At 70.0% G+C, this 56,893-nt stretch carries 47 protein-coding genes and 2 riboswitches (1 of these 49 cut by a window edge); of the genes, 20 read left to right on the top strand and 27 right to left on the bottom strand.

Annotated features, from left to right (window positions below; translation table 11 throughout):
* Positions 1 to 183 precede the first annotated feature (183 nt).
* Both PKD06_RS01780 and PKD06_RS01785 read right to left on the bottom strand, forming a co-directional pair.
* Entirely contained in the window at positions 184 to 951 is a 768-nt protein-coding gene (locus PKD06_RS01780) for a TSUP family transporter (RefSeq protein ID WP_324377145.1), read from the bottom strand.
* Between the two features lie 93 nt (positions 952 to 1,044).
* Positions 1,045 to 4,293 carry a transglutaminase family protein gene (locus tag PKD06_RS01785; RefSeq protein WP_324377147.1) on the bottom strand — a complete coding sequence of 1,083 codons (3,249 nt, stop codon included), beginning with the start codon at positions 4,291 to 4,293 and terminating at the stop codon, positions 1,045 to 1,047.
* A 230-nt stretch (positions 4,294 to 4,523) separates the two neighbouring features.
* Here PKD06_RS01785 and PKD06_RS01790 point away from each other — a divergent pair, with 230 nt between their 5' ends.
* From PKD06_RS01790 to PKD06_RS01805, 4 genes are all read left to right on the top strand, one after another.
* Positions 4,524 to 5,648, top strand: coding sequence for a PspA/IM30 family protein (locus tag PKD06_RS01790; protein ID WP_324377149.1), 1,125 nt, complete (start codon positions 4,524 to 4,526; stop codon positions 5,646 to 5,648).
* A gap of 16 nt (positions 5,649 to 5,664) precedes the next feature.
* On the top strand, positions 5,665 to 6,276 hold the full coding sequence (locus tag PKD06_RS01795) for an OB-fold-containig protein (protein ID WP_324377150.1): 612 nt from the start codon (positions 5,665 to 5,667) through the stop codon (positions 6,274 to 6,276).
* Positions 6,277 to 6,315: 39 nt separating this feature from the next.
* Complete coding sequence (locus tag PKD06_RS01800) at positions 6,316 to 8,079, top strand: flotillin domain-containing protein (protein ID WP_324377255.1); 1,764 nt, start codon at positions 6,316 to 6,318, stop codon at positions 8,077 to 8,079.
* A 67-nt stretch (positions 8,080 to 8,146) separates the two neighbouring features.
* The gene (locus PKD06_RS01805; protein ID WP_324377151.1) at positions 8,147 to 8,362 is read left to right on the top strand and encodes a hypothetical protein; all 216 of its coding nucleotides are present in this window, start codon (positions 8,147 to 8,149) and stop codon (positions 8,360 to 8,362) included.
* A gap of 8 nt (positions 8,363 to 8,370) precedes the next feature.
* On the opposite strand, the gene PKD06_RS01810 is transcribed toward PKD06_RS01805, so the two are convergent.
* Positions 8,371 to 8,727, bottom strand: a complete 357-nt coding sequence (locus PKD06_RS01810; protein WP_324377152.1) for an STAS/SEC14 domain-containing protein — start codon at positions 8,725 to 8,727, stop codon at positions 8,371 to 8,373.
* A 49-nt stretch (positions 8,728 to 8,776) separates the two neighbouring features.
* Positions 8,777 to 11,854 (bottom strand): DNA polymerase I, encoded by a 3,078-nt coding sequence (polA, locus tag PKD06_RS01815; RefSeq protein WP_324377154.1) that lies wholly within the window; start codon positions 11,852 to 11,854, stop codon positions 8,777 to 8,779.
* Between the two features lie 108 nt (positions 11,855 to 11,962).
* Between polA and PKD06_RS01820 the strand changes: the two genes are divergently transcribed.
* Positions 11,963 to 13,948, top strand: a complete 1,986-nt coding sequence (locus PKD06_RS01820) for an adenylate/guanylate cyclase domain-containing protein (protein ID WP_324377156.1) — start codon at positions 11,963 to 11,965, stop codon at positions 13,946 to 13,948.
* Between the two features lie 4 nt (positions 13,949 to 13,952).
* Here PKD06_RS01820 and PKD06_RS01825 read toward each other — a convergent pair whose 3' ends face one another.
* The 3 genes from PKD06_RS01825 to ppa form a co-directional block, all read right to left on the bottom strand.
* On the bottom strand, positions 13,953 to 15,110 hold the full coding sequence (locus PKD06_RS01825) for a beta-ketoacyl synthase N-terminal-like domain-containing protein (RefSeq protein ID WP_324377158.1): 1,158 nt from the start codon (positions 15,108 to 15,110) through the stop codon (positions 13,953 to 13,955).
* Positions 15,107 to 16,453, bottom strand: a complete 1,347-nt coding sequence (locus PKD06_RS01830; RefSeq protein WP_324377160.1) for an AMP-binding protein — start codon at positions 16,451 to 16,453, stop codon at positions 15,107 to 15,109. Before PKD06_RS01830 ends, PKD06_RS01825 begins: the two co-directional genes overlap by 4 nt.
* 211 nt (positions 16,454 to 16,664) lie before the next feature.
* The gene (gene ppa, locus PKD06_RS01835) at positions 16,665 to 17,204 is read right to left on the bottom strand and encodes an inorganic diphosphatase (protein WP_324377162.1); all 540 of its coding nucleotides are present in this window, start codon (positions 17,202 to 17,204) and stop codon (positions 16,665 to 16,667) included.
* Positions 17,205 to 17,263: 59 nt separating this feature from the next.
* Positions 17,264 to 17,325: riboswitch (Fluoride riboswitch) on the bottom strand.
* 87 nt (positions 17,326 to 17,412) lie between these two features.
* Positions 17,413 to 17,472, top strand: a riboswitch (Fluoride riboswitch).
* Between the two features lie 38 nt (positions 17,473 to 17,510).
* Here ppa and PKD06_RS01840 point away from each other — a divergent pair.
* Together PKD06_RS01840 and PKD06_RS01845 are read left to right on the top strand one after the other, a co-directional pair.
* A complete protein-coding gene (locus tag PKD06_RS01840) occupies positions 17,511 to 19,133 on the top strand; it encodes a DNA mismatch repair protein MutS (protein WP_324377164.1) in 1,623 nt (540 codons plus the stop codon).
* Entirely contained in the window at positions 19,130 to 20,635 is a 1,506-nt protein-coding gene (locus PKD06_RS01845) for a DNA mismatch repair protein MutS (RefSeq protein WP_324377166.1), read from the top strand. The genes PKD06_RS01840 and PKD06_RS01845 overlap by 4 nt, the downstream gene beginning before the upstream one ends.
* 7 nt (positions 20,636 to 20,642) lie before the next feature.
* On the opposite strand, the gene PKD06_RS01850 is transcribed toward PKD06_RS01845, so the two are convergent.
* The 4 genes from PKD06_RS01850 to PKD06_RS01865 form a co-directional block, all read right to left on the bottom strand.
* Positions 20,643 to 21,800: a CaiB/BaiF CoA-transferase family protein gene (locus PKD06_RS01850; RefSeq protein WP_324377168.1), complete on the bottom strand. Its 1,158-nt coding sequence runs from the start codon at positions 21,798 to 21,800 to the stop codon at positions 20,643 to 20,645.
* A gap of 38 nt (positions 21,801 to 21,838) precedes the next feature.
* Positions 21,839 to 22,615: a TIGR02186 family protein gene (locus PKD06_RS01855; protein ID WP_324377170.1), complete on the bottom strand. Its 777-nt coding sequence runs from the start codon at positions 22,613 to 22,615 to the stop codon at positions 21,839 to 21,841.
* Positions 22,612 to 23,538, bottom strand: coding sequence for a sulfite exporter TauE/SafE family protein (locus tag PKD06_RS01860; protein ID WP_324377172.1), 927 nt, complete (start codon positions 23,536 to 23,538; stop codon positions 22,612 to 22,614). Before PKD06_RS01860 ends, PKD06_RS01855 begins: the two co-directional genes overlap by 4 nt.
* A gap of 120 nt (positions 23,539 to 23,658) precedes the next feature.
* The gene (locus PKD06_RS01865) at positions 23,659 to 26,985 is read right to left on the bottom strand and encodes a hypothetical protein (protein WP_324377173.1); all 3,327 of its coding nucleotides are present in this window, start codon (positions 26,983 to 26,985) and stop codon (positions 23,659 to 23,661) included.
* Positions 26,986 to 27,252: 267 nt separating this feature from the next.
* Here PKD06_RS01865 and PKD06_RS01870 point away from each other — a divergent pair, with 267 nt between their 5' ends.
* Together PKD06_RS01870 and PKD06_RS01875 are read left to right on the top strand one after the other, a co-directional pair.
* Complete coding sequence (locus PKD06_RS01870) at positions 27,253 to 29,046, top strand: acyl-CoA dehydrogenase C-terminal domain-containing protein (RefSeq protein WP_324377175.1); 1,794 nt, start codon at positions 27,253 to 27,255, stop codon at positions 29,044 to 29,046.
* A gap of 36 nt (positions 29,047 to 29,082) precedes the next feature.
* Positions 29,083 to 29,922: an amino acid ABC transporter substrate-binding protein gene (locus tag PKD06_RS01875; protein ID WP_324377177.1), complete on the top strand. Its 840-nt coding sequence runs from the start codon at positions 29,083 to 29,085 to the stop codon at positions 29,920 to 29,922.
* Between the two features lie 28 nt (positions 29,923 to 29,950).
* Here PKD06_RS01875 and PKD06_RS01880 read toward each other — a convergent pair whose 3' ends face one another.
* Complete coding sequence (locus tag PKD06_RS01880; protein ID WP_324377180.1) at positions 29,951 to 30,262, bottom strand: chaperone modulator CbpM; 312 nt, start codon at positions 30,260 to 30,262, stop codon at positions 29,951 to 29,953.
* Positions 30,259 to 31,164, bottom strand: a complete 906-nt coding sequence (locus PKD06_RS01885; RefSeq protein ID WP_324377182.1) for a J domain-containing protein — start codon at positions 31,162 to 31,164, stop codon at positions 30,259 to 30,261. The genes PKD06_RS01880 and PKD06_RS01885 overlap by 4 nt, the downstream gene beginning before the upstream one ends.
* Positions 31,165 to 31,385: 221 nt before the next feature.
* Between PKD06_RS01885 and rocF the strand changes: the two genes are divergently transcribed.
* Positions 31,386 to 32,315: an arginase gene (rocF, locus tag PKD06_RS01890; protein WP_324377184.1), complete on the top strand. Its 930-nt coding sequence runs from the start codon at positions 31,386 to 31,388 to the stop codon at positions 32,313 to 32,315.
* Between the two features lie 3 nt (positions 32,316 to 32,318).
* The gene (locus PKD06_RS01895) at positions 32,319 to 33,356 is read left to right on the top strand and encodes an ornithine cyclodeaminase (RefSeq protein ID WP_324377186.1); all 1,038 of its coding nucleotides are present in this window, start codon (positions 32,319 to 32,321) and stop codon (positions 33,354 to 33,356) included.
* A 9-nt stretch (positions 33,357 to 33,365) separates the two neighbouring features.
* Here PKD06_RS01895 and PKD06_RS01900 read toward each other — a convergent pair whose 3' ends face one another.
* Together PKD06_RS01900 and PKD06_RS01905 are read right to left on the bottom strand one after the other, a co-directional pair.
* Positions 33,366 to 33,626 carry a hypothetical protein gene (locus PKD06_RS01900; RefSeq protein WP_324377188.1) on the bottom strand — a complete coding sequence of 87 codons (261 nt, stop codon included), beginning with the start codon at positions 33,624 to 33,626 and terminating at the stop codon, positions 33,366 to 33,368.
* A gap of 78 nt (positions 33,627 to 33,704) precedes the next feature.
* Complete coding sequence (locus PKD06_RS01905) at positions 33,705 to 33,869, bottom strand: hypothetical protein (protein ID WP_324377190.1); 165 nt, start codon at positions 33,867 to 33,869, stop codon at positions 33,705 to 33,707.
* 278 nt (positions 33,870 to 34,147) lie between these two features.
* Here PKD06_RS01905 and PKD06_RS01910 point away from each other — a divergent pair, with 278 nt between their 5' ends.
* The gene (locus tag PKD06_RS01910) at positions 34,148 to 35,485 is read left to right on the top strand and encodes a cyclopropane-fatty-acyl-phospholipid synthase family protein (protein WP_324377192.1); all 1,338 of its coding nucleotides are present in this window, start codon (positions 34,148 to 34,150) and stop codon (positions 35,483 to 35,485) included.
* Between the two features lie 14 nt (positions 35,486 to 35,499).
* Entirely contained in the window at positions 35,500 to 36,768 is a 1,269-nt protein-coding gene (locus PKD06_RS01915; RefSeq protein ID WP_324377257.1) for an arsenic transporter, read from the top strand.
* A 12-nt stretch (positions 36,769 to 36,780) separates the two neighbouring features.
* On the opposite strand, the gene PKD06_RS01920 is transcribed toward PKD06_RS01915, so the two are convergent.
* The 3 genes from PKD06_RS01920 to PKD06_RS01930 all read right to left on the bottom strand — a co-directional run bounded on the left by PKD06_RS01920 (position 36,781) and on the right by PKD06_RS01930 (position 38,675).
* On the bottom strand, positions 36,781 to 37,386 hold the full coding sequence (locus PKD06_RS01920; RefSeq protein WP_324377194.1) for a TadE/TadG family type IV pilus assembly protein: 606 nt from the start codon (positions 37,384 to 37,386) through the stop codon (positions 36,781 to 36,783).
* A gap of 15 nt (positions 37,387 to 37,401) precedes the next feature.
* Complete coding sequence (locus tag PKD06_RS01925) at positions 37,402 to 38,001, bottom strand: TadE/TadG family type IV pilus assembly protein (protein WP_324377196.1); 600 nt, start codon at positions 37,999 to 38,001, stop codon at positions 37,402 to 37,404.
* A 95-nt stretch (positions 38,002 to 38,096) separates the two neighbouring features.
* The gene (locus PKD06_RS01930) at positions 38,097 to 38,675 is read right to left on the bottom strand and encodes a pilus assembly protein N-terminal domain-containing protein (RefSeq protein ID WP_324377198.1); all 579 of its coding nucleotides are present in this window, start codon (positions 38,673 to 38,675) and stop codon (positions 38,097 to 38,099) included.
* Positions 38,676 to 39,048: 373 nt separating this feature from the next.
* On the opposite strand from PKD06_RS01930, the gene PKD06_RS01935 reads away from it, so the two are divergent.
* Positions 39,049 to 39,912 carry a DMT family transporter gene (locus PKD06_RS01935; protein ID WP_324377200.1) on the top strand — a complete coding sequence of 288 codons (864 nt, stop codon included), beginning with the start codon at positions 39,049 to 39,051 and terminating at the stop codon, positions 39,910 to 39,912.
* 6 nt (positions 39,913 to 39,918) lie between these two features.
* Here the strand turns inward: PKD06_RS01935 and PKD06_RS01940 are convergent, their stop codons facing one another.
* The 7 genes from PKD06_RS01940 to cpaB are packed head-to-tail and all read right to left on the bottom strand — an operon-like array spanning position 39,919 to position 47,745.
* Complete coding sequence (locus PKD06_RS01940; protein WP_324377202.1) at positions 39,919 to 40,887, bottom strand: type II secretion system F family protein; 969 nt, start codon at positions 40,885 to 40,887, stop codon at positions 39,919 to 39,921.
* A 13-nt stretch (positions 40,888 to 40,900) separates the two neighbouring features.
* Positions 40,901 to 41,875, bottom strand: a complete 975-nt coding sequence (locus PKD06_RS01945) for a type II secretion system F family protein (RefSeq protein WP_324377204.1) — start codon at positions 41,873 to 41,875, stop codon at positions 40,901 to 40,903.
* A gap of 37 nt (positions 41,876 to 41,912) precedes the next feature.
* Positions 41,913 to 43,364 (bottom strand): CpaF family protein, encoded by a 1,452-nt coding sequence (locus PKD06_RS01950; protein WP_324377207.1) that lies wholly within the window; start codon positions 43,362 to 43,364, stop codon positions 41,913 to 41,915.
* 11 nt (positions 43,365 to 43,375) lie between these two features.
* Positions 43,376 to 44,620 (bottom strand): AAA family ATPase, encoded by a 1,245-nt coding sequence (locus PKD06_RS01955; protein WP_324377209.1) that lies wholly within the window; start codon positions 44,618 to 44,620, stop codon positions 43,376 to 43,378.
* A gap of 33 nt (positions 44,621 to 44,653) precedes the next feature.
* Positions 44,654 to 45,355 carry a CpaD family pilus assembly protein gene (locus PKD06_RS01960; RefSeq protein ID WP_324377211.1) on the bottom strand — a complete coding sequence of 234 codons (702 nt, stop codon included), beginning with the start codon at positions 45,353 to 45,355 and terminating at the stop codon, positions 44,654 to 44,656.
* Between the two features lie 50 nt (positions 45,356 to 45,405).
* Positions 45,406 to 46,923, bottom strand: a complete 1,518-nt coding sequence (locus PKD06_RS01965) for a type II and III secretion system protein family protein (RefSeq protein WP_324377213.1) — start codon at positions 46,921 to 46,923, stop codon at positions 45,406 to 45,408.
* A 24-nt stretch (positions 46,924 to 46,947) separates the two neighbouring features.
* Complete coding sequence (cpaB, locus tag PKD06_RS01970; RefSeq protein WP_324377215.1) at positions 46,948 to 47,745, bottom strand: Flp pilus assembly protein CpaB; 798 nt, start codon at positions 47,743 to 47,745, stop codon at positions 46,948 to 46,950.
* Between the two features lie 247 nt (positions 47,746 to 47,992).
* Between cpaB and PKD06_RS01975 the strand changes: the two genes are divergently transcribed.
* The 6 genes from PKD06_RS01975 (at position 47,993) to phnE (PKD06_RS02000) (ending at position 54,654) form a co-directional block, all read left to right on the top strand.
* Entirely contained in the window at positions 47,993 to 50,074 is a 2,082-nt protein-coding gene (locus tag PKD06_RS01975) for a TRAP transporter fused permease subunit (protein ID WP_324377217.1), read from the top strand.
* A 48-nt stretch (positions 50,075 to 50,122) separates the two neighbouring features.
* Positions 50,123 to 51,091 (top strand): TAXI family TRAP transporter solute-binding subunit, encoded by a 969-nt coding sequence (locus PKD06_RS01980; RefSeq protein WP_324377219.1) that lies wholly within the window; start codon positions 50,123 to 50,125, stop codon positions 51,089 to 51,091.
* Between the two features lie 167 nt (positions 51,092 to 51,258).
* Complete coding sequence (gene phnD, locus PKD06_RS01985) at positions 51,259 to 52,275, top strand: phosphate/phosphite/phosphonate ABC transporter substrate-binding protein (protein WP_324377221.1); 1,017 nt, start codon at positions 51,259 to 51,261, stop codon at positions 52,273 to 52,275.
* Positions 52,272 to 53,066, top strand: a complete 795-nt coding sequence (gene phnC, locus PKD06_RS01990) for a phosphonate ABC transporter ATP-binding protein (RefSeq protein ID WP_324377223.1) — start codon at positions 52,272 to 52,274, stop codon at positions 53,064 to 53,066. The genes phnD and phnC overlap by 4 nt, the downstream gene beginning before the upstream one ends.
* Positions 53,063 to 53,836, top strand: coding sequence for a phosphonate ABC transporter, permease protein PhnE (gene phnE / locus PKD06_RS01995; RefSeq protein ID WP_324377224.1), 774 nt, complete (start codon positions 53,063 to 53,065; stop codon positions 53,834 to 53,836). Before phnC ends, phnE (PKD06_RS01995) begins: the two co-directional genes overlap by 4 nt.
* Positions 53,833 to 54,654: a phosphonate ABC transporter, permease protein PhnE gene (gene phnE / locus PKD06_RS02000; RefSeq protein ID WP_324377226.1), complete on the top strand. Its 822-nt coding sequence runs from the start codon at positions 53,833 to 53,835 to the stop codon at positions 54,652 to 54,654. The genes phnE (PKD06_RS01995) and phnE (PKD06_RS02000) overlap by 4 nt, the downstream gene beginning before the upstream one ends.
* Positions 54,655 to 54,724: 70 nt before the next feature.
* Here phnE (PKD06_RS02000) and PKD06_RS02005 read toward each other — a convergent pair whose 3' ends face one another.
* Both PKD06_RS02005 and PKD06_RS02010 read right to left on the bottom strand, forming a co-directional pair.
* Positions 54,725 to 54,958 (bottom strand): hypothetical protein, encoded by a 234-nt coding sequence (locus PKD06_RS02005; protein ID WP_324377228.1) that lies wholly within the window; start codon positions 54,956 to 54,958, stop codon positions 54,725 to 54,727.
* A gap of 108 nt (positions 54,959 to 55,066) precedes the next feature.
* Positions 55,067 to 56,893: the 3' portion of an efflux RND transporter permease subunit gene (locus PKD06_RS02010; protein WP_324377230.1), read on the bottom strand. Its footprint extends 1,317 nt past the window's final position; the window shows 1,827 of its 3,144 coding nt (coding positions 1,318-3,144); its start codon lies beyond the right edge, outside the window; its stop codon occupies positions 55,067 to 55,069.

Here is a 56,893-nt window from a genome sequence, read left to right on the forward strand (position 1 = left end):
CCCGCCGCGACATCCGCCATTCCCATCGGCAAGATGATCGCAGACAAGCTCCTTCCGAAAGGCTGAAGGATCCTGGTCGGCTCTAGAGCATGATCCCGAAAAGTGGAAACCGGTTTTCGGAAAAGATCATGCTCAAACAAAAGCATAGAGCGTGATGGCGATTCAACGAAGCGCCATCACGCTCTATGCGAGATGCCCCGCGAGGCGCAGCGCCGCGGGGGCGCCGAGCGACACCCCGGACAGGAACAGGAGGATGAAGACCAGGCGCCGCATGGCGAGCTTCGAGATGGGCGGCGGAAAGCGGCGCGCGGCATAGGTCGCCCCCAGCACCGCCGGGACGGCGAGAAGGCCGGGCAGGATCGCCGCCGGCCCCGCCGGAGCGGCGGCCACCAACCCGAGGCGGAGCAGGGCATTCAGCGCGAAGATCGTGACCAGGGTCTCGCGGACCACCGCCTGCGCCAGGGGCTGGCGGTAGAAGTGATAGACGAGCGGCGGGCCGGCAGTCGAGAACAGCCCGCCCATAAGCCCCCCGAGGACGCCGAAGAACAGGAAGCTGGCAGCGCCCGATTTCTCGCCGCGCGGCTCGGCGTTCCGCGCAAGCTGGATGCTCGACACGATGATCACGAGGCCGAGCACGAGGCGCAGGACATCCGCATGGCCGGCCGCGAGCCATCCCAGCAGGCGAAAGCCGACGAAGACCGCCGGCAGGCTCGAGACCATGACGAGCCCGAATTCCCGCCACGCGACGTCGCGCCAGCCCTTGAGAAGCATCTGCCCGGCATTGACCAGGGTAAGCAGGCTCACCACCACCGCCGCCTCGGGCAGGGGCAGGAGGCCGCTGAGGCCGACCCCTCCCATCGTGATCAGCCCGAAGGCGAAGCCCGTCAAGGTCTGGGCATATGCCGCAAAACCCGTGAGAAGCAGGAAGCCGACCAGGCCGAACCCCGACATCGATCGCCGCCCCTCCCCGTGGCGGCGCGCGAATCCGCCTCCGCCGACCGGAAGATCGATAGATCATCGCGGACCGGACCGGAACCGGCCCGGTCAGCGCGGCGGCGTCCTCAGGTCGAGCGTCAGGGGAAAATCGGGATTGGGCTCCTCGGGCGGCGGGCGGACCTGCCCGGGCGTATGTCCGTGCCCCTGGAACCGGGCGGCCCGCCGGCCCTCGGCCTCGTAGGAATTGACCGGAAAGGTCTCGTAGTTGCGCCCGCCCGGATGGCCGACATGATAGGTGCAGCCGCCGAGCGCCCGCCCGCTCCAGGCATCGAGGATGTCGAAGGTGAGCGGCGAATGGACCGGGATCGTCGGATGCAGGCCCGAGGCCGGCTTCCAGGCCTTGAAGCGCAATCCCGCCACCGCCTCCCCCGCGCATCCCGTGCCGGTCATCGGCAGGCGGCGGCCGTTGCAGGCGATCACGTGCCGACCGGGCACGAAGCCGCGGACCTTGACCTCCAGGCGCTCGACCGAGCTGTCGACATAGCGCACCGTGCCGCCGGAGGAGCCCTCCTCGCCGAGGACGTGCCAGGGCTCGAGGGCCTGGCGCAATTCGAGCGTCACGCCCGCATGCTCGACCGCGCCGTGGAGGGGAAAGCGGAATTCCCGCGCCGCCTCGAACCAGGCCGGGTCCATCGGATAGCCCGCCTCGCGCAGGTCCGCGAGGACGCCGAGGAAATCCTCCCAGAGGAAATGGGGCAGCATGAAGCGGTCGTGCAGCGAGGTCCCCCAGCGCACGAAGCGGCCCCGCTGCGGCTCCCGCCAGAGCCAGGCGACGATGGCGCGCAGGAGAAGCTGCTGGGCGAGGCTCATGCGCGCATCGGGCGGCATCTCGAAGGAGCGAAATTCCAGGAGCCCGAGCCGCCCGGTCGCGCTGTCCGGCGAATAGAGCTTGTCGATGCAGATCTCGGCGCGATGCGTGTTGCCGGTGACGTCGACGAGGACGTTGCGGAACAGCCGGTCGACCAGCCAGAGCGGAAGCGGATCGCCGCCGGGCGGCGGCACCTGGGAGAGCGCGATCTCCAGCTCGTAGAGGCCGTCGTGCCGGGCCTCGTCCATGCGCGGGGCCTGGCTCGTCGGCCCGATATAGAGGCCGGAGAACAGGTAGGAGAGGGAAGGATGGCGCTGCCAGTAGAGGACGAGGCTCTTCAGGAGATCGGGACGGCGCAGGAAGGGTGAATCGGCGGGCGTTGCCCCGCCGAGCACCACGTGGTTGCCCCCGCCCGTCCCGGTATGGCGGCCGTCGATCATGAATTTCTCGGTGCCGAGCCGCAGCTCGCGCGCCTCCTCGTAGAGGCCGCTCGTGATGCCGACCGCCTCGCGCCAGCTCCCCGCCGCCTGGACGTTCACCTCGATCACGCCGGGATCGGGCGTGACCTTGATCACGTCGATCCGCGGATCGTGGGGCGGCCCGTAGCCCTCCAGATGGACCGGCCGGCCGATCGCCGCCGCCGCGTCCTCGATCACCCGCACGAGGTCGAGATAATCCTCGACCTTCTCCAGCGGCGGCATGAAGACGCACAGGATTCCCTCGCGCGGCTCGATCGCGAAGGCCGTCCGCACCGCGACCTTGCGGCGGGGCTTGCGGGAGGAGGTCGGACCCTGCCGCTCCCAGGCCAGCTCGCCCCGCGCCTCCGTCGGGTCCTGCGGCGAGTAATAGGGATAATGCTCCGGCGGCACATAGGGCAGCGAGGCGAGCGGCAGCCGGAGCCCCGCGGGCGAATCGCCGGGAAGGAGATAGATCGCGCCACGGCGCATCTCCCAGTCCTCCGAGACCCAGAGCCGGTCGCCGTCCTCGTGCAGGCAATAGAGCGGCAGCACGTAGCCCGTGGGCGTGCCGAGGCCGCGCTGGAAGACGCGCACGAGGCTCGCGCGCGCCTCGGGATCGGGGAGCTTCGGATCGTCCCAGGTGACGTTGGCGGGGAGCGCCGCCTCCCTGCCGAGCCACGCCACCGGGTCCTCGTAAAGGGGCTGGACGTGCTCGCCGAGATCGAGCCGGGCGGCGATCTCCCGCATCAGCGCCTCGGCCTCCGCGATGCCCGCCTCGCGCGGGCCGTCCTCGGCGGCGATCAGCGCCGGATCGCGCCAGACCGGCCTGCCGTCCCGGCGCCAATAGAGGCCGAAGGCCCAGCGCGGCAGGCTCTCGCCGGGATACCACTTGCCCTGCCCGTAATGGAGGAGGCCGCCGGGCGCGAAGCGCTCGCGCAGGCGGCGCGTCAGCTTGTCGGCGAGGGCCCGCTTCGTCGGGCCGAGGGCGGCGGTGTTCCACTCGGCCGACTGGAAATCGTCGATCGAGACGAAGGTCGGCTCTCCGCCCATGGTGAGGCGCACATCCTGCGCGGCGAGGTCGCGGTCGACGGCCTCCCCGAGGCTGTCCATGGCCGAAAAGCTCTCGTCCGAGAAGGGCTTGGTGACGCGCGGCGCCTCCGCGATGCGAGTGACATGCATCGCGAAGCCGAACTCGACCCCGGCCGGATCGGCCACGCCCGAGATCGGCGCCGCCGATTCGTAATGGGGCGTCGCCGCGAGCGGGATGTGGCCCTCCCCGCAAAGGAGGCCCGAAGTGGCGTCGAGCCCGACCCAACCCGCCCCCGGCACATAGACCTCGGCCCAGGCATGGAGATCGGTGAAATCGCTCGCCGCGCCCTGCGGCCCCTCGATCGTCGTGCGGTCAGGCACGAGCTGGATCAGGTAGCCCGAGACGAACCGCGCCGCGAGGCCGAGGCGGCGCAGCACCTGGACGAGGAGCCAGGCGCTGTCGCGGCAGGAGCCCGTGCCGAGGGCGAGGGTTTCCTCGGGGCTTTGGACGCCGGGCTCCATGCGCACGAGATAGCGGACGCGGTCGCGCACGAGGGCGTTGAGCGCGACGAGGAACTGCACCGTGTCCGGCTCGGACGGCAGGCCGGCCATGAAGGCATCGAGGGCCGGGCCTGCCTCTTCCGTCTCCAGGTAGCTCGCGAGGTCCCGGCGCAGGTCGTCGGGATAGGCGAAGGGCTGCGTCTGGGCGTAGCCCTCGACGAAGAAGTCGAACGGATTGATCACCGCCATCTCGGCCGTCAGGTCGACCTCGACGCGGAACTCGGTCGTCTTTTCGGGAAAGACGAAGCGGGCCAGCCAGTTGCCGCTCGGATCCTGCTGCCAGTTCACGAAATGCGGGGCGGGCGTGACCTTGAGGCTGTAGCTCGGGATGCGCGTGCGCGCATGCGGCGCGGGCCGGAGCCGGATGACGTGGGGACCGAGCGAGACCGGGCGGTCGTAGCTGTAGCTCGTGACATGGTGCAGGGCAGCGAGGATGGGCACGTCGGATCCGGGCGTTGAGACCTCCGGCGAGACTAGACGCGCCTTGTCGCCGCGTCAGCCTCGCCGGCCTTCCCGGATGCAGGAGGCGGGCCAGCCGTCGCGGCCTGGGGCCGGGGCGAAACAATTCGCGACATCGGGGCGAAACCCGGCGCCGCCATGGTGCGGGCGGCCGGCGTTTCGCCGCAGGCGGGGCCCTTGCAAAGCACTAAGGAAGTGCTTTATTTACTTCCATGAGTTCCACGCTCCCCGTCCAGACGACCCTGCGCTACGCTCTCGTCCCCGACGAGGCGGCGCGGCGGGCGATCGAGGCGACCTTCGCCGCCTATGCCGAGATGGGGCGGCTCCTGGCCGAGCTGCCGGGCGAGGCGGGGCGCAACCTCGTCGCCCTGCACGAGCGGGCCTATGAGCGCATCCGCGAGGCGACGGGCCTGCCCGCGCGGCTCGTGACGCTCGGCCTGCGCGACCTCACGTCCCGCGAGCCCGGCGCCCCGGCGAGCCTGCCGCTCGACGAGAAGCTCTTCGCCATCAAGGGTCCGGCGCTGCTCACCCTCGCGACCGTCGCGGGGCGCGTGAGCGTGCCCTACGACATCGCCGGCTACGCGCCGGGCTGGGACCCGGTCTTTCCCGCCCGGCTCGTCGCGCGGGGGGAATCCTACGAAATCCAGGTCGGCGTCGTGAGACGGGCGCCGCATGTCCAGGAGGGAGCCATGCAGGAAGGTGTGTTGTCGCGCATGGGACGGCTCATCGCCGGAATCGCGCATGCGACCATCGACAGGGTCGAGGATGCCGGCAAGGTCGCCGTCGTCGAGCAGGCGATCCGCGAGATCGACCAGGCCGCCGACCAGGCGCGAGCCGAGCTTGGCAAGGCCAAGGCCGAGGAATACCGCGTGAAGGCCCGCAAGGCCGAGATCGGGGCCGACCTCGCCTCGCTCGAGGAGAAGCTGCGCCTCGCCATCGCCGAGAACCGCGACGATCTCGCCAAGGCCGCCATCGCGCGCCAGATCGACCTCGAGGCGCAGGTCACCGCTCTCGACCGCACCCTCGCCGACGTCAGGGGAGAGATCGAGGAGGGCCAGCAGGCCCTCCAGGCGGTGCTCGCGACGCGCCGCGAGGCCGAGGCGCGGCTCGCCGATCTCGAGCGCAGCCTCGCCAAGCACGCGCCCGAGGAGATGTCCGGCGGGCGCAGCAAGGGACGCGCGAGCGAGGGCAGCGCCCGCGCTGCCGCCGCGATCGCGCGCGTCACGGGCGTCCCGGCCGGCGCCGGCTCCCAGGGGGTGGAACTCGACGAGCTGGACCGCCTCCACCGCGAGCGCGCCATCGCCGAGCGGCTCGCCCTCGCCAAGGGCAGCCGCTGAGCGGACGGGGCGTGCCATGGAACTCCTGCTCGCCGCCGAGGTCCGGCCTTTCGCCGTCGCCGCGATGCTGCTGGCCGGGCTCGTCGGCGTCGAGGTCGTCATGCTGCTGGTGGGGGCCTCGATCAGCGACCTCGTCGAGCATTCGCTCGACCACGGCCATGACGGCGGCGGGCTCAACTGGCTGAATGTCGGCCGCGTGCCCCTGCTCGTCCTGATCATGATCGCGCTCGGCGCCTTCGCGGGGACCGGCTTCGTGATCCAGGCCCTGGCCCGCGCCGCGGGCGCCCCCCTTTCGCCCGCGCTCGCGAGCCTCGGCGCGCTGGTCCTCGCCGTGCCGATGACCCGGATCGGCAGCCGGGCCGTCGCCCGCATCGTGCCGCGCGACGAGACCTATGCAGTCGAGCTGGCCGATCTCGTCGGGCGGACGGGCGAGGTCTCGCGCGGGCCGCTCGACCAGGGCCGGCCCGGCACCGTCCGCCTCAAGGACGCGCATGGCAACTGGCACAGCGTCCGCGCCCGCGCCGCGGCCGATTCCGCGCCGATGCCGACCGGCGCGGCCATCCTTCTCGTCGACCTTCGGGGCGGCGTCTTCACCGCCATCCCCGCGCCGCCGGACCTCGGCGGCTGAGCGGCCGGCCTTCCAGGGAGCGAAACCATGACCGCAGGCATGTACGAGATCATGATCCCCGCCGTGATCGGCCTCCTGGCGATCGTCGGCATCGGCGTCGTCCTCGCGACGCTCTATACGCGCTCGACGCGCGATCAGGCCTATGTCCGTACCGGGCTCGGCGGCCAGAAGGTCGTGCTGGACGGCGGCTCGGTGGTGCTGCCGATCTTCCACTCGATCGCCCGCGTGAACCTCAAGACGCTGCGCCTCGAAGTGCGGCGCGGCGAGGGCGACGCCCTCATCACCAAGGACCGCATGCGCGTCGATATCGGGGCGGAATTCTACGTGCGCGTAAAACCCGACGGCTCCTCGATCGCCCTCGCCGCCCAGACGCTCGGCGACCGCACCAACAATGCCGAGGAGCTGCGCCTTCTCATCGAGGCGAAATTCGTCGACGGCCTGCGCTCGGTCGCCGCCACCATGAATCTCGACGAGCTGCAGGAACAGCGCGCCGATTTCGTGAAGGCGGTGCAGGAGGCGGTGGGCGCGGACCTCCAGTCGAACGGCCTCGAGCTGGAATCGGTCTCGCTGACGCGGCTCGACCAGACCGACATCAAGCATTTCAACGCCAACAACTTCTTCGACGCCCAGGGCCTCGCGACGCTGACCCGCATCACCGAAACCCGCAAGAAGGAGCGCAACGAGATCGTCCGCGACACCGAGGTCGCCATCGCCCAGAAGGACCTCGATGCGAGGAAGCAGACCCTCGCCATCGAGCGCAACCAGCGCGAATCCGAGCTGAACCAGGAGCGCGACATCGCCAATATCGCGGCCGCGACGCGCGCGGAGACGGCGCGGCAGGAACAGGCCGCCCAACTCGCCGAGTCGGAAGCGCGGATCGACCGCGAGCGCGCCGTCGCCGAGCGCGAGGCGACGGCCAAGCAGGCCCGCGAATCGGCCAATATCGCCTCGACCCTCGCCGTGCAGCAGCGCGACACCGAGGCCAAGCGCGACCTCCAGCTCATCGCCCAGGACAGCGCCATCGCGGTCGCCGACCGCTCGCGCCAGGAATCGGAGGCCCGCGCGGCGGCCGAACAGGCCCGCGCCGTCGCCATCGCGGCGACCGAGAAGGTCGAGACGGCGAAATCCGTCGAGATCGCCGAGCGCGAGCGCCAGATCGCGATCATCGCGGCCAAGAAGCACGCCGAGACCGAGGCGACCTCCGTCACCGTCTCGGCCGATGCCGAGAAGCAGGCGGCGCATGACCGGGCCGAGGCGAGGCTCACCCTCGCGCGCGCCGACGCGGATGCCGCCACGATCGCCGCCAAGGGCATCGTCGATACCGGCAAGGCCAAGGCGGAGGCCGAGGCGCTGCTCATCGAGGCCAAGAACCGGATCTCGCGCGAGATCATCGAATTCGAGATCCTGCGCGAGCGCATCCGGATCGTCCCGCTCGCGCTGGCCGAGATCGTCAAGCCGGCCGAGAAGATCTCCGACATCCGCATCTTCGACACGGGCGGCATGCTCGGCCGGGGCGGCGAGGGCAACGGCTCGGGCGGCAGCGGGGGAGTCGGCATGGGCGAGGGCCTCGCCGGCCAGCTTCTCGCCTACAACGCGCAGAGCCCTGTCCTCGCGGAGCTGCTCAAGGCGGCCGGCTTCACGGGACCCGACGCGGTGGCGGCGCTCATGCGCGAGGCCGCCGGCGGACAGCCGGCGCCCGCCCGGGGGAAGGGAGCGTCCGATGGAGCCGCCGTGGGAGCGAGCTTCGCTCCGGCCGCCTCGTTCAGGCCATCCTCGCCGGGGACGGCGACGGACAAGGCCTGAACCGCGCCGGCTCTTGGCCGCCAGGATATCCACCGGCTATGAAGGTCCGCTGCCGCCCGAGGACTCCATGCCGGACAAAGAGTCGTATTCCAAGCTGCGCGCCGATCTCGGCGTGCTCGAGACGGTCGAGAGCGACAACATCGTGCGCTGGGACGGCGAGCGCCTCTATGTCGAGCAGGACGTCTATCACAACGGCCAGCTCGTCCATCGCAAGTATCGCCGCAACATCACCGAGCCCGTGGCCCGCGCCATCTCGGCCCTTCTCCTCGCCCGCACGCACTGAGCGGCGGGTCACGCCGCCTGAAGCCAGGTCCGCGCGGCATCGAGCTCGTCCGTATGAAAGGTGCGGATCTCGGCGGAGGTGAACAGGCGGCCGAAGCCGGCCGCGGCGCGGATCCAGGCCTGATCGGCGACGACGGCGACGTGGCTGATCTTCCCGGCCAGCGGGAAGGCGAGCTTCAGGTCCTGCCAGATCGCGGCCGGACCGATGCCGGCGAAGCCGGCGACGTTCTCCAGCACCTTGACGGTGCCCGAGACCTCGATGTCCCGCTCCATGCGGGCGCAGACATTCGTGATGTCGTCCTTGGTCACGGTCCCGCTCACCGTCAGCTCGACGAGGCCGGGACGGGAATTGTCGTAAGCGATCATGACCGCCTCCTCTGCGGAGGCAACGCGAGGAGAGGACGGGGGTTCGGCCTCAATGGGCCGCGTCCCAGTTCGCCCCGGCCCTGGCCTCGACGGCGAGCGGCACGCGCAACCGCACCGCCGGATGGGCGGCCTCCTCCATCACGCGCCGGATCACCGGCAGCGTCGCCTCGACCTCCCCGTCCGGGACCTCGAAGACGAGCTCGTCGTGGACCTGGAGCAGCATCCGCGCCGACAGCCCGGCCTCGGCCAGGGCGGCGTCCATGCGGATCATGGCGCGGCGGATGATGTCGGCGGCCGAGCCCTGGATGGGCGCGTTGATCGCCTGCCGCTCGACCGCCGCCCGCAGGGACGGGTTGGACGCCGTGATGTCCGGGTAATGGCAGATGCGGCCGAACAGCGTGCGCACATGGCCGTGCTCGCGGCAGAAGCGCTTGGTCTCGTCCATATAGGTCTTGATGCCGGGGAAGCGCTCGAAATAGCGGCGGATATAGTCGGACGCCTCGGCGCGCGCGATGCCGAGCTGGTTGGCGAGGCCGAAGGCCGAGATGCCGTAGATGATGCCGAAATTGATCGCCTTGGCCCGCCGCCTGATCTCGGGCGGCATGCCCGCCACCGGCACCCCGAACATCTCCGAGGCGGTGGTCGCGTGGATGTCGATGCCGCGGGCGAAGGATTCGACGAGCTGGGGGATGTCCGCCATGTGGGCGAGGACGCGCAGCTCGATCTGCGAGTAATCGGCCGAGACGAGTTTGGTGCCCGGCGCCGGCACGAAGGCGCGGCGGATCTTGCGGCCCTCCTCGGTGCGGATCGGGATGTTCTGGAGGTTCGGATCGGCCGAGGAGAGGCGGCCGGTCGTCGTCGCGGCGAGGGCGTAGGAGGTGTGGATGCGCCCGGTCGCCTCGTTGATATAGGTCGGCAGGGAATCGGTATAGGTCTTCAGCTTGGCGAGCTGGCGCCATTCCAGGACCTTGAGCGGCAGGGGATGGTCCGAGGTCTCGGCGAGATCCTCCAGAAGGCGCGCGCCGGTGGACCATTGGCCCGTCGCCGTCTTCTTCGCCCCCGGCAGGCCGAACTTGCCGAACAGGATGTCGGCGAGCTGCTTCGGGGAGCCGATGGTGAAGCGCTCTCCGGCCGTCTCGTAGACCTCCTCCTCCACCCGCGCGATGACCTGGGCGAAATCGCCCGACATGCGCGAGAGGATCTGGCGGTCCACCAGGATGCCGCGCTCCTCCATCCGGGCCAGCACCGGCACGAGGGGACGCTCCAGCGTCTCGTAGACGGTGGTCCGGCCCTCGGCCGCGAGGCGCGGCTTCAGCAGGCGGTGGAGGCGGATGGCGAGATCGGGCGCCCCGGCCGCATAGGCCGTGGCCCGGTCGAGCGGGGCGAGGTCGAAGCTTTTCGCCCCGCGGCCCTTGCCCGTGATCTCGACCAGCGGCATCGGCGCATGGCCGAGATAGAAGCCGGCCGCGGCCTCCGGTCCGTGATTGGCGAGGCCGGCCCGCCCGGCGTCGAGCGCATAGGAAACGAGCATCACGTCGTCGAGCGGCGCCATGTCGATCCCGTGGCGCCGCAAAACGAGGCAATCCGCCTTGATATTGTGCCCGATCTTCAGAACCGCGGGATCCTCCAGCAGCGGCTTCAGGCGCGCGAGCGCCTCGGCCGCGCCCATCTGCCCCGGCAGGGGGCCGTTGCTGAGCAGGTCCTCACCCGAGCGATGGGCGAGAGGCAGGTAGGCCGCCCTCCCAGGCTCCGGCGCGAGCGCGATGCCGACGATCTCCTGGCGCATCGGATCGGGGCCCGAGAGCTGGAGGTCGAGGGCGATCTCGCCGCGCTCGCGCGCGGCGTCGATCCAGCCATCCAGCTCGTCGAGGGCGCCGATGGCACAGTAGGCCGCCGCGTCCCAGGGCAGGGCCCGCAGGGCGGCGCGGCGGGATTCGACAAGAGCGGCGGGCGCCATCGCCCCCCCTCCCCCCTTGTGGGGGAGGTCGAGCGACGCCGAAGGCGTCGACCGGGAGGGGGGGCTCCCCGCGCCGGCATGTCCGCCCCCCTCCCGGTCGGCTGACGCCGACTCGACCTCCCCCACGAGGGGGGAGGGGGAGTCTCCGTCGAGCCATGTGCCGCTTGCCGCATCCCAGGGGCGGGAGAGAATGGGATCCGGCTCGATCTCCTCCGCCTCTACCTCGTAGAGGGCCGCGACGCGCTTGGCGAAAGCGTCGAGCCGCAAGGCCCTGGCGAAGGCGAGGAGGCGCCGAGGATCGAGATCCCCGAGCTTCGTCTCACCGAGCGGCACCTCGACCTCCATGTCGCAATCGAGCGTGACGAGCCGCTTCGAGAGGCGGGCGGCCTCGGCATGCGCGACCAGCGCCTCGCGCCGCTTCGGCTGCTTGATCTGCGGCGCCTTCTCGAGAAGCGTTTCGAGGTCGCCGTATTCGGTGATGAGCTGGGCGGCGGTCTTGATGCCGATTCCCGGCACGCCCGGGACGTTGTCGGTCGGATCGCCGATCAGCGCCTGGACGTCCGTGACATGCTCGGGCGGGACGCCGAACTTGTCGATCACCCCCTCCCGGTCGAGCCGGCGCTCGGGCCGGTAGCCGGGCTTGCCGGGAATGCCGCTCTCGAAGTCGTAGAAGGTCACACCCGGGCGGACCACCTGCATCAGGTCCTTGTCGGAGGAGACGATGAGCACCTCCGCCCCGTTCCGCGCCGCCTCGCAGGCATAGGTCGCGATGATGTCGTCCGCCTCGAAGCCGGCCTGCTCGATCGGCACAAGGCCGAAGGCGCGCACGGCCTCGCGCATGAGTGCGAATTGCGGAACCAGCTCGGCCGGCGGGTCGGGCCGGTGCGCCTTGTATCCGGCAAAGAGATCGGTGCGGAACGACGCCTCGGACTTGTCGAAGACGATGGCGAGATGGGTCGGCCTGATCCCGGTCGCCCCCTCCCGGATGAACTGCATGAGCTTCGTGCAGAAGAGCCGGACCGCGCCGGTCGGCAGCCCGTCTCCCGCCCGCGTATTGTATTTCCGGTCCTGGTTCATGGACTGGAAATAGGCGCGGAACACGAAGGACGAGCCGTCCACCAGGAAGACCTGGTCTCCGGGTCCGGGCATCTCGGGAGCTGGCGCGGTCATGGCGAGGAGATACCTGCTCGCGCCCCGCCGCGCCACCGCCCGCTGCGACGATGGGAACGGCGGCGGGGCATGGACGCGCGCGGCCTTTGCGGTCAGAACGGAGCGGGCATGCCGGTGTCCTTCCTCCGCAACCGCGTCTGGCCGCTCCAGGCCGTGGTGGCTCTCGTCTTCACGACGCTGATGGTCCTCTTCGCGGGCGGGCTCGTCCTCTACAACCATGCCCAGCTCACCCGCTTCGCCAAGCGCGAGGCCCATGCGAATTTCGACGCCGTCACCCGGATGGTCCGCAACGACCGGCTGGCGAACCGGCGCACATCCGAATTGCTGCTCGATTTCGGCACCTCGATCATCGACCCGGACATGCCCCGCGAGAAGTTGCAGGAGACGCTGCGCGGGCTGATGCGGGATGTCGAGCGGGCCATGCCCTCGACCTTCGGCATCTTCATCGCCTTTCCCGACGGCGGCCGGATCGGCGTCCAGGACGTCACCAGGGAGCGCCCGAAGGAGATTTTCGGCCTCGGCGGCAGCGCGGCCGTGCTGGGCGTCGAGGTCATCGACCGCTCCTCGGGCCATTCCATCGAGACCTGGACCCTCTACGACGAGCAGGGGCGCGAGGTCGCCCGGGCCGGCCCCTTCGCCGTCGATGACGACGCCCGCACCCGCGGCTGGTACGAGCGGGCGATCTCGACGCCGGCCACGATCGTCAGCCGGCCCTATGCCTTTGCGAACGCGCCCGGCGCGGGCATCACGATGGCGCGGGCGATGCCCGGCCATCCCGGCACCGTCTTCGGCATCGACGTCACGCTCGCCGATCTCGACCGCATCCTCGCCGAGGGACGCAAGCACGTGGCGGCGGAGGCGCTGATCTTCGATCGGGAAGGCCGGCTCATCGCGCATCCCGACGGCGCGGAGCTGCGCAAGCGCGCCCGGCCGATGCCTCCCGAGATCCTGCCCAGGATCGCCGATCTCGGCTCCCCCCTTCTCGCCGCGATGGTTCGGAGCTTCCTGGAATCGGGGGAGAACCGCGACACTCATTTCACCGTGCAGGGCCGGCCCTATATCGCCCGGTTCGAGGGAGCGGGCACCTCGATGGGCGACTACCTGCTCGGCCTCGCCGTGCCCGAGGATGTCCTGATGGGCGACGCCTATCGCATCCGCTTCGTGCTCCTCGTCTCGGCCGCCGTCGCCCTCCTGATCGCGCTTGCCCTGATTCTTCTCGCCGCCCGGCGCATCGTCGCCCCGCTCAAGCTCGCCTCCCAGGGGCTCGGCCACATCATGGAGCTTCGGTTCGGCCAGACCCGGCCGATCCGCTCGCGCATCGCCGAGGTGTCCGAACTCGGCCGCGCCGTCACGACCCTGGAGCCGCTGCTCCAGAACTTCGCGCGCTACGTGCCCTTCGCGGTGGTGCGCGGCATGATCGACGACACCTTTCCCACCGATCTCGGCGGCCGCCGGCAGACGATCTGCGTCTTCTTCTCCGATATCGAGGGCTTCACGGGCCTCGCCGAGACGCTCGATCCCGACACCCTGACGCACCGCACCTCGCGCTATTTCGCCGGGATCGGCGAGGAGATCGTGCGCTCCGGGGGAACGATCGACAAATATATCGGCGATTCCATCATGGCGTTCTGGAACGCGCCGGAGCCGCAGGAGGATTACGTCCGGCTCGCCTGTCTCGGCGCGCTCCGCGCCTCCCGCCGCATCGACCGGCTCAATGCGGAGCTGCGGGCGGAGGGGGCGGCCGAGATGCCGACGCGCTTCGGCCTGCATGTCGGGGAGGCGGTCGTCGGCAATATCGGCTCGGCCGACCGGATCAACTACACCGCCCTCGGCCATGCGGTGAACCTCGCCTCGCGGCTCGAGGGGCTGAACCGCGAATTCGGCACGACCATCCTCGTCAGCGAGGCGGTGGTCGAGGCGGCCGGACCGGGCTTCGTCTTCCGCCCCGTGGGCTCGACCGTCCCGCGCGGCGCCTCCCGGCCGATCAAGCTCTACGAGCTGGTGGGAGCCTGGATCGAGGGCGAGCCGGCCCTGGCTCCCCAGGGCGGGAGAATGCAGGCCGAGGCGAGGCTCGTTCTCCAGGAGCCGGGATAGGAAATTACAGCTTCTCGACCAGGACCGCCGAGCCGAGCCCGCCGGCCGCGGCGATCGCGGCGAGGCCGAGCGAGCCGGGAGGCGCCTCGCGCTCCATATCGGCCAGCAGCCGGACGAGGCTGACCGCGCCGGAAGCGCCGATCGGATGTCCGCGCGCGAGGCCGCCGCCGCCGCGGTTCAGGCATGCGGGTGCGATGCCCAGATCCGCCGCGAAGGCGAGAGCCAGGACCGCGAAGGCTTCGTGGACCTCGGCCCCCCAGAGCGCCGAGGAATCGCCGAGCAGCCGCGCAGCCGCCCGGGCGGCCCCCGCCATCGGCATTTCCGGCGCGGTGCCGACCTGGACGCCGCCGCGCCAGCGGAACCGGGGCCGCGCGCCGAGGAGCGCCGCAGCGTCCGGCGCCGCGAGGAGGATGAAGGCCGCGCCGTCCGCCTGCGGGGCGATGGCGAGCCGGCTGACCGCATGCGCGCCCGGATCGGCGGCCGGCGCGGGCTCGTCCGTCACGGCCTCGACCGGCATGCGCGCGGCGCGAACGGGGGTCAGGGCGCGGGCATAGCTGTCATGGTCCGCCTCGCCGATGGGGACGATCTCCCCCGCCATCTGCGCGCGGCCGGCGAGCGCCCGCTCGTGGCTGAGCCGGGCGAAGTCGTCCTGCGCCTCCCGCGAAATGCCCCGCCGCGCGGCATAGCGGGCGGCGGCGAGCAGCAGGTCGGGATCGCGCGCAGGATCGGGCGCGAAGGCCGGCCGCTCGTAGGACACCGGCGCCTCGCCGGCGTGGCGCGGGCGATGATGCCGCAGGGGCGAGCGGCTCCAGGCTTCGGCGCCCCCCGCCACGACCAGCCGGGCCTGTCCCGATGCGATCAGGCCGGCGCCGAGCGCGACGGCGTCCAGCCCCGAGCAGCATTGGGTATCGACCGAAAAGCCGGCGGTGCCGTCCGGCAGGCCGGCGGCGAGGGCGATCATGCGCGCCGGATTGCCGCCCGCGCCGAGCGCATTGCCGCAGACCACGGCGTCCACCGACGCGGCCTCGACGCCGCCGCGCGCCAGCAGGGCCCGCACGACCGGCGCGCCGATCTCGTGGGCCGCAAGCGAGGCCAGGGCGCCGCCCCGCGGCGTCACCGCACTGCGGGCCCAGCCGAGCAGCACCGGCGCATCCCGCCTCATGGAAGCGCAAGCCGCCAGGGCAGGATTCGCCAGCCCGGCGGTCCCTCGGGATGGGCCGCGAGCAGCCGCGCGAGGGCCGCGTGATCCGTCTTTCCGCTCACGGTGCGCGGCCAGCGATCGCAGACGAGGATGCGGCGCGGCGTCTTGTAGGGCTCGAGGCGCGCGCGGCACCACGCGGCCAATGTCGCGCGGTCGACGGGGGCGGCAAGCTCCAGCACCGCGACCGCCCGCAGGCCGCGCAGCGGGTCGGGCACAGCCTGGACCGAGACCGAGGCGACCGAGGGATGCGCGGCCAGGACGTGCTCCACCTCCTCGGGAAACAGGTTCTTGCCCTGCACGACGAACATGCGCTGGCGGCGCCCGGCGAGGTGAAGCAGGCCCTCGCCGTCGAGATGCCCCATGTCGCCGACCGATATCCAATCCCCGTCCCGCAGGAGCGCGGCGGGGCCATGGGCCGGCTCGGACGTCACGTAGCCCGTGAAGACCATGGGGCTGCGCACATAGATCAGCCCCGGCGCATGGTGGCCGGCACCCGGCGGCACGATGCGCAGCTCGACATTCGCGAAAGGCCGCCCCACCGCCTCGGCCGGCAGGTCGGCCCGGCTGTCCGTCCAGGCGATGAAGCTGGTCTCGGAGGTGCCGTAGAACTCGACGATGCGCGCATGGGGGAAGAGGGCCTGCAGGTGCGGCGTGCGCGCGCGGGGCCAGGGCGCGCCGCTGATCATCACGAGCTGTGTCGCCTCGACGGCGCGGGGGCCGTGGCGAGCGGCCTCCTCCAGCATCAGGATGAGCTGGCTCGGCACGGCGACGAGGCTTCGCGCATCGCCCCGCACGAGCGTCCGCAAGGCGGCACGGGCGGAGAAGCGCTGCTGGAGATGCGCGCCCACCCCGGTCCACAGGCCGAGCAGCGCGTTGAACAGGAACAGCGAATGCGAAAGCCGCCCCGGCGCCAGCACCGGCGTGCGCACCGCCGGGCCGAAAGCGTCGATGCAGGCTTCGAAGCTCGTGGTCCACGAGCGGTGGCTGCGGATAAAGCCCTTCGGCATCCCGGTGCTGCCGGAGGTGAAGCCGATATAGAACGATCCCTCCGGCAGGGCCGGGGCGGCGAGCAGTCGCTCCGCGACCTCGCGGCGCAACTGCGCGGGCCAGTCGGGATCGGCCACGGCGGCGACATGGCCCGCCGCCAGAATGGACAGGAATTCGACGAGCTGGTCGCCCGGTCCGAGTCCGGCATCGACCCACACGGCCCGGGGAGCGGGAGAGGCACCCTGAAAGGGGCCGGCGGCGACGCGCGCGGCCAGCTCCTCGAAGCTCAGGCGCAGCGTCCCGTCATCGATGGCCAATGCATCCGGCCTGCGCGCCGCCCAATGAGCCAGCGGCGCATGGACGCCAGGGCTCGGTTGCGCGTCCTCCCCCTTCCTCGTCATGACCGGGCGGAACGATCTGCCGGATTTCGTCTCAACGCGCATCCCCATCGGCCGCGAGGCGCGCTTTAAGCACGGAACGCGCGAGGCGCCAAAATGCGGCGGCGGCGCGGCTCGCGGCGATGCCGTCTCAGGCGCGGAGCCTGGCTCCGTAGCGCTCATGAGCCTTCATGATCATCCCTTCCGCCTCGGCGGCGTCGCCCCAGCGCAGGATGCGGACCCATTTCCCCTCTTCGAGGTCTTTGTAATGGGTGAAGAAATGCTCGATCTGCTTCAGCGTGATCTCGGGCAGGTCCCGCGCCTGCGCGACGGCGTCGTAGCGGCGTGTCAGCCGGCGCGCCGGAACCGCGATGATCTTCTCGTCCGGCCCCGCCTCGTCCTGCATGACGAGGACGCCGACGGGACGGACCGCGATGACGGCCCCCGGGACCAGGGCACGGCTGTTGGCGACGAGGACGTCGCAAGGGTCTCCGTCCTCGGAGAGCGTGCGCGGCATGAATCCGTAATTGCCCGGATAGCGCATCGGCGTGTGGAGGAAGCGGTCGACGACGAGTGCGCCCGACGCCTTGTCGAATTCGTACTTGATCGGCTCCCCGCCGATGGGCACCTCGATGACGACGTTGACTTCCGAGGGAGCCTTCGCGCCGAGGGACAACGCTTCGAGGTTCATCACCCGATCTCCTGCTTCGGCCGATCGCCCACGCACAGGAATCCTGCACGCGGAGCGCGGCGTCCGTAGGAGTCATCAGCCGGAACGGCGGTTTCGGGGGAACCCCATCCCCATCACCCCGAAAGCTAGGCCGGGCCGGCCATCCGGTCAATCCTTCGCATGCTCCGTCACAGGGCGATCCCCTTGCGCTCCCGGCCTGCCGGCCTACATTCGGGGCGGGGATGGAGTCCCCCGATACGCCCCGTCCGCTGATGACTCCTGCCTTTCCATTCGTGCGCCGCCCCACGGCGCCGAGGCAGGAGCGTCATGAGGACCGACCTTTCCGATCCCCGTCCCCTCGCGGCCGAGCCCAGGCTCGATCCGGCCGATGATCGCGGCCTCTCTCTGGGCCCCGCGTTCCGCAGCGTCCTGTTCCCGCCGGGCCGCGAGCCCGCGCAGCCGGACGAGCGCGAGGCGCCCGCCTGCTTCGCGGACCTGAACCTCGACAAGGTGGTCTCGGCCCTGGCGGCCGGGCGCGACGAGGAGGTCCTGCGCCCGATCTTCCATACGCCCCGGCGGAGCGAGGAGATCGTCCGCTACCGGCAAGCCGTCTTCGGAGATCTCGAGCGGCCGGAGGTGTTTCGGGTCTTCCCGCCCTTCTGCGAGGCGATGCGCGCGGTCCGGGCGGATCTCGCCCAGGCCGGGAAGATCACCTGGCTCTGCCACAGGCACATGGTGATGCTGCGCGCGGCCGCGACCTATTGCAGGGCGCTCGGGGACCTGCTGGCCGGGCTCCGCCCGCTTCGCCTGCGTTCCGAAGGACTCGCGGGCTTCACCGCCTATCTGGGCGAATTCGCCACGTCCCCGGGCTTCCGGAACTTCTCGGCGGAGACGGCATCTCTCTGCCAGAAGCTGTTCGGCCTCGATTACGGCATGCTTTTCCGCGGCGACAAGGTCACGGTGCGCAAATATGCGGGCGAGCCGGATTACACCGTGTCGATCCGCGAGAGATTCGCGAGGTTCAGGGAGGCCGAGATCGAGCCCGCCTCCCCGAAGACGCGCAAGGGCGAGGCCGCGCTCAACCACATCGAGGAGGGCATTCTCGAATTCGTGGGCCGGCTGTTTCCCGAGGAGTTCCGGCAGCTCGCGGATTACGCCCGGCGCCGCGGCTCCTTCATCGACGAGACCGTGGCGCGGCTCGACCGGGAGATCGGCTTCTTCGTCGCCTATCTCGACTTCATCGCGCCTCTCCGGCAGGCCGGCCTGCCCTTCTGCCATCCCGAGGTCTCGACCTCGTGCAAGGAGACGGAGGTGTCCCGCGGCTTCGACCTCGCCCTGGCCGCGAAGCTCGTCGGCGAGAGGGCGCCGGTCGTCTGCAACGATTTTCGCCTGTCGGGGCCCGAGAGGATGATCGTCGTGTCCGGCCCCAACCAGGGCGGCAAGACCACCTTCGCGCGCATGTTCGGCCAGTTGCACGTCCTGGCCGGGCTCGGCTGCCCCGTCCCCGGACGATCCGCCCGCCTCTTCCTCCCGGATGCGGTCTTCACGCATTTCGAGCGCGAAGAGGACATCGCGAACCTGCGCGGCAAGCTCGAGGACGAGCTGGTTCGCCTCCACGAGAGCTGCGAGGCGATGACGGCGAACAGCGTCGTCATCCTCAACGAGATCTTCAACTCGACGAGCCTCGACGACCAGGTCCTCCTCAGCCGGAAGATCCTCGACCGCATCCTCGCGGCCGATGCGATCGGCGTCTGCGTGACCTTCATCGACGCGCTCTCCACGCTGAGCGGGAAGACCGTCAGCATGGTCGCCGCGGTGCACCCCGAGGATCCCGCGCGCCGGACCTTCGAGCTGGTGCGCCGGCCCGCCGACGGGCTCGCCTATGCGCTGTCGCTCGCGCAGGCGCACGGCGTCACCTACGAGCGCCTGCGCGAGAGGGTCCGGCCATGAAGACCTTCCTCATGCATCCCGGCCGCGACTTCGAAACGGAGCCGGCCTCGACGGCCTCGAAAGAGTCCCTCCCCTTCGCCCAGGATATCGAGCTGGACGTCCTCCTGGACGCCGCGGCTTCCGGCGACCGCTTCCTGCGGGAGATCATGTCGGCGGCCTGCGCCCGCGCCTGGACCAACGACATCGCCACGATCCGCTATCGCCAGGAGATCCTGAAGGATTGCCTCGCCAATCCGGGCGTCGTCCGGGGCCTCTACGCCCTCGCCCTCGAGCCGTTCAGCCGCGAGCATAGCTGGAATTTCAGCCTCTACGGCCGCGATGCCGCCGTGATGGTCTCCAGCGGCGTGCGGACGCTCCAGGTCAGCCTCGACGTCCTCGAACGGCTCCGCAATCTCTGCCGCGACAACGCGGACCGCTTCGCCTCGCCCGGCTTCCGCCAGTTCTTCGCGACGCTCGAACGGAACCTCGACGACGCCTATCTCGCCGCCGCGCGGACCGATCTCGACACCCTGACCTTCCGCCACGGCCTTCTGCTCAGCGCCCGGCTCGGGGAAGGCGGCAAGGGCGTCGGGACGATGCTGCGCAAGCCCCAGAAGCGGGACCTGAACTGGATCGACCGGCTCCTCACGCCCGGGGCGAGGAGCTTCACCTTGCAGCTCCATCCCCGCGACGAGGCCGGGGCGCAGGCCTTCGCGGAGCTGGAAGGCCGGGGCCTCGTGCTCATCTGCGACGCGGTCTACGAATCCGCCGAGCACGTCCTCGGCTTCCTGAAGGCGCTGCGGGCGGAACTCGCCTTCTATCTCGGCGGCCTCAACCTGAAGGAAAGCCTCGACCGGATCGGCGAGACGGTCGCCTTTCCCGATCCGCAGGCCGAGCGCGGCCGCTTCCACTGCCGGAACCTGCGCGACGCATGCCTCGCCCTGACGATGGAGAAGCCGGTCGTCGGAAACGACGTCGCCGCGGACGGCAGGCCGCTCGTGATCGTGACCGGGGCCAATCGCGGCGGCAAGTCGACCTTCCTGCGGAGCGTGGGCCTCGCCCATCTGATGATGCAATGCGGCCTGTTCGTCACGGCCGAGTCCTTCTCGGCCTCGCTGCGCTCCGGGCTCTTCACGCATTGCAAGCGGGAGGAGGACCGCAGCATGCGCAGCGGAAAATTCGACGAGGAACTGGTCCGCATGAGCGCGATCGCGGACGAGATCCGCGAGGGGGCGCTCGTCCTCTTCAACGAATCCTTCGCCGCCACCCACGAGCGGGAGGGATCGGAAATCGCCCGGCAGATCGTCTCGGCCCTGCTGGAGCGGAACGTCACGGTCTTCTTCGTCTCGCACATGCACGCCTTCGCCCGCTCCTTCCTGGAGGACGGGCGAACCCTGTTCCTGCGCGCCGAGAGAGGGGAGGAAGGCCGCAGGACCTTCCGTCTCCGGGAAGGCGCGCCCGAGGCGAAAAGCTTCGGCGCCGATCTCTACCGGCGCATTTTCGAGCAGCCCGCTGCCATCTGAGGCCGGGTCAGGTCCGAAGAGCCCCGGTTTTCGCCATCTCCTCGATGCGATCCGCGCCGTAGCCGAGTTCCGCGAGGATCGAGGCGCCGTCCGCGCCGGGGGCGCGGGGCGGGCGGATCGCGGGGGCGGGCGTCCGCCCGAAGCGGGGGGCCGGGGCAGCCTGCAGGACGTCGCCCGCGCCCCTGACGAGCGTGCCCCGCGCCTTCAGCTGCGCGGCATGCTCCGATTCCGCGATCGTCAGCACGGGCGAGACGCAGGCGTCGGAGCCCTCGAAGATCGCCGCCCATTCGTCGCGGGTCCGTGTCCTGAACGCCGCCGCGAAGCGCGCGCCCTGCTCGGCCCAACGGCTGCGATGGTATTGCGCCTCGGCCGGCAGGCCGAGCCTCGCGCAGAACTCGGCATAGAATTGCGGCTCGAGGGGGCCGACCGCCATCGCCTTGCCGTCCGCCGTCTCGTAGCAGCGGTAGAAAGGGGCGCCGCCGTCGAGCAGGTTGCTCTCGCGCTCCGCCGACCACTCGCCGCGGGCGTGGAACATGTGGAAGATCGGCATCGTCGCCGCGACGCCGTCGACCATCGCGGCATCGACCACCTGCCCGCGCCCGGAACGCTGGCGCTCGATCAGCGCGGCCAGGATGCCGAAGATCAGGAACATCGTGCCGCCCCCGTAATCGCCGACGAAGTTCAGCGGCGGCACGGGCGGGGCGCCGCGCCGGCCCACCGCGTTCAAGGCTCCCGAGAGGGAGATGTAGTTGATGTCGTGCCCCGCGCTCCCGGCCCAGGGACCGTCCTGCCCCCAGCCCGTCATCCGGGCATAGACGAGGCGCGGATGGGCGGCGCAGATGTCGTCCGGCCCGAATCCGAGCCGCTCCATCACGCCCGGGCGGAAGCCCTCGATCAGCACGTCGGCGCGCGCGATCAGGCCGCGGCAGGCTTCGGCGGCCTCCGGCTTCTTGAGGTCCAGCGCGATCGAGCGCTTGTTCCGGCGGCTGATCTCGGTGGGATCGGCCGCGCCGGCCTCGCAGGCCTTGCCGGTCGCACCGGCCGCGCGGTCGACGCAGATCACCTCCGCCCCGAGATCGGCCAGCAGTTGCGCGGCCAGGGGGGCGGGGCCGAGCCCCGCCATCTCGACGATGCGAATCCCCGCGAGCGGGCCGGCCGATGGCATCCGATATTCCCGTTCCCGATGGCGGGAGGCGCCGCGCCTCAGTCGCGCCGGAAGATCACGCTGGCCACCCAGCCGAAGCCGAGGGACAGAATGCCGATGAGGAACGCATAAAGGAAGGACCGATCCTGCGACAGGTAGGAGATGCGCTCCTCGAATCCCTTCTTCACCACCTCGAAGCTCGCGACGCGCCGGGCCACCAGCTTCTCGCCCGAGAGGATCACCACCTCGACCTCGTAATTCCCGGTGGGCGCGGTGGCCGGGATCGGCACCGCGGCCCGGAAGAACCCGTCCGCCACGAAGACCACCCCGCGCATGTCCTGCCGCCAGAGCCCTTCCTTCGTCTTCAGCCGGATCAGCGCCTCCCGGAACGGATCCTGCTCGGCGGTCTGCTCGAAGGTCATTTCCGGCGCGTGGACGATCTCGGCCAGGCCGAGGCGCAGGCGCCGGCGCACGGCCGGCGTCGCGATCTCCGAAAGCGGGCGGGAGGTCGCCACGCCGAGCACCGTGGGAACCGCGACGAATTTCTGCTGGCTCCGGTTGATCCAGAGCGGGCCCACGCGCTCCTTCTGGCGGACCGTCATGCTCTCGCGCGGGCCCCGCACGGTGACCACGACATCGGTCGTCGCGGCGGGGGCGGGCTTGCGGTCGTCGCGCTCGACGACGCCGAAGAGCGCGAGCCGCGTGCCCGTATAGTTCGAGCCGATCGCGATCTCGTTCTCGGACAGCGACACCACCACCCGCTCCGCGCGCGCCGGAGAGACCCCGAAGAGGAGGGCGGCGAGAAGCGGGACGGCGAGGCGCGAGGGGGCGCTCATCGCCGGCTCTCCGGCACGTAGATCGAGAACGGCTCGGCCGGCTTGAGGATCACCTCGACCCCGAACCGGATGCCGACCGCGAGGACGAGGGCGCCGAGCAGGATGCGGAACAAGTCCGCCCGGATGGCCCGCCCGGTCCGGGCGCCGAACTGGGCGCCGAACACGCCGCCGACGATCAGCATGATCGCGAGGACGATGTCGACCGCCCCGTTGAAGGCGGCCTGGAGGATGACGGCGAGGAGCGACGTGCACAGCACCTGGAGCTGGGAGGTGCCGATCACCACCGCCGTCGGCACGCGGAACAGATAGAGGAGGGCGGGGACCATGATGAAGCCGCCGCCGATGCCCAGGATCGTGCCCGCGAAGCCGACGAGGAGCGACAGGCCCGCGACGGGCAGGACGCTGACATAGAGCTTCGAGCGCGGAAACTTCATGCGCAGGGGCAGGCCGAAGATGGCCGGATGGCCCCCGGCCCGCCGCCGCGGCTTCACGATGCCGCGGCGGCGCGCCAGGAAGTCGCGCACGCTCTCGATCAGCATCAGGGAGCCGATCGCCGTGAAGAGGGTGACGTAGGAGAGGACGACGACGAGGTCGAGCTGGCCCGCCCGCCGCATGGCCGCGAAGGCCCAGACGCCGACCACCGTGCCGACGAAGCCGCCGAGGGTGAGGACGGTGGCGAGCTTGAGGTCGATCGCGTCCCGCCGCCAGGCCGCGAGGGCGCTCGTCGTGGAGGAGGCGGCGATCTGGGCGGACTGGGTGGCGACCGCGACGGCGGGGGGGATGCCGAGGAAGATGAGGAGCGGCGTCATCAGGAAGCCGCCGCCGATGCCGAACATGCCCGAGACGAAACCGACCGCCGCGCCCATCGCGAGGATCAGCATGACGCTGACCGGCATCTCGGCGATCGGGAGATAGACCTGCACCTTGCCCTTCCGAAAAACCCGGCGCCCGCGCGAAAGCGGCGGGCGCAATGCGGCGCCCGCTTAGCCAGCCTCTAGCTGAACGATCGCTGAGCGCCGAGCCCGCCCGGCGCAGGGCTCGGCTCAGATCCGTGCTTCTTTCGAATGACGCCGGCCGGCGGAGAGGGGCTCGGTGAACCCCTTGGGCGGCACCAGCACCTCGTTGGCCGAGACCGCCGCCGGGGCGGCCTGCCAGCTCTCGACGCCGGCCTTGGCCCGGGCGAGGTCGGCCGGGGAGAGGCGCCGGCCCACGTCGTCGCGCTTCCTGGCCGCATCCTCGTCGCCCTGCTGCGCGGCGATGGCGAGCCAGTGATAGGCGCGGGCGAAATCCTGCGAGGTGCCGAGGCCCCGCGCATAGAGGACGGCGAGGTTGAACTGGCTGTCCTTGACGCCGTGCTCGGCGGCCTTGGAAAACCACTCGACGGCCCCCGCATAATCGGGCTTGCCCCCTGCGCCATCCGCCAGCAGGACGGCGAGATTGTGCATGGCCCGCACGTTCCCGCCCGCGGCGGCGCGCCGATACCAGCTCTTCGCCTTCTCGATATCCCTCGGCACGCCCAGCCCGCGCTCGTAGCTGTTGCCGAGGCGGTATTGCGCCGGGACCAGCCCCTTCTCGGCCGCCTTGCCGAACAGGCTCGCCGCCATCTTCGGATCGCGCGCCACGCCGCGGCCATCGGCCGCCCGGGCGGCGAGATCGTACAGCGCCACGGGATCGCCCCGGTCGGCGGCCTCCTTGAGCCCGACCGGAAGCAGGGCCGCCGAATCGCCGGCATTGGCCTGCCGCGCCTGGACGAGCGGCGCCGGAGCGGCGATGCGAGCCGGCTCCTTGGGAGCCGCCGCTTCCGGCGCAGCCGGGGGCGCCGTCTCCGGCGCGGGCGCGATCGATTGGGTCGTCACCGGATCGGCGACGGGAGGGGGAGCCGGATTCGTCGCCGCCGTGACTTCGGCGCGCTCCTCGATCCGCTCGGCCGCCGCGACCGGCGCGGCCGGCGCCTCGGCGGCCGGCCGGCGGCTCGCGACGACGGGAGCGGCCGGTGCGACCGGCTTCGCGGCCGTCACCGTGACAGTGGCGCCCGGGAGCCGGTCGGCCATCTGGGTCCTGACGATCTGCACCGTCCCGAGCGCCAGAACGATGGCGGCGGCCGCGAGCAGCAGCGGACGACGCTTGGAATCGATCAGCGCCCGCACGCGTCCGAGCATGTCCGAGGGCGACATCGTCCCGCGCGCGCCGGCCTTCGCCGCCGGGCGGGCCTTCGCCGCGCTGGCGGATTCGGCCGCCGCCGCCTGGGCCGCGCGGCGCGCCGCCGCGATGAAGCTCGACTTGATGTCCGGGGAGTCGATCGCCGCGGCCGCGGCCGCGATCGCATCCGCCGTCGACGGCCTGGGCGTGCCGCGAGGACGGACGGGCGGACGGGCCGCGCCGGGCTCGAGCAGCACCTCGTCGGCGGGAGGCGGCGCGAGCGGGGCGTCGGCCTCCGCCGGAAGGGAGGCGGCGGGGCGCTGGAGCGGGGCCGCCGCCGCAGGCTCCTCCGCCCAGGACGGCGCGGCAGGAGGCGGAGCCGCGGCGGGACGCCGACTCTCGGCAGGGTGCCGCCCCTCGGCAGGGAGCCGGCCTTCGGCCGGGCCGGACCCGCTTTCGAGCGAGGACAGCCGCGTCATGACGTCGGAGAGCGCGGACTGCACCGCGGACAGGCTCTGGCGCGTGCGCTCCTCGGCGACGGCGTAGCGGTCGCCGATCTCCACGAGATGGCGCTCGACCTCGGCCGCCACCGGCATGGAATCGATCGTCTCGGCCACGGCCGTCCGGGCGGCATGCTCGGCCGCCTCGATGGCGCCGTCGCGCCAGGAGGAGACCTGGTCGAGGATCGCGGACATCGAGCGCTCGAGCCCGGCAATGGCGGGATCGCGGCTCGGCGCCTCTCCCATCCGCGCGGCGATGGCCTGGATCTGGCGCTCCAGATGGTCGAGCGCCTCCGGGTCGGAAACCCGGCGCTCGACCCGCTCGATCTTGTCGACCAGGGCGGTGAGCGTGGCCTCGATGGGGCGGCCGATTTCGCGCAGGGCCTTGGCGGCCTCCTCGCGCGGGCTGGAGGTGCGCGCCAGGGACTCGAGGGAGGCGCGAAGCTCCTCGACCGCGCCGCGAAGCGTCTCGAATTCGCGCGGAGCCACCTGCCGGCCGCCGATCTCCGCGATCTCGCGGCGGATGGCCGAAAGCTGCTGGTCCACGGCGCCGAGCGCCCGCGGGGCGTTCGCCTCGGCGAGGCCGCGGCGGACTTGCTCGATCTGGTCCGACAGCGAGACGATCACCGAGGGATCGACGCCGCCATCGGCCACGCGGTCGAGCTTGCGCGAGAGGCTCTGGATGCCCTGCGCGATCGGCGCCATATCGACGACGGGCGCCGGCTTCTGCTCGGAGAGCCGGCGGATCTCCGCCTGCAACCCCGCGAGATCGGGGGCCGGGCGATGCTCGGAGAGCCGACGGATCTCGGACTGGAGCGCGGCGATCTCCTGGCTGGCGGTGGATTTCTCGCCGGCCCGGCGCAGCTCCATGATGTCTTCGGTGAGGGATTGCAGCCCCTTCTCCAGCCGCGAGAGATCGTCGCGGCGCGCCACCTCGGCCATCGAGCGCCGCAGCGTCTCGACCTCGCGCTGGACCTGCTGCTCCTTCTCGCCCGGCACCGGCATCTCGTTGATGCGGGTGGCGAGCTGGGAGATCTCCTGCCGGAGCGTGGTGAGCATCGCGGTCTGGGAACGGGCCAGGGTGCCGAGAGCCGGCAGCCCCGAGGGGCGGCGCATCTCGGGGGGATCGCGCTCCAGACGGGTCTGATGGGACCTGATCTCCTCCACGGCCGATTTCAGCTCCGCGCCGGATTTCAGCGGCCGGCGGCCGGCCGTTCCGGGCGCGGCGCCCAGCCTTCCGGCGACCTCGCCGAGCCGCGCCTCGAAGCCGCGCAGCGTCTCGTCGAGATCGGGGATGGCGCGGGCGGAGGAGCGCTGGCCCTGATCGGAGAGCCGGTCCTCGAGGCGCCGGATGGCGGCCAGGGCTTCGGACAATGTCCCGTCCCCCGATTCGGGACGGGCGGCGGAGTCGGGGCGGCCGGCCGCCGGCGCGGCCCCGGCGAGCTGTTGCTGGGCCTTCTCGATCCAGCTCGCGACCGAGTCGAGCGTCTCGGACATCCGCGAGGGCGCCTCCGGCTCCTGATCCTGCCCCGGGCCATGGCGATACTCCTCGCGCGGCCACGACTCCCGATGCGTGTCCCGCCGCTGCCCGCGGCCCTGCGCCTCGGCGTCGGCCCGGCCATGGCTCTCCTCCGCCTCCCGGCGCGGGTGGCCCTCGCGCCGCGCGCCGAAGCGCGAATCGTCGTCCGGCGAGGAGCCGAAATCGCTGGAGCGAACGTGCCTTCTCATCATCGCGGCGGCACTCACGTCGGAGGCGGGACGTCTCGAACCGGCCACCCGGCCCCGCGGCGGATGGCGTCGCGTGATCGGAGAGATCCTTGCCGGATTCCCCCCTTGCCACGAGATATTCCCGACCTTTGCGGGTCAGGGTAAACACCGGGTTAATTGGTTAACGCTTTCCGGGCAGGCGCCGGCAGGTCCTGCTCGCGAGGTCGTGTTTACGGTTCGGACCCCATAGATTGCGGACCGGGCCGCTGGGCCGAGGCGGGGAGAAGCACGATGGCGATCTACAAGGCGCCCGTGGAGGACGTCCTGTTCATTCTCGGGGAGGTGCTGCACTACGAGCGGTACAGCAACCTTCCCGGCTTCTCCGACGCGCCCCCGGATGTCCTGGAGGCGATTCTCGCCGAGGGGGCGAAGCTCTGCGAGGAGGCGATCCAGCCCCTCAACGCCGTCGGCGACCGGGAGGGCTGCACGCGCCATCCCGACGGCTCCGTGACGACGCCGGCGGGCTTCAAGGCGGCCTACGACGCCTATCGGAACGGCGGCTGGCTCGGCCTGTCGGCGCCCGCGGACTATGGCGGCCAGGGCCTGCCGATGACGCTGAACACCGTCATGCAGGAATTCATCTCCTCCGCGAACCTCGCCTTCGGCATGTATCCGGGCCTGACGCAGGGCGCGATCGCGGCCCTCCTCGTCCACGGCTCGCAGGAGCAGAAGCGGACCTACCTGCCGAAGATGATCACCGGCGAATGGGCCGGCACCATGAACCTGACCGAGCCCCATTGCGGCACCGATCTCGGCCTCCTCAAGACGAAGGCGGTGCCGCAGCCGGACGGCTCCTACGCCCTTTCGGGCACCAAGATCTTCATCTCGGCCGGCGAGCACGACCTCGCCGAGAACATCATCCATCTCGTCCTCGCGCGGATCGAGGGGGCGCCGGAGGGCACGCGGGGCATCTCGCTCTTCGTCGTGCCGAAATTCCTGGTCCAGGCGGACGGCGCCCTCGGCGCGCACAACGGCGTCTCCTGCGGCTCGATCGAGCACAAGATGGGCATCCACGGCAACGCGACCTGCGTGATGAACTACGACGGCGCCAGGGGCTGGCTCGTCGGGGGCGAGAACAAGGGCCTCGCCGCCATGTTCGTGATGATGAACGAGGCGCGGCTCGCGGTCGGCATGCAGGGGCTCTCCCAGTCCGAGGTCGCCTGCCAGAACGCCGCCGCCTATGCGCGGGAGCGTCTCCAGGGCCGCGCGCTGACCGGGCCGAAATTCCCGGACAAGCCGGCCGATCCGATCATCGTCCATCCCGACGTGCGCCGGACCCTCTTGCAGATCCGCGCCTTCAACGAGGGCGCCCGGGCGCTCGCGCTCTGGGCGGCGCTCTCCTCCGACGTCGCCCATCGCTCGCCGGATCCCAAGGAGCGGCAAGCGGCGGACGACCGGCTCCAGCTCCTGACCCCCGTCATCAAGGGCGTCTTCACCGAGCTCGGCTTCGCCAATGCCGTCCAGGCGCAGCAGGTCTTCGGCGGCCACGGCTATATCGAGGAGACGGGCATGTCGCAGTTCGTGCGCGATGCCCGCATCACCATGGTCTATGAAGGCGCCAACGGCGTCCAGGCCATGGATCTCGTCGGCCGCAAGCTCGGCCGCGACGGGGGCCGGGCCGTCATGACCTTCTTCGGCGAGGTGGCCGCCTTCTGCCGCGAGAACGCCGGGGAGGAGGCGCTGAAGCCTTTCGTCGCCTCCCTCGCCAAGAGCCTGGAGCACGCTCAGGCGAGCGCGATGTGGTTCGCCCAGAACGCCATGGCCAAGCCCGACAATGCCGGCGCGGGCGCGACCGACTTCATGCATCTCCTGGGCCTTCTCGCCATGGGCTACATGTGGGGCCGCATGGCCAAGGCGGCGCTGGCGAAGAAGGCGGCGGGCGAGGATCCGGGCGGGCGCATGGAGGCGAAGCTGATCACGGCCCGCTTCTTCGCCGAGCACATGCTGCCCGAGACGAGCCTTCGCTATCGCCGCATCCAGGCCGGCGCCAGCGCCGTCATGGCGATGCCGGCGGAGATGTTCTAGAGGCTGTCACGACGCTTCGCTGAGAGGACGAGGATCATGCGGGCCTTCCTGATCGCGCTTCTGTGCATGACCGTCTCGACGGCGGCGCTCGCGACGGACACGCTGAAGCGGGTCCGCGAGACGGGCACGCTGCGGCTCGGCGTGCGGTCCGACGCGCCGCCCTATTCCTACCGGGCGGCCAACGGCGATCCGGCCGGCTATATCGTCGATCTCTGCCGGGAGGTCGCAGCCGCCATCGCGAAGGCGGAGAAGGTCCCCTCGCTGAAGATCGACTATGTCGACGTCTCCTCGACGACCCGCCTGACCGCGGTGCGGGACGGCAAGGTCGATCTTCTCTGCGACCCGACCTCGATGACGATGTCGCGCCGCTCCCTGGTGGATTTCTCGCTGCCGACCTTCATCGACGGCGCCGGCGTGCTGCATCGGGCCAACGAATCGTACCGGCTCGAGGATCTGGACGGCAAGAAGATCGGCGTCCTCCAGGGCACGACGACCGAGGAATCCCTGCGCTCGACCCTGGCGCAGCTCGGAACCAAGGTCGAGATCGTCCCCATGCAGACTCATCCCGAGGGGGTGCGCAGCCTCTCCGCGGGAAAGATCGACGCCTATTTCGGCGATCGCGGCATCCTCAGCTATCACCTGATCAACAGCCGGGCCTCCACCGCCCTGAAGCTCGCCGACCAGTACTACACCTTCGAGACCTATGCGCTGGCCCTGCCGCGCGGCGACGAGAAGCTGCGCCTGCTCGTCGATGCCACGCTGGCGGATCTCTACCGCACGGACCGCGTGAAGAAGATCTACAACCAGAGCTTCGGGACCTTCCCGCCCGACCAGTTCATCCGGGCGCTCTTCGTCATCAACGGCGTGCCGAAATAGGGAGCGGTTCTCCCCGCCAGCGGCAGGGCTATCGCATCTGGCGGCTTCCGCCGCGCCGCCCCTCCCCCGAGGCCCGGCCCTGGTCGCGAAGCTCGGCGAGCGCGCGGCGCAGGCCGTGCAACTGGTCCATCAGGTGGAGCACCACGTCGACGCCCTCGTGATTGACGCCGAGGTCGCGGATCAATTCCTGGATGAGATGGGCGCGGGCGACGTCGCGGTCCGAGAAGCGGGAGCCGGCCGGCGTCTCCGCCGGGACGAGCCATTGCCGCTCGATCCAGAATTCCAGCGTCTGGACCTGGAGTCCCGAGGAGGTCAGGAATTCCTGCTTGGTCATGATCATGACGCGCCGGCCTCACGGGGATTGTGGTCCTTGCCCTGGCTCCACTTCGCCACGAACTCCTCGAGCTCGGGATCGGGGGACTTGGGCAGCACCACCTTCAGCTTGACGTATTGATCGCCGTGGCCGCCCTCGCGGCGGGGAGCCCCCTTGCCTTTCAGGCGCAGCCTCGTGCCCGTATTCGAGCCTTTCGGCACCGCCATCGACACCTCGCCGGTCGGGGTCGGGACGATGACGCGCCCGCCCAGGATCGCCTCGGCGAGCGAGACGGGAAGCTCGAGCGTGATGTCGTCGCCCTCGCGCGTGAAGCGCGGATCGGGCAGCACCTCCACCTCGATGAGGGCGTCGCCGGGGCCGCCCGTCCCGGCGCCCGGCGCCCCCTTGCCCTTGAGGCGCAGGACCTGCCCGTCGAGCATGCCGGGGGGAATCTTGACGTCGAGCGTGCCGCCCTCGGGCAGCGTCAGGCGCTTCGTCGCCCCCGCGATCGATTCGGAGAACTCGATCGGCAGCCGGTAATGGAGATCGGCGCCCCGCCGGTTCGCGCGGGCCCGCTGCCCGCGCCGCAGGAGTTCCGCGAAGGCGTCGTCGGCCTCCGCGAAATCGGCGAAGCCGGCATTGCTCGTATAGGCGTGGCCGTCATCCTCCGCCGCGAAGTCGCGGTAATAGCGATATTGCGGCTTCTCCGCCCCGGCGGCATCGATCTCGCCGGCATCGAAGCGCCGGCGCTTCTCGGCATCGCCGAGGAGGTCGTAGGCGCCCGCGACCTCCTTGAACTTCTCCTCGGCCGCCTTGTCGCCGGGATTGAGATCCGGGTGCAGCTTCTTGGCGAGGCCCCGATAGGCCTTCTGGATCTCGGCCGCCGTTGCGGTCCGGGCGACGCCGAGAACCTCGTAGGGGTCCCTCACGGCGCATTCCCCCGCTCGTCCGCGGCACCGTCGGCCAAGGTCATCGAGACGCCCTCGATCTTCATCGCCCGCCCCGGCGGCGGCGCGGCCGGAGCCTATCCGCCGCGCCCCGCCCCGCCAAGATCGCCCCCGCCCCCTCCCGATGGAAAACGGATGGCCCGTTCAATCCGTCACCCTGCGGCCTTATCCTGCCGGGATCGCGAGGGATGGCGAGGGACCGAATGACGGCACGCAACTGCATTCTGATCGGCGCCCCGGTCCAGGACGGGGCGGGCCGGCTCGGCTGCGACATGGGGCCCAGCGCCTATCGCGCCGCCGGCCTGCGCGAGACCCTGGCGGAACTGGGCCTCGCGGTGGAGGATCGCGGCAATCTCGCCCCGGCGCCCTTCCGGAACCTGTCCCATCCCAACCCGGCGATCCGCAACCTCGCGGCCTTCGACGCCTGGACGCGCGCCCTCGACGAGGCCGCCTTCGCGGCGAGCGGCGCGGGGCTGCCGATCTTCCTCGGTGGGGACCATTCGCTGTCGGCGGGCACGGTGGCGGGGATGGCGCGGCGGGCGCGGCACGAGGGACGCGAATTCTTCGTGCTCTGGCTCGATTCCCATCCCGATTTCCACACGCTGGAGACGACGACGAGCGGCAATCTCCACGGCGTCCCCATGGCCTATGTCACGGGCCTCCCCGGCTTCGGCGATGTCCTGCCCGCGCCGGCCGCGCCCGTGCGGCCGGAGAACGTCTGCATGATCGGCATCCGCAGCGTCGATCCCGCCGAGCGCCGGGCGCTGGCCGGGACGGGCGTCTTCGTCTGCGACATGCGCGCGATCGACGAGAACGGCATCGCGGTGCTGCTGCGCCGCTTCCTCGACCGCGTCGAGGCGGTGGACGGGATGATTCACGTCTCCCTCGACGTCGATTTCCTCGACCCCGCCATCGCGCCCGGCGTCGGCACGACGGTGCCGGGCGGGGCCACCTTCCGCGAGGCGCACCTGGCGATGGAGATGCTGCACGACAGCGGCCGGGTCTCCTCGCTCGACCTCGTCGAGCTGAACCCCTTCCTGGACGAGCGCGGGCGCACCGCGCTGCTCATGGCCGATCTCGCCGCAAGCCTGATGGGCCGCAAGATCCTCGACCGTCCGACCAGGAGCTACTGAGCCATGCAGGCCCGGCTGAACATCGTCCCCTTCGTCAGCGTCGACCACATGATGAAGCTCGTGCTCGCGACCGGCGTCGAGCGCTTCATCAAGGAGCTGGCGGGCGTCATCGAGGAGGATTTCCGGCGCTGGCACGTTTTCGACAAGAAGCCGCGCATCGCCTCCCATTCCGCCAAGGGGGTCATCGAGCTGATGCCGACCTCGGACGGCACCACCTACGGCTTCAAATACGTCAACGGCCATCCGGCGAACATGCGCGAGGGACGCCAGACGGTGACGGCCTTCGGGGTGCTCGCCGATGTCGGCAGCGGCTATCCGATGCTGCTCACCGAGATGACCATCCTCACGGCCCTGCGCACCGCCGCAACCTCGGCCCTCGCCGGCTCCCGTCTCGCCCGCAGGGATGCGCGCACCATGGCGGTGATCGGCAACGGGGCGCAGGCCGAGTTCCAGGCCCTCGCCTTCAAGGCGCTGCTCGGGATCGACCGGCTCCGGCTCTACGACATCGACCCCACCGCGACGGCGAAATGCGTGCGCAACCTCTCGAGGTTCGGCTTCGAGATGCGATCCTGCTCCAGCGTCGAGGAGGCGGTCCAGGGCGCCGACATCGTGACGACGGTGACGGCGGACAAGCGCAACGCCACGATCCTGACCGACAATCTCGTCGGTGCGGGCCTCCACATCAACGCCGTGGGCGGGGACAGCCCAGGCAAGACCGAGCTGCATGCCGACATCCTGCACCGCTCCGACATCTTCGTCGAATATGCCCCGCAGACGCGGATCGAGGGCGAGATCCAGCAGCTCGCCCACGACCATCCCGTCACCGAGCTGGCGGAGGTGATCGCCGGACGCGCGCCGGGGCGGCGCGATGCCGGGCAGATCACGCTCTTCGATTCGGTCGGGTTCGCCGTCGAGGATTTCTCGGCGCTCCGCTATGTGCGCGCGAAGCTCGAAGGCACGGGCTTCTTCGAGGAGCTGGACCTCCTCGCGGATCCCGACGAGCCGCGCGACCTCTTCGGCATGCTGCTGCGGGCGGCCTGATCCCGGCGATCACTCGGGCGCCCTGCGGCAGCGCCAGGTTCCGTCCGCAGCCTTCGAGAGCTGCCACGTCCTGCCCTCGACGGCATGCTTCCTGGCCGTCCGGTAGGGAGGCACATGGAGCAGGATGTCTTCGCCCTCCATCCGGCATTCGGACATCACGATGGTCCCATCGGAGAATTCGACGAGGCATCCCGGCCCCGGCTCGCCATCCTCCTCGACCGAGACGCGGCTGCCGGGAAATGCGTGGCTATGGGTGAAGACGAAGCGCATCGGATGTCTCCTGCCGCCCGGGGACCGCGTCCGCAGGCGAGCGGCGGCGGGGACAGGAGCTCCGCCTCCCGTCCACGGCTATTTTCCAGCCGTCGCGACCAGGGCGTTGAGGCGGTTGCGATCGAGCTTCCCGCGCGTCTTGGGCTCGGCCTCCGCCGGACGGGGAGCGCCCGCGCTCATCCGCAGCATGCGGTCGATCTCGCCGCGGCGCACGAGCCCCGCCGAATGCCAGCCCGCGATCACCGTCAGACATCCGACCACGAGGCAGGCCATCAGAGAGCGCAGGCCGAGCCTGCGCCATGCCCGGGGGCGGGCGGGCGGCTGGGGGGGGGGGGGCGGCGCTTGGGGGGCGGGGGCTGGGCGGCGGGGCTGGCGGGGCGAGGCCATGCCCGATCCTCCCGCATCGCCCTTAGCGAGCCGATAATGGCGACCGGGCTTCCCGGCGGAATGTGGCCCGCGAGCGATGGACGCGGGCGGGAAGCGATGCGAGATACGGCCGCGACAGACGGGTGCCCCGCATCGTGACGACCGAATCCGAGCCGCGCCTCCAGGCGCTGCGAGCCTTCCTGACCGATCTCGGCCAGTCCCTCCAGGCCGATTTCTCCCTGAAGCTGTGGGACGGCTCGCATGTCCCGCTGGGGCCGGGCGCGCGGGACGATCTCAGCATCGCGATCAACTCGCCGCGGGCGATCACGCGCCTCCTCCGGCGCCCCCGCCTCTCGACCCTGATCGACCTGTCGGCCGAGGGCCTGATCACGATCGAGGGCGGCACGCTGCTCGACATCGCGGCCCGGCGCGGCGGCGCCACCAAGGGCACGCTCAGGAAGGTCGACAAGATGCGCGCCGTGAAGGGGCTCGCTCCCTTCCTCTTCGGCAGCGCGGGGGCGGGCGCCACGAACGCCTACGACAAGGCCCAGACGGCGAAATTCGATGCCGGCCGCGACGACAAGGCCCTGGTCCAGTTCCATTACGACCTCTCGAACGCCTTCTACGCGCTCTTCCTCGACCCGGAGATGGTCTATTCCTGCGCCTATTTCCCGGACTGGGAGGCGGGAATCGAGGAGGCCCAGCAGGCCAAGCTCGAAATGATCTGCCGCAAGCTCCGCCTGCGGCCGGGCGAGCGTTTCCTCGATATCGGCTGCGGCTGGGGCGGGCTCGTCTGCCACGCCGCCCGCCATCACGGCGTCGAGGCGCACGGCGTCACCCTGTCCCAGGCGCAGTTCGATTTCGCGCAGGCCAAGATCCGGCGGCTCGGGCTGGAGGGCCGGGTCACGATCGAGCTGAAGGATTTCCGGGAGCTGACGGGGACCTTCGACAAGATCGCCTCGATCGGCATGTTCGAGCATGTCGGGCTCGCGAACCGGGACGCCTATTACCGGCAGATGCGCGACCTCCTGAGGCCGCGCGGCCTCCTTCTGCACCACGCCATCACGCGCCCGGCCAAGAAGAGCACGCGCGCCTTCCGGCGCAAGCGGCCCGAATATGCGGCCATCGTCAACTACATCTTCCCCGGCAGCGAGCTGGATCATATCGGCGACACCGTGACCTCGCTCGAGCGCAACGGCTTCGAGGTGCACGACGTCGAGGCGTGGCGGGAGCATTACGCCCGCACGACGAGACTCTGGTGCGAGCGCCTCCACGCCGCCCGCGAGGCGGCCGAGGCGGAGGTGGGGCCGGGCAAGCTGCGCCTGTGGCTGCTCTATCTCGCGGGGGTCTCGCTCGGCTTCGAGCGCGGCACGATCGGCATCTACCAGTCCCTGGCCTCGCGCCGCGCCCGCGGCCTGTCCGGGCTGCCCCCGACCCGGGCCGATCTCTACGAGGACGGCCCGGCCCCCCGGGAGGCCCCCGCCGGCGCGTGAGCGTGGCCGTGGATATCCTCTCCCTCCACCTGCGCGCCGATCTCCTCACCTGGTGCATCGCCGGGGCCGCGACGGCCGGGGTGATCCTGCGGCCCTTCCGTTGGCCCGAGGCCGTCTGGGCGATGGCGGGGGCGGCGCTCCTCCTGCTGCTCCGGCTCCTCACGCCCGGCCTCGCCTGGGCGGGCGTCATGAGGGGGCTCGACGTCTATCTCTTCCTGGCCGGCATGATGCTGCTCTCCGAGCTGGCGCGGCGGGAGGGCCTCTTCGACTGGCTGGCAGCGCTCGCGACCGCCGCCGCGAAAGGGTCCGCGACGCGCCTCTTCGCCCTCGTCTATGCGGTCGGGATCCTCGTGACGGCGTTCCTGTCGAACGACGCGACCGCCGTGGTCCTGACGCCGGCCGTCTATGCGGCGGCGAGGGCGGCGCGGGTCGCCGATCCCCTCCCCTATCTCCTCGCCTGCGCCTTCGTCGCCAATGCGGCGAGCTTCGTGCTGCCGATCTCGAACCCCGCCAATCTCGTCGTCTATGGCGGCGGCCGCATGCCGCCCCTGGCCGAATGGCTCGGCACCTTCGCCCTGCCCTCCGCCGCCGCGATCGCGACCACCTATGCCGCGCTCCGCCTCGCCTGCCGCCGCGCCCTCGCGGCGGAGACGATCGCCGCCCATGTCGAGCGGCCGGCGCTCTCGCTCCCCGGCCGGATCGCGGGGATCGCGATCCTTCTCACCACGCTGATCCTGGTCGGCTCCTCCTGGGCGGGGCTCGATCTCGGCCTGCCGACGCTGGCGGCGGGCGGCGCGGCGGCCCTGGTCGTGACCCTCCTGAACCGCGAGGCCCCGACGGCCCTCCTGAAGGGCGTCTCCTGGGGCGTCCTTCCGCTCGTCGCGGGGCTCTTCGTGCTGGTCGAGGCGCTCGACCGGACGGGCGTCGTCGCGCTGCTGGCGGAGGAGCTGCGCCGCGTCGTCCGCACGACGGGCCCGGGAGAAGCCTCGGCCATCCTCGGAAGCCTCGTCGCGCTCGCCACCAATCTCGGCAACAACCTGCCCGTCGGCCTCCTCGCCGCGAGCGCCGTTCAGGAAGCGGGGACACCGCCCCGGATCGCGGCCGCGATCCTCGTCGGCGTCGATCTCGGCCCGAACCTCTCGGTGACCGGCTCCCTCGCCACGATTCTCTGGCTCGCCGCGCTCCGGCGCGAGGGGCTGCGCGTCACGGCCTGGCAGTTCCTGAAGATCGGCCTCGTCGTGATGCCGCCCGCCCTCGTCCTGGCCCTCGCGGTCCTGCGCTGATCTCCACGCCGGTCAGGTCGGACAGACGCCGGGGCTCTGCACCTCCTTCGCGTCCCGGACCGGCCAGGGCAGGGAATCCTGGAGCTGGATGGTGCCCATGATCGTGTAGCCGATATTGGGCGTGTAGGGATATTGCGTCTCGACCAGGATGAAGGAGGAGGTCGAGTCGTTCTGGAAGCTGGGCGGCACCGGGTAGCTCCCGGACCTCTTCTGGAGATCGCCGGCCGCGGGCTTCGCATTCGGGGGCCAGGCGCAGCTCCATTTCACCGTGCCGGTATATCCCGACCCGGACGTCTTCGGCGCGACGCCGATGGAGGTGATCACCATCTGCGTCGTCCCGGCATTGTCGTAGGGCCGCATGACGGCCACCGTGGCGCCGAAGATGCTCTTCAGGTCGGAGGTGGTGAGGGTCCCCGAACGGGTCGTCAGGTCCGCGAGCGTCCGCGTCGCGAGCGTCAGCTTGCGCTTGATGGACAGCCCGGGCTGCACCTCGTTCAGGCCGAGATAGAAGGCGATCAGGACCGGCAGGACCAGCGCGAACTCGACGGCCGCGACGCCGCGCGCATCGCGCAGGAGGCGCCGGAGACGGCCGGCCGGCCGGGGGGAGGACGTGTTCATCGCGCGATCCTCGATTCAGTAGGGTTCCGCCATGAAGGCCGCCGTCGAGATGAGGAGCCTGTTGCCGTTGGCGAGCGTTCCGAGCGAGAGGGGGGGGAAGAAGGTCTTGTACTGCGTCGAGGCCGTGACGAGGCCGATCTGCTTGGCGCCGATCGTCTGGTAGCCGTAGGAGGAGGCGTCGTATTCCTTCTGCGCGTTGACGGGATTGAGCATCGTCGCCGAGCCGAATGCGTCGATGCCGCAGGTATCCGCGGTGCTGCCGGTGCAGATGGGGCGCACGTCCACGTCGATGCTGCCGCAATCGACGAGGGAGCCGACCTCCGCGCAGATCGCCTTCTGCACCTTCGTCCGAAGATCCTTGCTCGACAGGCCCGCATTCGAGGCGCTGCTCTGGAACTCGCCCGTATAGATCTTGCGCGCGGCGGTCGCGACGGCGTGATCGAGCACCTCGCTCGTCCACATCACCATCGCCACCTCCACCGTGGCGAGGAGAGCGAAGAGAAACGGACCGGCGACCAGGGCGAACTCGATGGCCGTCGCCCCCTCCTGCCCCTTTCGGAACCGGGCGAAAACCGGGGCCGGACGGCGCCCCGCCCCTTTTGCTCTGATCCTCATCGCTCGCGCCTCGCGGCTGGCGGCCACAGATCGGCCGCCATCGGAGATAGCGCGAAAAGTTTTCCCGTTGGTTGAGGCGATCCCCGGCTTTCGCCCTATCGCGAGACGGCGAACTGGTTGTGCGAGTCCGCCTGCCCGCGTGCGTCGTCAAAATAGGTCTTGTCGTCTCCGAGATTGACCGAGGGCTGGCAGACCGGATTGCAGGAATAGGAATAGCGCCGATCCGCCTTCTGGAGGATCACGAGCCCGTCGGTCTGCGCGACCACGTTGACGAGGGATTCGGCCAGCATGTTGCCCGCCGCGTCGAGGGCGATGAGATTCGTGGCGCCGTAGCTCTTGCCGGTCACGACCACGATTCCGTTCTTCTGCACCGAGAGGTCGGCGATGGCGGGATTGCCGACGATCACCGTCTGGACCCGCTCCGGCAGCCGGATCACCTTGGCCCGGTTGATCGTGACGAAGAGCCCGCCGCGCTCGACCGCGGCCGCCGGCGGCGCGGACGATGCGGAGGGAGCCGGAGCCTCGGCGGGCGGCGCGGACTCGGTGCCGGCCGAAGCGGGGAGCGGAGCCGGAACGCCATGCACGAGGCGGACGCCGTCGCGGGCGGCGGCTGAGCCTGCCGCGAGAGCGAGGACCAAGGCTGCCGAGAAGGCCGTCGGAATCTGGGGGCGCATGTGGAACCCAAGCGAGCGCTGATGCCCCGACCATGCCGCGAATTTGGTGAATATTCGGCTAAGAGACCGTTTGAGAACTCGGCGGCTGAGGTCCGGCGAGGGATTTTTTCGTCCCGCAGGGAGCCGTCCTTGCCGATATGAAATCATATCGGCAAGGACGGCGACGCGGCGGGGCGGAAAAAGGCCCGGCGGACCGACCCGTCCGACGTTCTCAAACGGTCTCTAACCTCGTCTTTTCGGTTGAATGCCGTCCGGGACAGCGGCCGTGCGGGCCGGGCGCGTCTTGACTCGGCCGCCCCTCCGGGCTCGTCGGTGGCGGATGGGGGCGAAGGCAGATTCGGCAAGCCGGACGGGCGGCGGCGGTCATCTCGGGATGGCGGTCCTGTGGATGACGGGCGCGCTCCTGTCCTTCTCGATCTCCGCCGTCTCCATCCGCGAATTGGCGAGAACCCTCTCGATCTTCGAGGCCCTGAGCCTGCGCTCGCTGTTCGGGGTCCTCGCGATTCTCGCGATCGCCCTCCCCGGCCCGGGAGGATTGCGGCAGCTGGTCCTGCGGCGCGCGAGGCTTCAGCTCTTCCGCAACGGCGTGCACTGGATCGGACAGGCGACCTGGGCCTACGGCGTCACGATGCTGCCGCTCGCGACGGTCTTCGCAATCGAGTTCACGGCGCCGATCTGGGTGACGCCGCTCGCCGTCGTCTTCCTGGGCGAGCGCATCTCGGCCGCACGGATCGGCGCCGTCGCGCTCGGCGTCGCGGGCGTGCTGATCATCCTGCGCCCCGGCTACCTGCCGCTCGACGGGGCGACCTTCGCGGTCCTGCTCGCGGCCGTGTCCTTCGCCGCGACCGCGGTCGCGACCAAGCGGCTCACGGCGAGCGAGACGACGCTCGCCATCCTGTTCTGGATGAACCTGTTCCAGCTTCCGCTGAACCTCGCCTGGTGCGATCCGGCCTTCCCGCTGCGGATCGTCCCGGGGCAGATCCCGGCCGTTCTGGGCGTATGCGTCTCCGGCCTCTCGTCGCATTTCTGCCTGACGCAGGCGTTCCGCAACGCGGATGCGACGCTCGTCGTCCCGATGGACTTCCTGCGCGTTCCGCTGATCGCGCTGGTCGGCTGGCGCTTCTACGGCGAGCCGCTCGACCCGGTCGTCTTCCTCGGCGCGGCGACGGTCGTCGCCGGCGTCACCTGGAACCTCCTGGCCGCCTCGCGCCCGGCGCGCGGAGAGGGCGCCCGCTGATCCCGCTCACTTGAGGGCCATGATCTGGATGATGGCCGGCGTCATGATCACGACGAAGAGGACCGGCAGGAAGAACAGGATCATCGGCACGGTCAGCTTCGGCGGCAGGCCGGCGGCCTTCTTCTCCGCCTCCATCATGCGCGTGTCGCGGCTCTCCTGGGCGAGGACGCGCAAGGCCGTGCCGAGCGGGGTGCCGTAGCGCTCCGCCTGGATGAGGGCGGTCGTGATCGACTTCACCGGCTCGAGGCCCGTGCGCTTGGCGAGGTTCTCGTAGGCGACGCGGCGCTCGGGCAGGTAGGACAATTCGGCCGTGGTGAGGGTCAGCTCCTCGGCCAGCGCGACCGATTGCGCGCCGACCTCCTCGCCGACGCGGCGGAAAGCCTGCTCGATCGACATGCCCGCCTCGACGCAGATCAGCAGGAGGTCGAGCGAATCGGGCCAGGCGCGGCGGATCGAGAGCTGGCGCTTGTCGGTGACGTTCTTCAGGAACAGCTCGGGCACCTTGATGCCGAGATAGGTGCAGCCCAGGACGCAGGCGAGGCGCATGGTGACGCTCAGGCCGAAATCCTTCACCAGGAACAGATAGGCGCCCCCCGCAAGGGCGCAGGCGAGGGGGCTGACGAGACGGAAGAACAGGAAGGTCACCTCGGCGCCGCTGCCGCGATAGCCCGCCATGACGAGCTTGCTCTTCGCCGTCTCGGTGCCGAGCCAGTCGCCGAGCTTGAAGCGCTCGACGACGGCCTTCATGTAGGCTTTCGGCGTCTGGCGGAGGACGACCTTCCTCTCGACCAGCCGCTCGCGCTCGCGCTGGCGGATCTTCTCGCGTTCCTCGCCGACCGCCTTCATGCGGCGCCCGAGCGTGTCGCCCTCCACGAGCGGGAGGGCGAGCGTGAGCACGGTCGCGCCGGCGGCTACGGCCGCCAGCAGAGCGGCCATGAATTGCGGATCGATGAGCTTGAGCAGAAGCTCGGACATGCCGCCCGCCTCCTCACATGTCGAAATTGATCATCCTGCGCATGACCGCGACGCCGATCGACATCCAGACGGCGCAAAGGACGAGCGCGACCTTGCCGGGATTGGTGATCCACAGGAGCTCGATATATTTCGGGCTCGACAGATAGGTCAGGACCGCCACCGTGGGGGGCAGGCAGGCGATGATGGCGGCGGAGGCTTTCGCCTCCTGGCTCATGGCCTGGATCTTTCCCTTCATCTTCTTGCGCTCGCGCAGGACGCGCGACAGGTTGCCGAGCGATTCCGACAGGTTGCCGCCGGCCTTGGCCTGGATCGAGATGACGATGGCGAAGAAGTTCGATTCCGGCACCGGCACCCGCTCGTAGAGCTTGCTGATCGCGTCCGCGATCGACAGGCCGAGCGATTGCTGCTCGACGATGGCCCTGAATTCCGAGCGCACCGGCTCCTGCGCCTCGGAGGCGATCATGCGGATGCAGTCGTTGAGCGGCAGGCCCGACTTGATGCCGCGCACGATGATGTCCATCGCGTTCGGCAGCTCCTCGAGATATTTCGCGATGCGCCGCGCCTTCAGGAAGCGGAGCAGCCAGCGCGGGAGCCCGAAGGCGCCGGCGAAGAAGCCGAAGGCCCCCATCAGGGGACTTCCCGTGAGCGCCGTCACGAGCAGCCCCAGGACCAGCCCGGCGGCGACGCTGACGAGAAGGAATTTCCGCTTCGACCATTTCAGGCCGGCCTGGACGATGCGGCCTTCCAGGGTCACCTTGTGGCGGCTCTTCTCGCGCCGCTCGAGATCCCTGAGGCTCTGCGCGACCTGGTCGCGCCGGCTGAGCCCCGAGCTGCGCTCGGCGCGGCGGGCGCCCTTGGTCTCGACGAGCGCCTTCTGGCGCTTCTCCGCGCGCACCTCCCCGTTGAGAAGGGGATAGAGGAGCGCATAGGCGAGCCCGCCCGCCGCCCCGGCGGCCAGGATCACCGCCGCGATCATCGTCAGATCCATGACGGAGGCTCCCTTTCGGACAGGCGCGCCGCGCCGTTCATGCCACCTTCCCGCGTCCGGCGGTCTCCATCGCGTCGAGCGCCGCCGCGAGCCGCCCCTCCTCGTTGAAGTAGCGTGCCCGCTCCCAGAATCGCGGCCGGCCGAGGCCGGTCGAGCGGTGCACGCCCGTCAGCCGCCCGGCAGCGTCCTCCCCGAGGATGTCGTAGGTGACGATGTCCTGGGTGGTGATGACGTCGCCCTCCATCCCCACCACCTCGGTGATGTGGGTGATGCGGCGCGAGCCGTCGCGCAGGCGCGCCGCCTGCACGATCACGTCCACCGAGGTGGCGATCATCTCCTTGATGGTGCGCGAGGGGAGCGAGAAGCCGCCCATGGTGATGAGCGATTCCAGGCGCGAGAGGCATTCGCGCGGCGAGTTCGAGTGCACCGTGCCCATCGAGCCGTCATGGCCCGTATTCATCGCCTGGAGCAGGTCGAAGGCTTCCGGCCCGCGCACCTCGCCGACGATGATCCGCTCGGGACGCATGCGCAGGCAGTTGCGCACGAGGTCGCGCATGGTGACCTGCCCCTGCCCCTCGAGATTCGGGGGGCGCGTCTCGAGGCGCACCACGTGCGGCTGCTGGAGCTGCAGCTCGGCGGCGTCCTCGCAGGTGATGATGCGCTCGTCCGCCTCGATATAGCGGGTGAGGCAGTTGAGCAGCGTCGTCTTGCCCGAGCCCGTGCCGCCCGAGATGACGACGTTGCAGCGCACCTTGCCGATGATCTGGAGGATCGTCGCGCCTTCCGGCGAGATGGCGCCGAAGCGCACGAGCTGCTCCAGCGTCAGCTTGTCCTTCTTGAACTTGCGGATGGTGAGGGTGGGCCCGTCGATCGCGAGCGGGGGCGCGATCACGTTGACGCGCGAGCCGTCCGGCAGGCGCGCGTCGCAGATGGGCGAGGATTCGTCGACGCGCCGGCCGACCTGGCTGACGATCCGCTGGCAGATGTTCATCAGCTGCCCGTTGTCGCGGAAGCGCACGTTGGTGAGCTGGATCTTGCCGGCCACCTCGATATAGGTGTTGCCCGCGCCGTTGACCATGATGTCGGCGATGTCGTCGCGCGAGAGCAGCGGCTCGAGGGGACCGTATCCGAGCACGTCGTTGCAGATGCCGTCGAGCAGCTCCTCCTGCTCGGCGATCGACATCACGACGTTCTTGATCGCCACGATCTCGTTGACGATGTCCCGGATCTCGTCGCGCGCCGATTCGGGATCGAGCCGCGCGAGCTGGGCGAGGTCGATGGCCTCGATCAGCGCGCCGAACACCATGCTCTTGGTGGCGTGGTAGGCGTCCGACTTGCGCTTGTCGTGCGCGACGACCTCCTCCGCCGGCGCCGCGGAATGCCTCTCCCGGCCGGGCTCGACATGGACCGGAGCCGAGGGACCCTGGGAGGGAGCCTGGTCCCGCTTCGGGGGCGTGGGAGCGGAGGGGCTTGAGCGCTTTCCGAACATGCTTGCGATCCTCAGGACGCCTTGCGCCGCCCGAGCCGGGCCATCAGCGGCTCGAACAGGCTCGCGCGGCCGCGCTTCGGCTCGGCCTTGCCGGTGAGGAGCGAGGCGAGCGAGACGAAGATCTCGGCATGTTTCGATCCCGCCTGCACCTCGGCGATCATCTGCCCGTTATTGGCGGCCGTGCCGAAGAGGGCCGCGTCGTGCGGCAGCACCGCGGCGAACTCGACCCCCAGCGCCTTGGCGAACTCGGCCGGCGCGATCTCGGGCCGCTTCGGCAGCCCGACCGCGTTCAGCACCACGCGCGGGGCCGCGTCGTTGGGGCGGTTGGCCCGCAGCCCGTCGAGCAGGTTCTTCGTGTTGCGCAGGGAGGCGAGGTCGGGCGTCGCCACGATCACGATCTCGTCCGAGGAGACGAGCAGGCGCCGCGACCAGGCCGTCCAGACATGCGGCAGGTCGAGCACGATGGTCGGGGTCGAGGCGCGCAGGATGTCGATCAGGGCGTCGACCGCCGTCTCGGTCAGGTCGGTGGTGCGGTCGAGCACGGCCGGGGCGACCAGCAGCGAGAGATGGTCGGAGCATTTAGAGAGCAGCCGGTCGACGAGGTTCGCATCGAGCCGGTCGGGCGCGAAGATCGCCTCGGCGATGCTCTGCGGAGGGTCCTGGTTGAAATCGAGCCCGGCCGTCCCGAAGGCGATGTCGAGATCGACGATCAGGGTCTGGCTCTTCAGGTTGCGCGAGATCGCCCAGCCGACGTTGTGCGCGACGGTCGAGGAGCCCGCGCCCCCTTTCGCCGCGGCGACGGCGATCGTGCGCCCGAGGGGCTCGGCGCCCGGCGTCGTGTACAGTTCCGAGACGGCGCGCACGAAGTCGAGCAGGCTGATGGGGGCGATGAGGTATTCGCTCACCCCCCGCCGCGTCAGCTCGCGATAGAGCAGGACATCGTTGACGTGGCCGATCACCAGCACCTTCGTGCCGGCGTCGCAGACCGAGGCGAGCTGGTCGAGCGACTCGAGGATCGAGCCCGAATCCGTCTGGAATTCCAGGACGACGATATTCGGGGTCGGCGCCTGGCGGAACGCCTCGAGGGCGGCGGCGGCTCCCCCCATCTGCACCTTCACATGCGCCTTCTGCATGCGCCGGTCGCGGGAGGCGGCCTCGATCGTCTCGGCCACCACGGCGCTGACGCAGAATGCCTGGAGCGTCACGCGTGGCACGGGGGCGATGATCTCGCCGGCGGGGTCGGTTTCGTCAGACATGGCGCTCCATTCCCCTCTGCTGTCCTTGGGGGCTCACTGGCCGATGCCTTGGGCGACGCTCGCAGCCTCGGTCCGCCACATGGTGGAGGGGTCCTTGCCCTTGCGGAGCTGGTCGAAATTGTACATCCGCCGCAGCGTGTCCGGCCGGCTTTCCTGGCGGCCGCGGACGAGGTCGACGGGATCGGCGACCTGCGAGGCGAGGTTCGCCTGCGAGGCACAGCCGAAATTGTAATATTGCTCGTTGCGCCAGGACTGCCTGGCATCCGACACGCCGAGATCGTCCGGCCACAGGCCGCATTGCGAGCCGACCTTCGCCTGAAGGCGGCGGAAGCTCAGGCGAATGGGAGAGGCGACGTTCGGATCGGCGGGCTGGTAGGTCGTGATGGCGAGCCTGCCGCCGGCATAGGAGCGCAGCGTCTCGACGGCCCGGCGCGTCGCCGGGTTCGTGCCGTAGCCGTGCGGCACCTGCGCCATCATCACGCCGGTCCCGTGCTTGGCGTATTCCGCGAAGAAGGCGCCGATATCCTGGCGCTCGCGGCTCACGAGCCCGCCCGGGCCGCCGACGAAGACGTCGAGGACGCGCGGGCGGTCCGCCAGCACGATCGGGTGCCGGTCCCGATAGTCGCTCGGATAGATCGAGCCGGTGATCTGCTCCTGGCTCTGGCAGGCCGCGAGGGCGGGCACGCAGAGGGCCAGGGCCGCGAGGGCGGGAATGCGGGGGGGCGAGGCTTTCATCTGGCTCTCCGGCGGCGCGGTCGGGGCGCCCGCTGTCGGTGTCGTTGCGGTCAGTCGGTGATGAAGCCGAAGCGGCCGGGCATCTGGCGTCCGCGGCCGGGGCCGGAGGTGCCGTAGAGGCGGTTGAGGCGGCCCATCAGCAAAGCCTGCGGATCGCTCGAATCCTGGAAGCCGTCATCGGGACGGGCGACCTGGGCGGCCTCCTGGGGCTTCGCGAGATAGGGCGTCACCATGATCATCAGCTCGCTATCCTGGCGCTGGAAGTCCCGCGAGCGGAACAGGGCGCCGAGGACGGGCAGGTTGATGAGGCCCGGGATGCCCGTCAGCGTCTGGGTGGTCTGCGACTGGATCAGCCCGGCCGTCACCATCGTGCCGCCCGAGGGCAGCTCGACCGTGGTCGAGGTCTTGCGGGTCTTGAAGCCGACATTGCCGTTGACCATCGTCTCCTTGTCGAGCTCGTTGACCTCCGTCGACACGCGCAGGCTGATCCGGCCCGGCGAGAGGGCGATGGGCGTGAAGGCGAGAGCGACGCCGTAGGGCTTGTAGGTCACGGTCGGGGGGCAGTACTGGCCCGTCGGGCAGGTCGCCGTGACGACGATCGGAATCTCGCCGCCGGCATGGAAGGTGGCCGATTCGCCCGAGATCGCGACGAGGGTCGGCTCCGCCAGGACCCGCGAGACGCCGGCCTTCTCGAGCGCCTGCAAGGTGCCGCCGATATTGGCGTTCTTGTTGATCCCGGCCTGTCCCTGGAAATTCAGGCCGCCCGAGCTGTCCCGCCCGGCCAGGATGCCGGTCGCGAAGCCGACCAGCCCCGAGGCCGGGTTGGCCATGGCGACGGCGCCGTCCTTGGCCGCATCCAGCACGTTCCAGTTGCCGCCGACATTGATGCCGAGCTGCTTGATGGCGGTGCGCTGCATCTCGACCACCGTGACCTTGATCATCACCTGGTCGCGCTCGGCGATGGTCAGGGCGTTGATGACGAGGCCGGTCGAGGCCCCGGCCCCGCCGGAGGTCGAGGAGGGGGCGCCTCCGCCTCCCCCGATCGTGCTCATCCCGACGAAGGCGCGGGCGATGTCGGCGGCCTGCTGGGCGTCGCCCGCCGTCTGCACCGTGCCCGTGAGCAGGATGGAATCGCCCGCGGGGCGGACGTCGATGCGGGCGGTCGGGATCGCGCGCTGGAGCGTCTGGCGGAGAGGGTTCAGGTCGCGCCCGACCGTGACCTCGAAGGCGGCGATCTGGCGGCCTTCCGCGTCGGTCGCGATGACGGAGGTGCCGCCGCCGGCGACGCCGATCAGGAACATCTTGCGGGCGGAGCGCACCACCGCGTTGGCGACGGCCGGATTGGCGACGAAGACCTCCTTGGCGTCGCGCGGCAGCTCGATGATCACCGAGCGGCCGACCGAGAGGTCGATGCGCCGCGCGCCGTCGACCTCGGTGCCGGCATTGCGGGGATAGGCACCGTAGGGGGCCGCATCCGCCGGGATGGCGCCCGCCGGCAGGAGGGCGAAGGCCGCAAGGCCGGCCCGCAGGCAGCCTGCGAGCGAGGAGCGGGACCGGAGCATCTTCATGGGGCCGTTTCCCTTATCGTCCGGTCAGCGCCGCGCGGCCTGACGAGCGACGCCGTAGCGCACGAGGGTGATGGAGGGGTCGTCCTTGGAGGCCGTCTCGTCGGCCTGGGCGGGATTCGCATCGGCGAGGCTGCGCAGCGCGAGCGACAGCGAGCCCGTCTTCTGGGCGAGCGCGAGGGTCTCGGCCTGGCTCGGCGAGACTTCGAGCGTCGCGGTATCGCCGATGACGACCTTCTCGCCGTTCTTGTCCTGCACGTTCTGGCCGATGGCGAGGACGCGGATGTTGCGCAGGATCGTCTCGGTGGTCTGCGAGTCGCCGGCGCCCTTGGGGCCGTCCTCCTCGCGATAGGTCTTCATGATGTCGACGCGGTCGTTGGGCAGGACGAAGCCGCCGGCCGAGGACGAACCGGTCCGGTCGATCGTGATCGCCACGGCCCGCATCCCGGAGGGCAGGATCGCCGACATGAAGGCGTTGGAATTGGCCCGCACCAGCTTCTCGCGCCGCACCGGCTCGCCCGCGAAGAGGGCGATGCGGACGATGGCGCCGTCGAATTCCTGGATGCCGCCGGGCAGATCGGCCTGGGTCAGCGCCCCGCCCGGGACGTAGTCGGCCGGCCAGGGCTGCCAGCGCAGCTGGCCCGGCTTGATCGTGCTGCCGATCGGAAGCTCCGCCGTCGTGACGAGCACGTCCGTTGTCTGGACGGAGGCTTTCCGCTCGACCATGACCGGCGCGGGCGCCCGTCCCGACCGGGCCATCAGCAGGGCGGCCCCGCAGGCCGCGAGGCCCGCAATGCCAAGGACGATGAGACGGGCAGGTTTCATAGGGAGCGTCCGACGCAGACTCTTCTCGTTGGACATTGGCGGCCAATGGTCAAAACATGGTTAATTGAACCTGTCCGCGGCCGCATATCTTCGACGGATCGTTAATCTTGATGCGCGTTAAGTATTTTCGAGCATTGGCCCGGGCCGCCTCGACCGAAGGCGGAAGCGGCGGGTATGCTCCCTCCTCCCATCGTCGGACGGACGGGCCGGCTTCGCCGTGTTAACCAGCAGGCAGGGAGGAGCGCCGATGACGCAAGCGAGGGAGCCGGATTTCGAGGCCAAGGCGCTCCGCATCGGCCAGGGCGACGCCGCCGCCCCCCCGGACGAATCGGACGCCATCTCGAACGAGGCCCTCAGGAAGGCCGAGGAATTCATCGAGCAGGAAGAAGGGGCGACGAACCGCCTCGCCGGCTGGGGCGCCCGCATCGTCACGACCATCGCCGTGACGATGAGCCTCTTCCATCTCTATGCGGCCTACTGGATCGTCCCGACCCAGGAGCTGCGCTACACGCACGTCGCCTTCGTCCTGCTGCTCTCCTACCTGCTCTTCCCCGTCGCGGCGCGCTTCCGCAACCGGATCGCGTGGTGGGACGTGATGCTCGGCCTCGCGGCCGTCGCCATCATCGGCTACGCGCTCTGGGGGGGCGAGGATTTCACCGACCGCGCCACGGTGCCGGACCGGCTCGACGTCGTCCTCGGCGTCGCCTTCATCGTGATCCTGCTCGAGGCGACGCGGCGCACGACCGGGCTGATCATGCCGGTCGTCTCGCTCTTCTTCATCGCCTATGCGATGCTCGGCCCCCACCTGCCGCCGCCCTGGACCCATCACGGCTACACGCTCACCCGCATCGTCGGTCACCTCTTCATCACGCTGGAGGGCATCTTCGGCGTCGCGGTGGACGTCTCGGCGACGCTGATCGTGCTGTTCACGATCTACGGCGCGTTCCTGCAGCATTCGGGGGCGGGGAAGTTCTTCATCGACTTCTCGCTCGCGCTGATGCGGGGCAAGGCCAATGCGCCGGGCCGGACGGTGGTGCTCTCCTCCTTCCTGCTCGGCGGCCCCTCGGGCTCGGGCGTCGCGACGACGGTGATGATCGGCACCGTCGCCTATCCGATGATGAAGAAGGCCGGCTTCTCGGCCAATGCGGCCGGCGGATTGCTGGCGGCGGGCGGGCTCGGGGCGATCCTCTCGCCCCCGGTGCTGGGCGCCGCCGCCTTCCTGATCGCCGAGTTCCTGAAGCTCTCCTATCTCGACGTCATCTGGATGGCGACGATCCCGACCATCCTCTATTACCTCTCGCTGCTCTTCATGGTGGAACTCGACGCCAAGCGCTTCGGCGCCAAGGAGATCGAGTACGAGCAGGAGCTGTCGACCGGCGCGATGCTGCGCCGCTACGGCTTCCATTTCCTCTCGCTGCTCGCCGTGGTCGGCTTCATGGTCTGGGGCTATTCGCCCCAGCTCTCGGTCTTCTACGCGGTGCTGGTCACCACGGCCCTGTCCTTCCTGCGCCCGGAATGCGCGCTGGTCACCTTCAGGCCGAAGCTCGATCCGACGCGGCTCGTCAAGGCGCTGTCGGACGGCGCCGTCGGCGTGCTGAGCGCCGCCACGACCTGCGCCTCCGCCGGCATCGTCGTCGGCATCGTGACCCTGACCGGGCTCGGGCTGAAGTTCTCCTCGATCGTGATCTCCTATGCGGGGGGCTCGCTGCTCCTGACGGCGATCTATACCGCGCTGATCGTCTGGGTGATCGGGCTCGCGGTGCCGGTGACGGCCTCCTACATCATCTGCGCGGTGATCGCCGCGCCGGCCCTGACGCATCTCGGCGTGCCGGACTACGCCGCGCATATGTTCATCTTCTATTATGCGGTGCTGTCGGAGGTCTCGCCGCCGACCGCGCTCTCGCCCTTCGCCGCGGCGGCCATCACCGGCGGCGATCCCTATGCGACGACGCTGCAAAGCTGGAAATACACGCTGCCGGCCTTCCTCGTGCCCTTCGTCTTCGTGCTCGACCCGGACGGGGTCGGCCTCCTGCTGAAGATGCCCAAGGACGGCACGGTCTGGTCGATCATCTGGATCACGATCAAGACCGGGCTCGGCCTCGCGGCGCTCGCGGCCTGTGCGCAGGGCTGGGCCTTGCGCCGGACGGTCCTCTGGGAGCGCGTGGCGCTCGGGATCTCCGGCCTGTTCCTGGTCTTCCCGAGCCTGCTCGAGGCCATCGCCGAAGCCATCGTCGGCCGCGACATCGCCTATACCTGGGCCGTGGGCATCGTGCTCGCCGCGCTCGTGCTGCTGGCGCAGCGGGCGAGGCGCGGCGAGGCGGCGGCATGAGGGGCGCCCCCGCCCGCGATCCAATCAACTGAAAGGGAGAAACACCAGATGAAGAGACGCACCCTCCTCGGCCTCGGGGCCGCCATCATCGCCGCCCCGCGCGGCATCGGGGCCGCGCTCGCGCAGCAGAAGACCATTGCGATCGGCACGGGCGGCACGGGCGGCGTCTATTATCCCCTGGGCGGCGCGGTCGCGAACGTGCTCTCGAAGAAGCTGCCGGGCGTGCAGGCGACGGCCGAGGTCACGGGCGGCTCGGTCGACAACCTCAAGCTCATCGCCTCCGGCCAGAGCGAGATCGGCTTCACCATGGCCGATGCGGCGCTCGACGCGCAGGAAGGCAAGGACAAGTTCAAATCCGGCAAGGTGCCGCTGCGCACGCTCCTCGTCCTCTATCCCAACCGCATGCATGTCGTGACGGTCGAGGGCCGGGGCATCGAGAAGATGAGCGACCTCAAGGGCAAGCGCGTCTCGACCGGCTCCCCCGGCTCGGCCACCGAGGTCATGGCCTTCCGCGTGATCGAGGCGGCGGGGCTCGACAAGGACAAGGACATGAAGCGCGAGCGCCTCTCGGTCGCCGAGAGCGTGAACGCCATCAAGGACGGCAAGATCGATGCCTTCTTCTGGGTCGGCGGCATTCCGACGGCAGGCGTCACCGACCTCGCCGCGACGCCCGGCACCAAGATCAAGTTCATCGACCATGCCGATCTCGCCGAGAAGATGAACGCCAAATACGGCAAGCTCTACTCGCCCTCGGTCATCCCGAAGGGCACCTATCCGGGCATGGATGCCGACAACAAGAACACCGAGGTCTGGAACATCCTGGTCACGGGCGACAAGATGTCGGACGAGGACGCCTATGCCATCGTCAAGACCCTGGTCGAGAACAAGGACGACCTCGTCGCCGTGCACAAGGAGGCCGCCGCCTTCTCGCTCGACAACCAGGTGCAGTCCCGCTCCCCGATCCCCTTCCATCCCGGCGCGCTGAAATATTTCAAGGAACGGGGCGTGAAGGAATAAGCTGCCCATCCAGGCGCCGGCGGGAGAGCTTCGGACCTCCCGCCGGAACGCGTTTTCTTCGCGCGAGCCGGATCCTCCGTCACACGAAAATGCTCTAACGTGCCGACACGGCATCGGAGAAGGGATGCGTCCCTTCCGAAGGCGAGGAACACATGATGAAGGTTCGGATGAGGATTCCCCTGGGCTCCGCGCTCGTTGCCTCCGCCCTGCTGCTCGGAACGGCGGCCCAGGCCCAGACCTGCACCAATCGCGGCCAGCTCGACGACGCCTATTGCGACGAGAACAAGGATCTCGTCGCCGACGTTCCGGCCAAGACGCGCGATCCCAGCGTCCTCGTCTTCGCCTATACGCCGGTCGAGGACCCGGCCGTCTACGAGAACGCCTTCAGGCCCTTCACCGAATATCTCTCCAAATGCACCGGCAAGCGGGTCGTGTACTACCCGGTCCAGTCCAACTCGGCCGAGATCGAGGCAATGCGCTCGGGACGCCTGCACGTGGCCGGCTTCTCGACGGGCCCCGTCGGCTTCGCCGTCAACATGGCGGGCGCCGTGCCCTTCGCCGGCAAGGGCACCGAGAAGGGCATCGAGGGCTATCACCTCATCGTGCTGGTGAAGGCGTCGAGCCCCTACCAGAAGCTCTCCGACCTCAAGGGCAAGCGCGTCGCCCATACCTCGCCCTCGTCCAATTCGGGCGGCCTCGCGCCCAAGGCGCTGTTTCCGGACCAGGGCCTGAAGCCCGGCGAGGATTACCAGATCCTCTTTTCCGGCGGCCATGACAAATCCGCCCTCGGCGTCAATTCGGGCGATTACGACGCCGCGCCCGTCGCCTCGGACGTCTTCGAGCGGATGGTCGCGCGCGGCGATCTCAAGGCGGAGAATTTCCGCATCATCTACCGCAGCGAGCGCTTCCCCAGCTCGGGCTTCGCCTATGCGCATGATCTCAAGCCGGAACTGGCCGAGAAGATCAAGCAATGCTTCTACGACTTCCGCTTCCCGTCGCAGATGGTGAAGGATTTCGAGGGCGACGACCGCTTCGCGCCGATCACCTACCTCAAGGACTGGGCCGTGGTGCGCAAGGTCGCCGAGGATTCCGGCACGCCCTTCAACAAGGCCGCCTACCAGAAGGAACTGGCCCGCGAGGCCGAGGCCGCGAAGAAGAAGGCCGAAGGCGCCAAGAAGCCGTGAGCGCGGCCCCGGCCCTCGACGCCGGCGCGGCCTCCGCGCAGGCGCTCGTGATCCGCGATCTCGTCAAGGAATACCGGCCGGGCCAGCCGGTGCTGCGCGGCGTCAGCCTCGTCGTCCCGCCGACCGGGCTCACCGCGATCATCGGCCCCTCGGGGACGGGCAAGAGCACGCTGATCCGCTGCATCAACGGGCTCGTGCGCCCGACCTCCGGCGAGATCCTGTTCGGCGGCCACGACCTCGTCGGGCTCTCGGGCGGCGCGCTGCGCCGCGCCCGGCGGCGCATCGGCATGGTGTTCCAGGAATACAACCTCGTCGAGCGCCTGACCGTCATGGAGAACCTGCTCTGCGGGCGGCTCGGCTATGTCCCGGCCTGGCGGGCCTGGCTGCGCAAGTTTCCCCAGCGCGACATCGACCGCGCCTTCGACCTCCTCGACGCGGTCGGCCTCTCGGGCTTCGCGACGCGGCGGGCGGACGCGCTCTCGGGCGGCCAGCGCCAGCGCGTCGGCATCGCCCGGGCCATCATGCAGGAGCCGGACATCATCCTCGCCGACGAGCCGACCTCCTCGCTCGATCCGAAGACCTCGGTCGAGATCATGGAGATCCTGTCCCGCCTCGGCGCGGAGCGGAACATCCCGGTCGTGGTCAATATCCACGACGTGGAGCTGGCGCGCCGCTTCGCGAGCCGCGTGATCGGCATGTCCGGCGGACAGGTCGTCTATGACGGGCCGCCCTCCGGCCTCGCCGAGCGCGACCTCAAGCAGATCTATGGCGGGGAGAGCTGGCTCGCATGAGCGCGCGCGCCGCCTTCCGGCCGAACTGGTGGGCGCGCCTCGGCTGGCTGCTCCTCGCCGCCTATGTCGTCTATGCCGGGCTGCACCTCGGCTTCGTGCCCGAGCGCTTCGCGACCGGCCTCGACCATGGCGGGCGGTTCATCGCCCGGATGTTCCCGCCGAATTTCTCGCGCTGGGAGCTGATCGTCTCGGGGATCGCAGAGAGCATCCAGATCGCGGTCATCGCGACCTTCTTCGGCGTCGTGCTGTCGCTTCCCATCGGGTTCCTGGCCGCCCGCAACCTGATGCCGCCCTGGGTGACCTGGCCCGCCCGCGCCTTCATCGCGCTCTGCCGCTCGTTTCACCCGATCATCGTCGCGATCCTGTTCGTGAAGGCGATCGGCTTCGGCGCCCTCGCCGGCGTCATGGCGCTCATCGTCGGCTCCATCGGCTTCATCGCCAAGCTCTTCGCCGAGGCGATCGAGGAGATCTCGCTCAAGCAGGTCGAGGCCGTGCGCGCGACGGGGGCCGGCTTCCTCTCCGTCCTGACGATGGGCGTCCTGCCGCAGGTCCTGCCGCGCTTCATCGGCTTTTCGACCTACCAGCTCGATTCGAACCTGCGGAACTCGACCATGGTCGGGATCGTCGGCGGCGGCGGCATCGGGGCGGCCTTGTTCACGGCCTATCAGCGCTTCGATTTCGACGTCGTGCTCGCGATCCTGATCGTCATCGTGACGCTCATCATGCTGGCCGAGATCGTCTCGGGCTGGGCGCGCAAGGTGTTCCAGTGAGCGCGCCGGCCCTCGCGGCCTCCTCTCCCGTGCAGGAGCGGCGCTGGATCCGCTTCTCTCCGCTGAAGCGCCTCTCGCGCTTCGCCTTCTATCTCTTCACGGTCGCGGCGGTCGTCGTCTCGCTGCGCACGATCGACGTGATTCCCGAATTCCTCTCCGACGCGCCCGAGCAGATGGCCGACCTCGTCGGGCGGATGTGGCCGCCGGACTGGAGCTACCTCCCGACGACGCTCGCGGCCCTCGTCGAGACGTTGCACATCGCGACGCTCGGCACGCTGATTGCGCTCGTCCTGGCGATTCCGGTGGGGCTTCTCGCCGCCCGCAACGTCACCCCGAGCCCGGTCCTGAACCTCTTCGCGAAATTCGTCTTCGTGACCTCGCGCTCGGTCAATTCGCTGGTCTGGGCCCTGCTCTTCGTCGCCGTCTTCGGGCCGGGGCCGCTCGCGGGGACGCTCGCCATCGCCTTCCGGTCGATCGGCTTCACGGGCAAGCTCTTCGCGGAGGCGGTCGAGGAGGCCCATCGGGGCCCGATCGAGGCGCTGAGCGCGGCCGGCGCCCCTCCCCTCTCGACGCTGCTCATGGGCTACTGGCCGCAGATCAAGCCGGCCTTCTATTCGATCGCCCTGTTCCGCTGGGACATCAATATCCGCGAATCCGCCGTGCTCGGCCTCGTCGGCGCGGGCGGGATCGGGGTCGCGCTCGATACCGCGCTGAACCTTCTCTACTGGGACCAGGTGGCAGTCGTTCTGATCGTCATCTTCGCGGTCGTCGTGCTGACGGAAATCCTCGTCACGGCCGTGCGCAGCAGGATCATATAGAGCTGCGAAAGCCCGGCCGTCGCGAGGCGGCGGCCGGGCTTCGACGTTCCCGGGATGGGAAGATATCGGGTCAGAAGTTGCACTTGACGGCCGGGACCCGGGTGAACGTGCCGGTGAAGGGGTTGAACACGGCGCGGGAGCCCACGGCGCAGGCCCGTCCGTCGAGCCTGCCGTCGTCGAAGATCTTCCGGCCGCTATTGGCGTCGAAGACGGCGAAGCGGTGTCCGCGGGCTTCGCTCGCCGTGGCGATGACGGTCAGCGAGAGGGCGGCGAGGGCGAGGGTGAGAGACGACTTGAGGGACATGGCGGGCTCCGTCCGGTGAAGGGGGCCGGACCATCCGACCCCATGCCCATTGGTGTCGGAGCCTCCTCGCCGGGTTCACGATGCCTGCGAAATTTTTTCGGGCCTGCTTTATCCCCCGGCTTCGTGGGCGGGGCGGGCCGAAGCGGCAGAGCGCGGGTGGCCGGATTCGCTCCCGCCTTCCGTCTGGGCGGGAAAGGGCGACAGGCGCGAGAACCTGCGCAGCCCTGACTGGACGCGGTCGGATGCCTCTCCCGTCAGCTTGAGCGTCGCCGGCACGAAGACGAGCGAGAGGATCGTCGAGAACAGAAGCCCGCCGATCACCGTGATGGCCATCGGCGCGCGAAACTCGCCCCCGGCGCCGATCGCGAGCGCGCTCGGGATCATGCCCGCGGCCATGGCGATCGTCGTCATGACGATCGGGCGGGCGCGCTTTCGGCCGGCATCGATGATGGCGGCGTCGCGCGGCACGCCGTCCCGCATCGATTCCACCGCGAAATCGACCAGCATGATCGCATTCTTGGTCACGATGCCCATCAGCATCAGGAGGCCGATGAAGACCGGTGTCGTGAGCTGGTTCCCGGTCAGGAGGAGCGCGCCGACGGCGCCCCCGATCGAGATCGGCAGCGAGATCAGGATCACGAGCGGCTGGAGGAAGCTGCCGAACAGCAGCACGAGAACCGCATAGACCACCATCAGCCCGAGGGTCATCGCGTGGACGAAGCCGTCCGCGAGTTCGTTCAGGTTCTCGGCGTCGCCCGACTGGCTGAGCGTGACGCCCTTGGGAATGTTGCGGACGATGGGGAGGTCCTGGATCGTCTTCAGCACGTCCCCGAGCGCCGCATAGCCGACGAGATCGGCCTCGACCGTCGCCTGGCGCTGCCGGTCGTAGCGCGCGATATTGGCCGGCCCGAGATCCGGCCGGATGTCGGCGACGACGCTGAGCGGCACCGTCCTCGGCCCCCCGGCCATGGGGACCTTCAGGTCCTTCAGCGCCTCGAGATTGCCGCGGGCATCGTCGTTGAGCTGGACCCGGATCGGGACGAGCGTGTCGCCGATGCTGAACTTCGCGAGCGCCTGGGGAGAGTCGCCGATCGTGGCGACCGAGATGGTCTCGGAGATCGCGCTCGCGGTCACCCCGAGCCGGGCGGCGAGATCCTTGCGCGGGCGGATGCGCAGCTCCGGCCGGTCGAGCGTCGCGCTGGAGACGACGTTGCTGAGCGTCGGAAGCCCGCGCATCTGGCTCGCCAACTCGTTCGCGAAGCCCGAGACCGCCTCCGGCACGTCGCCCGTCACCACGAGCGAGACCGCTCGCATGCCCAGTTCGTCGAGCAGCCAGTAGCGGATATCGGGGATGCGCTGGAGGCGCCGCTCGATCTCCTGCTCCAGCTCGCGCTGGCTGAGCTTGCGCTCCTTCTTGTCGGTGAAGTTGACGACCATGGTGGCGCGCCGGACATCCACGTTGCCCTGCGGCGAGCGCCCCCCGTCGACGAAGATGCTGCGGACCTGCGGGATGCCGCGCAGGTCGCGCGCGATCGCGTCGGTGACCGCCTGGGTGTCGCTCGCCTGCGAGCCGGGCGACAGCTCGATCGAGATCAGCGTCCGGGCGGTGTCCGATCGCGGCATGAAGCCCTTGGGAAGCAGCATCATGCTGAAGATCGAGCCCCCGAGCACGCTCATTCCGACGAGGAAGGTCAGCACGTAATGCCTGACCGAGAAGGTCACGAGGCGCGTGTAGAGGCGCTCGATCCGTCCGGGCGGCTTTTCCGGGCTGAGGTCCTGCTTGAGCAGATAGGCGGCGAGCATCGGCGTCACGAGCCGTGCGGCCAGAAGCGAGAAGAAGACCAGAACCGCGACCGTGATGCCGAACTGCTTGAAGAACTGGCCGACGATGCCGGGCATGAAGCTCGCCGGGACGAAGATGGCGATGATGGTGAG

The sequence above is a fragment of the Enterovirga sp. genome (assembly GCF_035325185.1).
In the GTDB taxonomy this organism is placed as follows: domain Bacteria; phylum Pseudomonadota; class Alphaproteobacteria; order Rhizobiales; family Beijerinckiaceae; genus Enterovirga.

Bases quoted from the DNA above. Each gene is read 5' to 3' on its own strand.
- PKD06_RS01950 (WP_324377207.1), bottom strand. From the start codon at position 43,364: ATGTTCGGAAAGCGCTCAAGCCCCTCCGCTCCCACGCCCCCGAAGCGG.
- PKD06_RS01895 (WP_324377186.1), top strand. From the start codon at position 32,319: ATGCAGGCCCGGCTGAACATCGTCCCCTTCGTCAGCGTCGACCACATG.
- PKD06_RS01965 (WP_324377213.1), bottom strand. From the start codon at position 46,923: ATGAAGATGCTCCGGTCCCGCTCCTCGCTCGCAGGCTGCCTGCGGGCC.
- rocF (WP_324377184.1), top strand. From the start codon at position 31,386: ATGACGGCACGCAACTGCATTCTGATCGGCGCCCCGGTCCAGGACGGG.
- PKD06_RS01870 (WP_324377175.1), top strand. From the start codon at position 27,253: ATGGCGATCTACAAGGCGCCCGTGGAGGACGTCCTGTTCATTCTCGGG.
- PKD06_RS01920 (WP_324377194.1), bottom strand. From the start codon at position 37,386: ATGAACACGTCCTCCCCCCGGCCGGCCGGCCGTCTCCGGCGCCTCCTG.
- PKD06_RS01795 (WP_324377150.1), top strand. From the start codon at position 5,665: ATGGAACTCCTGCTCGCCGCCGAGGTCCGGCCTTTCGCCGTCGCCGCG.
- PKD06_RS01865 (WP_324377173.1), bottom strand. From the start codon at position 26,985: ATGATGAGAAGGCACGTTCGCTCCAGCGATTTCGGCTCCTCGCCGGAC.
- PKD06_RS01845 (WP_324377166.1), top strand. From the start codon at position 19,130: ATGAAGACCTTCCTCATGCATCCCGGCCGCGACTTCGAAACGGAGCCG.
- PKD06_RS01955 (WP_324377209.1), bottom strand. From the start codon at position 44,620: ATGTCTGACGAAACCGACCCCGCCGGCGAGATCATCGCCCCCGTGCCA.
- PKD06_RS02005 (WP_324377228.1), bottom strand. From the start codon at position 54,958: ATGTCCCTCAAGTCGTCTCTCACCCTCGCCCTCGCCGCCCTCTCGCTG.
- cpaB (WP_324377215.1), bottom strand. From the start codon at position 47,745: ATGAAACCTGCCCGTCTCATCGTCCTTGGCATTGCGGGCCTCGCGGCC.
- polA (WP_324377154.1), bottom strand. From the start codon at position 11,854: ATGACCGCGCCAGCTCCCGAGATGCCCGGACCCGGAGACCAGGTCTTC.
- PKD06_RS01820 (WP_324377156.1), top strand. From the start codon at position 11,963: ATGCCGGTGTCCTTCCTCCGCAACCGCGTCTGGCCGCTCCAGGCCGTG.
- PKD06_RS01840 (WP_324377164.1), top strand. From the start codon at position 17,511: ATGAGGACCGACCTTTCCGATCCCCGTCCCCTCGCGGCCGAGCCCAGG.
- PKD06_RS01850 (WP_324377168.1), bottom strand. From the start codon at position 21,800: ATGCCATCGGCCGGCCCGCTCGCGGGGATTCGCATCGTCGAGATGGCG.
- PKD06_RS01780 (WP_324377145.1), bottom strand. From the start codon at position 951: ATGTCGGGGTTCGGCCTGGTCGGCTTCCTGCTTCTCACGGGTTTTGCG.
- PKD06_RS01940 (WP_324377202.1), bottom strand. From the start codon at position 40,887: ATGTCCGAGCTTCTGCTCAAGCTCATCGATCCGCAATTCATGGCCGCT.
- PKD06_RS01925 (WP_324377196.1), bottom strand. From the start codon at position 38,001: ATGAGGATCAGAGCAAAAGGGGCGGGGCGCCGTCCGGCCCCGGTTTTC.
- PKD06_RS01855 (WP_324377170.1), bottom strand. From the start codon at position 22,615: ATGAGCGCCCCCTCGCGCCTCGCCGTCCCGCTTCTCGCCGCCCTCCTC.
- PKD06_RS01825 (WP_324377158.1), bottom strand. From the start codon at position 15,110: ATGAGGCGGGATGCGCCGGTGCTGCTCGGCTGGGCCCGCAGTGCGGTG.
- PKD06_RS01800 (WP_324377255.1), top strand. From the start codon at position 6,316: ATGTACGAGATCATGATCCCCGCCGTGATCGGCCTCCTGGCGATCGTC.
- PKD06_RS01935 (WP_324377200.1), top strand. From the start codon at position 39,049: ATGGCGGTCCTGTGGATGACGGGCGCGCTCCTGTCCTTCTCGATCTCC.
- phnE (WP_324377224.1), top strand. From the start codon at position 53,063: ATGAGCGCGCGCGCCGCCTTCCGGCCGAACTGGTGGGCGCGCCTCGGC.
- PKD06_RS01945 (WP_324377204.1), bottom strand. From the start codon at position 41,875: ATGGATCTGACGATGATCGCGGCGGTGATCCTGGCCGCCGGGGCGGCG.
- ppa (WP_324377162.1), bottom strand. From the start codon at position 17,204: ATGAACCTCGAAGCGTTGTCCCTCGGCGCGAAGGCTCCCTCGGAAGTC.
- PKD06_RS01810 (WP_324377152.1), bottom strand. From the start codon at position 8,727: ATGATCGCTTACGACAATTCCCGTCCCGGCCTCGTCGAGCTGACGGTG.
- PKD06_RS01875 (WP_324377177.1), top strand. From the start codon at position 29,083: ATGCGGGCCTTCCTGATCGCGCTTCTGTGCATGACCGTCTCGACGGCG.
- PKD06_RS01960 (WP_324377211.1), bottom strand. From the start codon at position 45,355: ATGAAAGCCTCGCCCCCCCGCATTCCCGCCCTCGCGGCCCTGGCCCTC.
- PKD06_RS01930 (WP_324377198.1), bottom strand. From the start codon at position 38,675: ATGCGCCCCCAGATTCCGACGGCCTTCTCGGCAGCCTTGGTCCTCGCT.
- PKD06_RS01975 (WP_324377217.1), top strand. From the start codon at position 47,993: ATGACGCAAGCGAGGGAGCCGGATTTCGAGGCCAAGGCGCTCCGCATC.
- phnD (WP_324377221.1), top strand. From the start codon at position 51,259: ATGAGGATTCCCCTGGGCTCCGCGCTCGTTGCCTCCGCCCTGCTGCTC.
- PKD06_RS01880 (WP_324377180.1), bottom strand. From the start codon at position 30,262: ATGATCATGACCAAGCAGGAATTCCTGACCTCCTCGGGACTCCAGGTC.
- PKD06_RS01790 (WP_324377149.1), top strand. From the start codon at position 4,524: ATGAGTTCCACGCTCCCCGTCCAGACGACCCTGCGCTACGCTCTCGTC.
- PKD06_RS01805 (WP_324377151.1), top strand. From the start codon at position 8,147: ATGCCGGACAAAGAGTCGTATTCCAAGCTGCGCGCCGATCTCGGCGTG.
- PKD06_RS01980 (WP_324377219.1), top strand. From the start codon at position 50,123: ATGAAGAGACGCACCCTCCTCGGCCTCGGGGCCGCCATCATCGCCGCC.
- PKD06_RS01900 (WP_324377188.1), bottom strand. From the start codon at position 33,626: ATGCGCTTCGTCTTCACCCATAGCCACGCATTTCCCGGCAGCCGCGTC.